Source organism: Priestia sp. D51 (genome assembly GCF_053345675.1).
On the sequence record NZ_JBLTIR010000003.1, the window covers coordinates 921,183 to 965,746 of the forward strand.

Below are 44,564 nucleotides of genomic sequence, written 5' to 3' on the forward strand. Positions count from 1 at the left end.
ACAGAAAATATTTGAGCGGCTTAAATGTATTTGCGGATAAAAGAGTATTAAATACGATGGAGCTAGCTCAGCTTTATCACGGGGTCGAAACAAACATTGTGGGGATGAAGTTAATGAAGGCTTTTTCTCAAACGGCTAAAGATACCGAAGTCAAAAAGCATTTTTTGAAAGGAAAAGAGCTCAGTAAAAAGATTATTACGCGTCTAGAAGAAATAATTATACAAGACGATATTTCACCTTCTGTTGCCTCAACAGGAAGCATCACGACTTCTGAAACGCCTGCTTTTTCTGATCGTTTGATGCTGACATGCGATATTTTACTAAGTAATTTTAGTATTGGAAGTCAGGCATTTGGAGCAGCATTTAGTTTTCGAAGAGATATTGTGGCTAAAATGATGCTGATAGGAGAAGATGCGTTTCAATATGCAAGCGAAGCGACGGAAATTATGATTAAAAAAGGCTGGCTTGAAGTTCCACCAAGTATTGATTAGCTAATATGAAAATACGTATTTACATGATGATCTTTTAAAAGCAATGAATTTAAAATAAGTGAGATAAAAACACGGTGCTGATTCAATACACTTAGTATGTAAATCAACACCGTGTTTTTTGCTTTGTTTGAGCAAGTTATGATGGAAATTCTTCAAAGGTATGCTACGATAAGAATTATCTTGAATTGAAGAGGTGTCACGATGAAAATAGAAGTTTGGTCAGATTTTGTCTGTCCTTTTTGTTATATTGGAAAGCGTCGATTTGAGCAAGCGCTTCAGCAGTTTGCACACAAAGATGACGTGCAGGTTGAATTTAAAAGCTTTGAGCTAGATCCAAATGCTTCAGTTAATACTGGTAAAACGATTAATGAAGCTCTTGCTGCTAAATATGGAATGACCATTGAACAAGCAAAGCAGGCAAATGAAGGGATCGGACAGCAGGCAGCTGGTGTGGGATTATCCTTTAATTTTGACGATATGAAGCCAACTAATACGTTTGACGCTCATCGTTTAGCTAAATTTGCAAAAGCTCAAGGAAAAGAAGCAGCTATTACAGAAAAACTCTTATATGCATATTTTACTGAATCAAAACATCTAGGTGAAGAAGAGACGCTGATTGCTGTTGCAGAAGATGCAGGTCTTGACCGAGAAGAAGCACGTCAAATTCTCGCAGATAAAAACGCATATGCAAATGAAGTCCGCAGTGATGAAGCAACGGCTCAGCAATATGGTATTAGCGGTGTTCCATATTTTGTTGTTAATCAAAAATATGCGATTTCAGGTGCACAGCCAGTCGAAACATTTGTAGGGGCTCTCCAACAAGTATGGGAAGAAGAAAATCCGACTCCCGCTTTGAAGAGTCTTTCTCCAGAAGGCGCAGATGATGCCTTTTGTGCAGATGGGCAATGTGCCGTTCCTGATTCCTCTAAAAACCAACAATAAACAAAAAGCAGAGGCGGAAATTTCGCTTCTGCTTTTTGTTTATTTTTTTAAAAAATCACAAAAATACAAACATGTGTTCTGTTTTTGTGTTATAATAAGTTTAGAAGCAACAAACCTCGATGAGTAAGCTCCAAAAATAAGCGATTAAAAGTGATCCCACCATGAACTAGCTTCCATTTAATCCTGCAGGGGGAATCTGAATGAAGAGCAAAGTGCGCATTATCCCATTTCAAGTAGTTGAACAATTAAGTCAATTTAATGAAGTCCCACAAGGAGTGGCTCTAATTGGAGCAGAGGAAGTATGGAAGCAAACAAAAGGACAGGGAATAACCGTAGCGGTTTTGGATACTGGCTGTGAGGTTACACACCCAGATTTGCAGGAGCGAATTATTGGAGGAAGAAATTTTACGCACGATGATCAGCAAAATCCTGATGTTTATCAAGACTATAGTGGTCACGGTACTCACGTAGCAGGCACAATTGCAGCAGCGCATAATGGAGCGGGCGTTGTAGGAGTGGCTCCTGAGGTGAATTTACTTATTCTGAAAGTACTTGATGGGAATGGTTCAGGTCAATATGAATGGATTATTCAAGGTATTACCTACGCCATCCAGCAAAAAGTAGATATCATTTCAATGTCACTTGGAGGTCCGGCCGATGTACCTGAACTGCATGAAGCGATTCAGGATGCTGTTGATCAGAATATTTTAGTTGTCTGCGCAGCGGGAAATGAAGGAGATGGAGAAAGCTCCACAGATGAGTTTGCATACCCAGGCTCATATAATGAAGTGATTAGCGTAGGAGCGGTTGATCTAAAGAAACGTTCTTCGATATTTTCCAACTCAAACAATGAAGTGGACGTAGTGGCTCCGGGAGAGAAGATCATATCAACCTACTTGAATGGAAAGTATGCCGCACTGAGCGGAACTTCTATGGCCACGCCTCACGTGGCGGGAGCTTTGGCATTGATAAAAGTTCTTTCAAATGAAACGTTTGGAAGAGAACTTACAGAACCAGAGCTTTACGCACAGTTAATCAGAAGAACACTTCCATTAAATGAATCACCAAGAGAAGTAGGAAACGGGTTTGTGCACTTGACCATTGTTGAAAAGCTATTGCGTGAAATTCAACGTCAAATGACTTCAGAGGTGATGGGATGAAAAGCAGTTTAGATATATTAATGGTGGAAAAACAGCAGGCAAAAGCCCTTTATCACGAATACGTAAACAAACGAAGCTATTATGATGAAAAGACGGATGAAGAGAGTAAAAATCTTTATTATCGAGGTACTCTCTTTGAAAGAGAAGCCATGCAAGCTTTGTTAACGGAAACGCATCAGCATTTGCTGAGTTATTCGCCGCATAAATATGTATATCCATGGGTGGATCTACAGGAGAATGGAGAGCTGAAGAGTCTGTATTCAGGGAAAGGTATGGATCCGTTAGAAGCGATACAGCAAGATATTGATGCACTTCAGTCGCTTAGTCACTCATCTGTTTCAAGCAATGATATACTGCTAAACTGTGAGCACGTTGTCCCACAATCTTGGTTTGGAAAACAAGAGCCTATGAGAGGCGATTTGCATCATTTGTTTGCGTGTGAACCTTCTTGTAACAGCCGAAGAGGTAATTCCTCTTATATTGACTTCCCGGATTATACACCGGAAGTTAAGCAATCAGATGTGAAAGAAGGGTGCGGCAAATCAGAAAAAGGTAAGTTTGAACCCGAATATGGAAAAGGAATTGTCGCTCGAGCTACGCTTTATTTTTTAATTCGCTATCATAATAAAATTGACTTTTCACGAGTAGATCTTCCTCTTTTACTAAAATGGCATGAAGAATTTACCGTTTCACTTTATGAAAAACATCGCAATGCAGCAATTTTTGAATTGCAAGGCAACCGAAATCCTTTTATCGATTTTCCTGACAAAGCAGCTACATTAATGAATTCGGCTTTCTAAAATAAAAAAGGAGCTCCGTTTCTATTCGAAACGGAGCTCCTTTAGGTATCCTAATAAGAAAATCCATATTTATCGCTCAAAAGGGCATCCATTTTATTTAACAAGCGAAAATATTCTTCTTGTTCTTCTACAGTTAGAGCTGCTAGCATATCTTTTAAAAATACATTTCGCTTCTCTGTAATCATTGAAACAAGCTGTTTGGATTCATCGGTCAATGAAACCCACACGACTCTCCGGTCTTTTTCGTCTCGCACGCGCTGAATGAGAGATTCTTCTTCCAATTGATTTAATAAGCTAGTTGTAGCGCCCGAAGTTAAGTGAAGTTTATTTGAAATATCTGCCACCATATACTTTGTACCGCTGGCAATGTAGTTTAAGATATAAAATTTAGTGGGTGTTAAGTGATAAGGCTGCGTTTTTAATGTTTCTTCGACCAAATGTCGCATATATTGAAAAAAAGATGTGTTAATTTGATAAAGGTGTTCAATTTTTGATTCTACATTGTTATCCATGCTAGCTTCCATCTCCTTGTACACTACGGACATATATAAACTAACTCTAAAATAAAATGAAACAATTGTAAAGGATGGAAACGATTATCTTTAACCCCCATTATTATTTTTAAATTAATATCTTTACGAAAAAATATCTTTATGATAAAGTTATTTAGGTAGTTAACCAAATGGATGATTATAAAGAAACATATCTCCTAATAGATGGAGATAATATCTTTATGAAAAAGCTATATAAAAAAGTAGTTTTATTAGTGAAGTATTAAGGAGGAGTAATGAATGTCTAGAAGTCGCTTAATGGTAACAAATTTTATTGGAATCATCGTTATTTTAGCTTTATTAATTGGAGGAGGATATTATTACGTTCAAAAATCCAACTATATTACAACGGATAACGCTAAAGTATCTGGAGATGTATACAACGTAGTTGCACCTGCAGCAGGTAAGGTAGCAAGCTGGACAGTGGAAGAAGGAAATGATGTATCAAAAGATGCTGAAATTGCTAAGATTCAAGCTGAAAAAGGCTCTGTAGCTGCTACAGTACCAGCAGATGGAAAAATTATTCAAACAAATGTAAAAGAAAATCAAATGGTTCAAGCTGGACAGCAAATTGCAACCGAAGTAGATATGAAAGATCTATTTATCGTAGCGAATATCAAAGAGGATCAGATTAAGGATATTAAAGAGGGCGACGATGTAGATGTAACAGTAGATGGAGACAGTAGTACAAAAATTGACGGTAAAGTTGAAGAAGTGGGATATGCAACTAATTCACTTTCATCTTTAACATCGAACTCAAGCTCAGATGGAAACTACACAAAAGTATCTCAAACGGTTCCTGTAAAAATCTCTATTTCTAATTATTCAGAGCATGTGCTACCAGGAATGAACGCTGAAGTAAAAATTTCAAAAGACTAATTCTTACTACAACAGTTCAAGAAGGGAGGAAATATGATGACAGCCAGTATAGAAAACACAAGTGATGGATCCATCAAAAAGCATATTCCGCTATTGATTGTTTTAATGCTTGGTTTGTTTCTTGCAATATTAAATCAAACGTTGCTAAACGTAGCCATCCCGCATTTAATTACTGAGTTTGGCGTAACCGCAAATACAGCTCAGTGGTTGTTAACTGGATATATGCTTGTGAACGGGGCGTTAATTCCGCTTTCAGCTTTTTTAATTGAACGATTTGGTGTGCGTCGCTTGTTCTTATTTGCAATGGTTTGTTTTACAGTAGGGTCATTGATTTGCGGAATTGCACCTACATTTTCGATTATGCTTACCGGCCGTTTAATTCAAGCTATTGGCGGAGGTGTCTTATCGCCTCTTGTTATGACCATTATTGTGTTTATTTTCCCTCCTCACATGCGAGGAAAAGGGATGGGTATTTTTGGATTAGCCATGATGTTCGCACCGGCTATTGGTCCAACATTATCTGGATGGGTTATTCAAAACTATGATTGGCACATCCTTTTTAACGGCATGGTGCCATTAGGTGCGATTGTATTAATTATTGCTTTCTTTCAATTAAAAGACATTCAGCCTCCAAAGGATGTAAAAGTTCACATGCCTTCGGTTGTGACATCACTTGCAGGTATGGGATTATTGCTTTACGGATTTAGTGAAGCTGGAAATGACGGCTGGACGGATTCAGTTGTTCTTTCTACAATCATTGGCGGGGCAGTTCTTTTAATTATATTTGTTCTTCAACAAATTAAATCTGAAAAGCCGCTATTGGATATGCGCGTGTTTAAATATAATATTTTTTCACTATCAAATATTATTAGTATTGCGATTACAATCAGTATGTACGCAGGTATGTTCTTGCTTCCAATTTACTTGCAAAATATCCGCGGATATTCTGCTTTTGATTCAGGACTGCTGTTGCTTCCTGGCGCACTTGTTATGCTGGTCATGTCGCCGATTTCAGGTACATTGTTTGATAAAGTGGGACCTCGTCCGCTAGCAATCGTTGGTATGTTTATTACATCTATTTCAACGTTTGAATTTACGAAGCTGACGATGGATACACCGTTTAATCATATTTTAGCGATTTATATTATCCGATCGTTTGGTATGTCACTTTTAATGATGCCAATTATGACAGCCGGTTTGAATCAGCTTCCGCAGAGACTAAGCAGTCACGGAACGTCAATGTCTAATACGCTTCGTCAAGTAAGTGGTTCAATTGGTATTAGTTTAATGACGACCATTTTTACAAACCGTACAACATATCATGTAAATGAAATCAGCAGTTCCATGAATACGTCTGATCCATTCTTTATGAATAGCTTTCATTTATTTGTACAAAAAGTAGCTGCTACTTTGCATTTATCACAAGATCAAGCTCAGCAGCAAGCGCTGACGATTTTATCTGGAAAAATGACGCAGCAAGGTACGATTCAAGGTATTAACGATGCTTTTTATTGGGCAACAGCGATTTCTGTTATCGGTTTAATTTTAAGTTTCTTCCTTCGTGACGTACGTAAAGATAAAGTAGTCGAAGAAAAGAAATCAAAAGCTCAAGAGGAAGATATTCGTATGCTTCCAGCTCCAAAAAGTATAAATTCATAAAGTGCTATAGAATCAAAAGTTCATCATAAAACATGTTGGAGAGAAAGGGGCGGTGAGGTGGATGGATCCATTGATATTTGGTGAAGAAATTCAAAGAATTTCAATATCTTTAAACAAAAAAGTAATGACAAATGTAAAAAGCCTTTTACAGTATTACAGAATTACCCCTTTTCAATATCATATTTTACTGATTGTTGAATGTGCACGTACAATGCCTGTGACCAAAGTGGCAGACGAAATGAAGGCGAGCCCAAGCGTTATCACAGCATCAATTACACGTTTGTATGAACTGAATCTTGTGGAGCGCTACCATTCAAAAGAAGATCGGCGTAAAGTTATGGTTGAGCTTACAAACAAGGGAAAACAAGTGATTCAAGCGGCTGAGAAAGACATGCAGCAAAGGATTGAAAAACTGTTTGCATGCTATAAAGAAGAAGAGCAGCAGCAATTTCTTACGCTCTGTCGGCAGCTAGATGAACATGTGACTTGAAGAGGAATAAAAAAAGTATATTGAGTTATGCGGAGTGAGTGTAAATGGATAAAGAGATGGTAAAAAACATTCGAAAAAACTACAATATGAATCAGCGAAACTTCGCTCAAGCAGTGAACTGCAGTTTTTCTTTAATCGCCCTGGTTGAAGTTGGGAAGAGAAGAGTAACAAAAAACTTAGAAGACAAAATTAAGCAAGCATTTCAATTGAACGATCATGATTTAAAATCACTGCAGGGCTAACAAAAAAAGTAGGTGTGAAACGAGCGCACCTACTTTTTTTCGTGTTGTTTTTTTGTAAGCGGATCTACGGTATGTTTATAATCATAAGCTTTTGAGGTGGTAACTACGCACAGCAGTAAAATAACAAATACAATGATAATAGAGAGCATAATAATGATGATCATATAAAACGTCCTTTCTTTTTCTTATTACGTATGCTTTCGGTCTTATTGGTAAAATTCCTTCTTTCTCCACATAGTGCAGAAACGACAAACGCATACTAATAACAGTCTAGAATAAAGGAGTGTTCATTATGAATGAAAAAGAGTTGAAGAAACAATTAAAAAAGGTAGCAGATTATCCTGCATCTAAAGCAGATGGAGTGGACGAAGAGTTTTCGCGTGAATTAGCAGACCAAGACGATTTAGAAGCACAGGTTAGAGCGAACGCTGCAGATGAAAGACAAAAAAAATAATAACTAGACGCGCTTTCTGAAAAAAGCGCGTCTGCATATTATTTTTTCAAAAGCAAATAAACAAAATAAGGAGCACCTATTACGGCGGCAATAATTCCTGCCGGTATACCGTTAGGATTTGCAATGTTATGTCCTATCGTATCAGCAATCAGCAAAAGCCAGCCGCCAAGTAGAATAGCAACGGGAATAAAAAGCTGACTTCTCGGTCCTACTAAGCCTTTAGCAATATGAGGAGCAAGAAGTCCAATAAAAGCCACGCCGCCCGTCACTGAAACCGCGGCTGCCGCTAATGCCACCGCGGCTAAAAGCAATGTTACACGTTCTTTCTCCAGAGAAATTCCGACTCCAATAGCTGCAGCTTCATTTAAATTAAAAATGTTTAATGAGTTTGCTTTGTACAATATAAAAGGAATCAAGACAAGAAGCCAAGGTAGAAGAGCCCATATAAAAGGCCAGTCTGTCCCCCAGATGCTGCCTGCAATCCATTTAGCAATAAAATCAACTTTAACCCGATCAGCTGATGACATAATCACCACCATCATTCCAGAAAGAGCCATTGAAAAACCTACGCCTGTTAAAATCAACTTTACAGGCTGCAGTCCTTGGCTTTTACTATATGCACAAAGATAGATAAGACCAGCTGTCAACAAGGCGCCGATAAAGCCTACCAGCGGAAGGGCATAAACGAAAGAGCCCGCTTCAATTGGGGAAAATAAAAAGAACACAGCAATTGCGGCTCCTGCTCCTGAATTAATTCCTATAATCCCAGGTTCCGCTAAATCATTGCGCGTAACACCTTGTAAGATAGCTCCTGATAAAGCTAGAGCCATTCCTGCTAGAAGCGTAATGATAATCCGCGGAAGTCGAATTGAAAAAAGGACGAACTCATCTGTAAAATTCCCTTTGCCAAAAAGAGTAGGAAACACTTTATTGTAAGGAAGGGGTGCATCACCGAGTCCCATTCCTATCACAACCGTTCCAAGAATCAAAACAGTGAGCAGCATCATAATTATTCGTTGTTTTCTAATAAGCGCTGGGTGAATCATGAGAATGCTTTTCCTCCTTTACGAACAATCACTAAAAAGAAAGGTAAACCAATCATCGATACAACTGCTGCTATCGGTGTTTCATAAGGAGCACTGACCGTTCGAGCCAATGTATCAGCGAGCAGCATAAACGCTGCGCCAGTGATAGCGGACATAGGGATAATAAAACGATAGTCAGTTCCTACAATTCCTCGTACAATATGAGGAATCATCAAGCCGATAAACACCATGTTTCCCACTAGTGCAACAGAAGCGCCGGCAAGAAGAATCATGACGACAAATAAAATGGTTTTGACTTTTGTCGTTTGCTGGCCCAATCCTACAGCCACTTCTTCATTTAAGCTCAGAATAGTAAGCTGCCGAGAAAGCAAAAGGGCAATGAATATACCTCCGAGAATAAAAGGAACAATGATTTGAAGCTGTTCCCAAGAAGTGCCTACAATTCCGCCAGCAGTCCACATGGATACATCTTTTGAAATCTTAAAATAAATACCGAAGCCTTCTCCAATGGCATATAGAAATGCTGAAACGGCAGCCCCCGCTAGTACAATTCGAAGCGGAGAAAATCCTCCTCTTTTTATAGCAGCAATTCCAAACACCAGGATTGCGCCAACCCCGGCTCCTATAAAGCAAGCAATCGTAATACCCAAATAATTTATAGAAGGGATCAAGGCAATTGTTACAGCTAAAGCCGCATTTGCGCCAGACGTTAACCCTAAAAGTCCTGGATCTGCAAGTGGGTTTCTTGTCATACCTTGCATAATAGCCCCTGATACTGATAAAGCAGCGCCAACAAAAACAGCGGCGATTTCACGAGGTAAACGAATATCTCTGATGATCGAAATCTGTTCGTTTACACTGCTTGATGAAAGTGCTAGCCATACATCTTTTATCGATATGTCAGCAGCCCCAAAAACCATTGAAGAAACAAACATTGTGATGAATACGAACAGCATACCTATTAATTTATATAAAAAGGGAATGAAACGCTGATTGTCTTTTTTCATAAAACACCCATCTTTTCATGTAAGAATAAATTTAGTAACACAAAGCAAGAGGAATCCTAAAAAGAATTCCTCTTGAATGAATTACTTGCCAAGAAATTTTTGAGTAAAGAAATCTAGTTGATAATCTAGTGTGATTGGATCATTAAAATAAAATTCTTTTGCATTTGCTTCAAATACGTGATTGTTCTTTACAGCAGGAATATTTTTGTACGTATCTGTTTTCTCAAATGATGTATCTCCATCTTGGTTTTTGCTAAAGATTAAATAATCTCCGGCATATTCAGGAAGAACTTCCGGTGAAATTGCATAGTACCCATCTTTCAAAGCCATTTTTTTTACCTTCTGCGGCATTTTTAATTTCATTTCTTGATAAAGAATCTCCGTTCCGCGTCCCCAGTTATTCCCAAACACATAAAGCTGTTTGTCAAAGTTCTCAATAACTGAAACCGTGGCATCTTCGCCAATTTTAGCTTTGATGTCAGAACCAGCTTTTGCCGCACGCTTTTTAAAGTCGTCTACCCATGATTGTGCTTCTTCTTCTTTATTTAATAGCTTTCCAATTTCTACATGCTGAGTAAGGTAATCTACTTTATCGTATGTATACGTGACAGTAGGGGCAATTTTTTTCAATTTATCAATGTTTTTTGTAGTAGATAAGCCAATAATTAAGTCAGGCTTTAATTCAATGATCTTTTCTAAATTTTCCTCTGATACTTCTTCGACGCCTTTTAATTTCTTTTCAAAGCGGGGATTCATTTTAGACCATGAGTCCACTCCGACAATGTTAACACCTAAAGAAAGTACGTTACCTGCATAGGAACCTAACACAACAACACGTTTCGGATTAGCCGGAACTTTTACAGGGCCGTCTTCAGATTGATATGTGATCGTCTTGGATTCGCTGTTTTTTCTAGAATCATTTTTACTTTCAGTTGAACCGTTGCTGCAGGCACTAATAAGTAGTACGAATATAAGCATGAATGGAAGCAGTAATTTTTTCATTTAGTTATCTCCTCTTAATAAGTTATACGTGATACACATTGGTTTATTTGTTCTCGGATCCCGCCCAATTTCAGCGTCGATATGAAACACTTTTTTTAGAACGTCCTGCGTAATGACTTCTTCACATTTTCCGGCTTTGACAATTTCTCCATCTTTTAAAGCGATAATATAATCCGCAAAGCGAGCGGCTTGATTTAGATCATGAAGCACCATTACAACTGTACGTTCCTGCTCTTTGTTTAGTTTTTGCAGGAGTTCAAGTACTTCTAACTGATGAGCCATATCCAAGTAGGTAGTAGGCTCATCGAGGAATATAATATCGGTTTCTTGAGCTAAAGCCATCGCAATCCACACTCGCTGGCGCTGACCCCCTGAAAGAGAGTCAACGGGACGAAACTTGTAATCTTTTGTTCCGGTTACTTCAAGCGCCCAGTCAATCGTTTGATAATCTTCTTTCGATAGACGCCCAAAACCTTTTTGATAGGGAAATCGCCCATAAGATACAAGTTCTCCAACAGTTAGGCCGCTGGCACTTTCTGGTGTCTGAGGGAGAATCGCCATTTTTTTAGCGAGTGATTTTGTATGTTCTGTTGAAATGTTTTCGCCATCTAAAATGACGGAGCCAGATTGATGGGAAATAATGCGGGTGATGGCTTTTAAAAGCGTTGATTTGCCGCATCCGTTTGAACCAATAATCGTGGTAATCTTTTTGTCTGGAATGTTAACGCTTAAATTCTTAACTATTAGACGTTCACCATAACTAATATGTAATTTCTCTGTATATAGGCGAACCATATTTGCCCCTCCGTTTACGTTTAATACAACGATACTTGATAATGATTATCAATGTCGTTTACTTTACATACTATAATTCGAACGTTTCCGGATGTCAATAGTTATTTTTATTGTCAAAACGTTGAAGAAGATGTATATTTAAATGAGAATGATAATCAATAACGATTGATTACGAGGAGTGAACGTGCATGATACACAATGAACTTTTTGATGTGACAATTATAGGCGGGGGACCGGCTGGCCTTTATTCTGCCTTTTATAGCGGCCTAAGGGAAATGAAAACAAAGCTGATTGAATATCAGCCAAAACTAGGCGGAAAACTTCACGTTTATCCTGAAAAAATGATTTGGGATGTCGGAGGCCAAACGCCTATTACTGGTGCGAAGCTTATTGAACAGCTTGTGGAACAAGGACTGACGTTTGATCCGACTGTTGTTTTAAATGAGAAAGTTGACTCCATTTCCCGCTTAGAAGATGGTATTTTCCAGCTGAAGAGTTCTTCAGGGAAACATCATTACTCTAAAACGATTATCCTTGCTGTGGGAGGAGGTATTTTAAGTCCGCAAAAGCTCAAAATCGAAGGGGCAGAACGATTTGAAGTAACAAACTTAAACTATACGGTTAAATCTCTGCAGCATTTTAAAAATAAAACGGTGATTGTTTCCGGAGGAGGTAATTCAGCCATTGATTGGGCAAATGAGCTAGAGCCCGTTGCTGAAAAGGTATATATTACATATCGAAACAGTGAACTAACTGGTCATGAAGCGCAGGTGAGACAATTAATAAACAGTTCAGCTCACTGTCTGCTTAACACATCTATTACAAAATTAGTGGCTGATGCGACGCATGAATTTATTGAAACAGTTGAGCTGACTAATCATCAAACCGGTGAGATTTCTTATTTGCCGGTTGAAGAAGTTATCATTAATCACGGTTATGAAAGAGATACAGAGCTGTTAAAAAACAGTAAACTACATATCAAAACCATTGATGACTATTACATCGCAGGTAATGCAGCAAGCGAAACGTCTGTAGAAGGCGTATATGCAGCGGGAGATATTCTCATGCACGAAGGGAAAGTCCATTTAATTACGGGTGCTTTTCAAGATGCTGCTAATGCCGTAAACAAAGCAAAACAATTCGTTCAGCCTTCTGCGGCTAAGACAGCTATGGTTTCTTCTCACAATGAAGTATTCAAAAAGCGTAATTCAACACTAATTAAACAAATGATGAAGTAAAGCGAGATGCAGGGTGCATGTCGCTTCTTTCTCTACGGTAGAATTATCTAAGTGAGGAGGAAGGGAACGAAAAAAGAAAAGAGAAATATAATAAAAGAAAACGCTTACATTTTTAAAGATGACACAGCGCTTGTTTGCATAAGGGGGAAGCCGTATGAACGAAAAAGAGAAATATCAGTTTGAAACAAAAGCCATTCACGCAGGGTATGAATCAAAACATCATTTTGATAGTTTAGCTCCGCCTATTTATCAAACGTCTACATTTACATTTTCATCTCTAGAACAAGGTGCAAACCGGTTTAGCGGAGCAGAAGATGGTTATGTATATTCCCGGTTATCTAATCCAACGATCACCATTTTAGAAGAGCGTATGGCACAGCTTGAAGAAGGAGAAGCCGCTTTGGCATTTGGATCGGGAATGGCTGCAGTATCGGCTGTATTGATTGGACTTACAAAAGCAGGCGATCATATTTTGTGTTCAAAAGGAGTGTATGGATGCACGTTTGGTTTACTGGAAATGCTTGAGGAAAAATATCAAATCCGTCATTCTTTTTCCAACTTGGAAACTGAGGAAGAAATTCTTGCTGCTATCAAAGAAGATACAGCATGTATTTATATTGAAACACCGATTAACCCCACTATGACTTTAGTAGATTTAGAGTTAGTTACTTGTATCGCCAAACAAAAAGGAATTCCAGTGGTAGTAGACAATACCTTTTCAACTCCTTATTTGCAGCAGCCGCTGAAGCTTGGATGCGACTTAGTCATTCATAGCGCAACAAAATTTATTGGTGGACACGGAGATGTTGTCGCGGGAATTGTAGTAGGGAACGAAGAGGTTATTTCCGTACTGCGCAAAACGACGCAAAAAGATATCGGAGGCATTCTTTCACCGTTTGATGCTTGGCTGTTACTCCGAGGCTTAAAAACGCTGGCCGTTCGAATGGATCGTCACTGTGAAAATGCTGAACATATCGCAAAACAATTAAGTCTCCATCCCAAGGTGAAAGCCGTTTATTATCCAGGTGATAAAAAGAGCACTGCTTATTCCCTCATGCAAAAGCAAATGAAAAAAGGAGGGGGGCTTCTCTCCTTTGAAGTGAAAGGAGGTTATGAAGAAACCGTAAAAGTGGTGAATCAGCTTAAGCTCATTTCCATCGCGGTGAGTCTTGGCGATGCTGAAACACTTATTCAGCATCCTGCCTCGATGACGCATGCAGTTGTGCCGGAAGAAGCTCGAAAAGAAATGGGCATCTCAAATGAACTTCTTCGTTTATCAGTTGGGCTGGAAGCTTGGGAAGATATTATGAGAGATTTACAGCAGGCATTAGATAGTATATAAAAAACAGCGCTTGGAGGAATTTCAAGCGCTGTTTTTTATGTTAACCGTATGTAGTTGTAGTTACTCATACCTTCTTCTTTTCCAGTGGAACTTTATCTGCATCTCTAGACAAATGTCCTAGACAGAAGAGATGCCTTTCAATAGACTAAAGGTTATCTGTGAAAATACAATATTTAGGTAAGGAAGGTGCTCTGCTATTATGCTTCATAATCCAACTGGAAAAAAACGTCTAGGATTGGCGTTTCTTCTCAGCACGCTTGCGATATTAGGTCCGCTTAATATCGATATGTATTTGCCAAGTTTTCCTGCTATTGCTGATCATTTAGATGCGCGAGCTTCACTTGTACAGCTTAGCTTAACATCGTGTTTACTAGGACTTGCCGTTGGTCAAATCGTGATTGGTCCAATCAGTGATGCAAAGGGACGAAAAGGACCTTTACTCATCTCCATCTCTTTATTTATGTTATCGTCATTGCTCTGTGCACTGGCTCCTACTATCACGGCTTTAGTTATTGCACGCTTTTTGCAGGGGTTTACGGCTTCGGCAGGAGTTGTTCTTTCTCGCGCCATTGTCAGAGACGTTTTTAGCGGAAGAGAACTTACGAAGTTTTTTGCTCTGTTAATGGTTATCAATGCCTTTGCACCAATGATAGCACCAATGGCCGGAGGTGCTATTTTACTTCTTCCTTTTGCAAGCTGGCATACTATTTTCTTGTTTTTAAGTTTAATAGGTCTTTTAATTGTTTTAACAATCTCAATGCGTTTAAAAGAAACTTTGCCCATTGAAAATAGAACACCAAGTTCAATTGGTCATTCTGTTCGCACAATGGGCAGTTTATTACAAGACCGTTCTTTTATTGGGTATGCCCTAATTATCGGACTGGTCCATGGAGGAAGCTTTGCTTATGTATCAGGCACTCCATTTGTCTATCAAGGGATATACCATGTTTCTCCGCAAGTTTTTAGCATTTTGTTTGGTATTAACGGCTTGGCTATTGTGACTGGAAGCTTTATTATTGGGCGCTTTAGCGGAATTATCCATGAAAGAAGCCTGCTTCGCATTGCCGTGATTACGGCTGTAAGTGCTACTAGCGTACTTCTTATCATGACTATGCTTAAAGGACCGCTTGCTACGCTTGTAATTCCGATTTTTATTTACATGATCTCTATAGGAATGACGATTACAGGATCGGTGACATTAGCCATGAAAAATCAAGGACATAGAGCGGGAAGTGCGAGTGCCGTATTAGGGATGCTTCCACTAACTTTAGGATCAATTGTTTCTCCTTTAGTGGGGATTAACGAAACAACAGCGATTCCGATGGCTGCTATCTTATTTAGTACGGCGCTTTTAGGTTTTGTAGCTTTCTTTACGTTAACTAAAAACAAGAAAGAAGCAGAAAAGTGCGAAGTTAACGAGTTTAAAACGGAGGTTTCTCCGTAATCGCTTTTTGGATTGTTTTAAAAGCATCACTCCTTTGTGAAAAGGAGTGATGCAAATTTATTCAAGTATTGGATAATATATGCTAACCTTAGGGCATGATCGAAAGGAGTGGATAATAATGAGTAAAGTAATTCCTGAAATAACCCTTAATGACGGGGTAACCTTGCCTGCTATAGGTTTTGGTACATACAAGCTTAACGGAAATGAAGGAGTCAACGCTATAACGAGTGCGATTGATGTAGGGTATCGTTTAATTGATACGGCTTATAATTACGAAAATGAAGGCACTGTGGGGCAAGCTCTCCGAAAAACACCGGTTTCTAGACAAGAACTATTTGTTACCTCTAAACTCCCAGGGCGATACCATACGTATGACAAAGCAATTCCTACCATTCAAGAATCTTTATATCGGGCGAATTTAGACTATTACGATTTGTATCTTATTCATTGGCCTAATCCTAAACAAGATCATTATGTAGAAGCTTGGCAAGCACTGATTGATGCGAAGCGCTGGGGCTTGATTCGTTCAATTGGTGTTTGTAATTTTCTTCCCGAGCATATTGAGCGCTTGGAAAAAGAGACCGGCATTTTACCAAGCATCAATCAAATAGAACTGCATCCTTTTTTTAATCAACATCAATATCGGAATTGGTATCAAGAGAAAAACATTCAAATTGAATCTTGGAGTCCACTAGGACGAGCGAGTGCTGTTTTAGAAAATGAAACAATTAAACAAATTGCCGACCGTCATAATAAAACAGTTTCACAAGTGATTTTGCGATGGCATTATCAGCTAGGCGCCATTTCAATCCCAAAATCGTCATCTCGCAAGCGGCAGCTTGAAAACATATCGATTTTTTCATTTTCTTTAGATGAAACGGAGATGAATATGCTTTCAGAATTGAACCGCGAAGATGGAAGACTTAATAATCAAGACCCCGCTGCCTATGAAGAATTTTAACGATAAGGCCTCACTTATTTTTTAAGTGAGGCTTTTATTCTATGATTTTTCATTATTTAAGAGTGAAAATAGTCCGTTTAGTTCTAACGATTGTAAGAGAAAATGTGTTAAAATATTCCGAAAAAAGGAGTGGTGAACCATGGAAAAAGTAGTAAAAGCGATTCAAGACGAATATCCGGATGATTTTGCATGGTGTTACGGCTGCGGCCGATTAAATCAAGACGGCTATCATTTTCGGACAGGATGGCTAGGAGAAAAAACAATTACCCTTTATACACCTAAGCCTGAACATACAGCTATACCAGGATTTGTATATGGCGGACTTCTTGCATCACTGATTGATTGTCATGGAACAGGCTCTGCTTCTCTTGCTCTATACCGTAAAAATGGCTGCGAAATAGGAGATTCAGCAGAGCCGCCGCGATTTGTTACCGGTTCTCTCCACGTGGATTTTAAAAAACCAACGCCCCAGGGTGAAGTACTAAAAGCAATAGGAACGGTTGAAGAAATTCACCCGAAGAAATGGAGAGTTAAAACAGAAGTATACGCGAGTGACATCATTGTTGCGACCGGAGAAGTTGTAGCAGTTGTTATGCCAAGTACGTTTAAACGAAAAGAAGACTAAAAATGTAAAAAAGTTACATGAAAAAGGAGGAAAAGGTATGGGTAAATGTAATTTAGACCACTCGGTAGAAGATGTACAGCAGAAGTTTAACTCGCAGTCACAATGGCTGCCAGAAGATATTCGCTCGTTATTTCATGAGTTTCTCGTACGAAATCCTTCGCAAACAACATTAAACGAGATGTTTCATTTGCTGAAGAAATATGATTTAGTTGATGAACAAGAAAGAAAAGAGCGAGATCGAAAAATCAAATGGCTGATATTAAATAAAGAAAATACGAACAACTAGAAGCAACTACATGCAGTAAACTTACGTTTACGACCACAATGAAAAAGTCCGAACGAGTTGGATTCTCCATCAAGAATCTCGCTTCATCGTTCGGATCTTTCTTCAAATAAAATGCTTTTACCCCAGCCTCTTTTTAACGAGATTAAAAGTAATCACCACCACTTAAACCCGTCGTCTTCTAACAAATGATTTGAAGCCGCTGGTCCCATCGTACCCGCAGGATAAAAATGAAGAGGAAAGCGTTCATCATTAAAAACTTCTAAAATAGGTTGCACCCATTTCCAAGATAATTCAACTTCTTCCCAATGAGCAAAAAATGTGGAGTCTCCCTGTAAAGCATCAACTAACAGCAGTTCATAAGCTTCGGGTACTTCTCTTTGATTTGTTGAGAAATTGATAAAAATAGGTTCGATTTTATTATCATTCAAAGGGTTTTTGCTGTTTAATTGCAGTGATATACCTTCATTTGGGCTGATTTCGACAACCAAAAGGTTGGGAATAATTTCTTCGTCTGTATAAACATCCTTTAAAGGATGTTTAAATTCAATGACGATACGCGTGCATTTTTTACTCATTCTTTTTCCTGTGCGAAGATAGAAAGGTACTCCTTTCCAAAGCTCATGATCAATCCATACCCGGACTGCTATAAATGTGTCATTGACGGAAGCAGCATTGATGCCGGGCTCTTCTTTATATCCTATAACGGAACGATTTTGGATTTTTCCCGCTTCGTATTGACCTCTTATGACGTTCGAATGGATAAACTCTTTTTGTAGAGGACGAAGGCTTTTCATAATTTTTATCTTTTGTTGGCGAGTCTTTGGGATGTTAAGTGTCTTTGGCAGCTGCATGGCAGTCATCATAAGCATTTGAAGCATATGGTTTTGGAACATATCCCTAATTGCACCGGCCTGATCATAGTAAAACGCTCTTTCTTCTACACCAACTGTTTCACTAGCTGTAATTTGGACATTTGCAACGTAGTGATGATTCCATAGTGCTTGTAAAATAGGGTTTGCAGATGCTAAAGCCTCCAAATTTTGGATCATTGGTTTTCCTAGATAGTGGTCGATACGATAAATCTCTTCTTCATTGAACGTTTCAGTAAGCTTTTGATTTAACACTTGAGCAGATTGTAAATCGTGTCCGAAAGGCTTTTCGATAATAAGACGTTTCCAGCCTTTTGTAGATCCTAATCCGCCGCTGTTTATATTTGAAGCAATGACGTCTACAAATTCAGGAGCCAATGATAAATAGAAAAGACGATTTTCAGGAATATTTAATTCTGCTTCGCCTTCTTGAATAGCATACAGCAACTGGTCATATCCACCACTATTGGTAACATCCATTTTATGATAGCGAACTGTCTTAAGAAATTCTTTTATCTTGGATTCACCTTGTCTAAAGCGCCTTGAAAAAGTCTTTACTGATTCTTCTACATATATTTGAAAGGCATCATCAGACCAGTTGCTTCTATCCGTACCAACAATAGAAAAGGAAGAAGGAAGCTTTTTATCTAAAAATAAATTATATAACGCAGGAAAAATTTTTCTTTTAGCTAAATCTCCTGTTGCTCCAAATAAGATAAAGGTCATGGAATCCACTTCTAACGCTTGTGGTGAATGAGACTTGAGACAATTATCACGTGAACGAGCTACACTGCCCAATTGATCTCCTCCTTTATTTTAACGGCCTATTACAGTGAATATAGTCTTTTACCACCTTTACAGATTACAGTATAGCAGGTACAATTTTCCTTTATAAGTAGACACTTTATTTTCATATAGTGTCTAAAACTATACTATTACGCATAAAAAGGGAGGAAAAAGGATTGAGCAGACTTTTTAGCAAAACGTTTAACTGTGAAAAGGAATTAACGTTAACGATTATTGGAGGCAAGTGGAAAATGCTGATTATGTGGCACCTAGGAAAAGAAGGGACGAAACGATTTGGGGAGTTAAAGTCCATGATGCCGGGAATTACTCAGCGAATGTTAGTAAGTCAGCTGCGAGAATTGGAAGAAGATCAAATCGTTCACCGAAAAGTCTATCCGGTTGTCCCTCCAAAAGTTGAATATTCCTTGACTGAACACGGGAGAAGCTTGATGCCCATCCTTGAGAGCATGGATGAGTGGGGAAAAAATTATATGGAAACCTTTATAGAACCTGAAATGAATAACTCCACACATATGGGATAAAATCTTTTCTTGAGAAGGTTACAAAAACGTCTTTATTATTCAGAATTTTCTAAAATAAACACAATTGATAAGATACACCGAAGCATCCATAGTATATTTTTAGTGACTATATGTTTTAAAAGTGCCTACTTTTTTTTTGAAAGTAACGGTTTTACAATGAATTCATGCTAGACAACCCCATTTAATGAAGGAGTGAAGTAAGTATGGAACTTCAATTAGCATTGGATCTTGTAAATATTTCAGAGGCAAAAGAAGTAGTGCAGGAGGTTCAAGAGTATATCGATATTGTAGAAATTGGAACTCCAGTTGTAATTAACGAAGGGCTAAAAGCAGTCAAAGAAATCAAGGAAGCCTTTCCGTCTTTAAAGATATTAGCTGATTTAAAAATTATGGATGCAGGTGCTTACGAAGTCATGAAAGCTTCTGAAGCGGGTGCTAGTATTATTACGATTCTTGGCGCTACTGATGATTCGACTATAAAAGGCGCTGTAGAAGAGGCCAAAAAACAAGGAACACAAATTCTTGTTGATATGATTAATGTAAAAAACCTTGAGCAACGTGCAAAAGAAGTCGATGCACTCGGTGTTGACTATATTTGTGTACACACAGGGTATGATCTTCAAGCTGAAGGAGAAACCCCGTTCGAGCAGCTTCAAACGATTAAACGAGTTGTGAAAAATGCAAAAACAGCGGTGGCAGGAGGTATTAAACTGAATACACTTCCTGAAGTCGTGCAGTCACAGCCGGATCTTGTGATTGTAGGCGGGGGGATTACAAGTGAAAAAGACAAAAGAAACGTTGCAGAAGAAATGAAAAAAGTAGTCAAACAAGCAACTTTGGTCTAAAAATAAGCAGAAGTATTTAAGCCTTCAAAATTAATTAATCAGTAAATGGTTTAAAAAGAAGATAGCTAAGTTATTTTAGCTATCTTCTTTCCGTCATTTTTGATATAACCATTCATTGATAAGTGTCATTTTGACAGATAGATAGTTTCTTTAAAATTCGTTATTAGAAAGAAAAAGACGGCAGTTTTTCTGATATTTTAAAGTTAAGAAAGCGTTATCCGAACATTAGCGGAAGAAAGTCTAAAAAAATCTATGTCACACTTTTTAACAAAATACTTTGAAAATTGTGAATCTTAAAAATATAATTAACTATCGACAATATTTAACATCTTCAAACCAAAAAAGGAGGGAGATATAAAGTGATGGAACATAAGAGGATAGTAGTGATAGGAGCTGGAATTGTCGGGTGCAGCATTGCCTACTATTTAAGTAAAATGGGGCAAAGAAACATAACAGTGATTGAGCAAGGCCCTTTGTTTGAAACGGGAGGATCTACTTCTCACGCTCCGGGGCTTGTATTTCAGCTTAGCTTTTCAAAAGTCCTGACAACACTAGCTTCTCAAACAGTCGAGATCTTTAAAGAGTTGAGTACAGATGAACAGCGCTCGTTTTATCCTGTCGGCAGTTTAGAAGTTGCCCGTACACCAGAGCGATTAGAAGACCTAAAGAGAAAGGCTGGTGTTGCCAGCTCATGGGGAATCGAAGCTCTTCTTCTTTCACCGCAGGAATGCGCGGAAAAAAATTCGCTGATTTGTCCTGATCGTATTTGCGGAGGTCTCTATGTTCCTTCAGACGGTATTGCCAAACCTTTGCATGCCGTTGATAAAATGACTAGTTTTTCTAAAGAGTGCGGAGTAGAATTTTACGGTCATACAGAAGTGACGAATATCGAAGTGACAAATGGTCAAGTAAAAGCAGTGTACACGAGCGCTGGAAAATTTGAAGCAGATGTAATCGTGTGCTGTGCCGGATTTTGGGGACCTCGCATCGGAGAAATGGTCGGTGTAACAATTCCTCTTCAGCCGATGGCTCATCAATATGTGTTTACAAATGATTTACTTGAATTAAACGGAGAAACGGAAGAAGCCGCGACTCCTCTTATTCGAGATCAAGATAATGCAATTTATTTTCGTCAGGTAGAGAAAGGGCTTGGGATTGGATCATATCAGCATGAGCCGTTTCCAATCGAACTCAGTGACATTACAAAATACGGAGAAACAAAAGAAATGCCTTCTGTTAAACCTTTTACACCAAAAGATTTTGAAAAACCGTGGGAAGATGCATTGGAACTAATTCCGGCATTAAAACAGCCAGGAATAAAAAAAGGAATGAACGGCATTTTTTCCTTCACACCTGATGGGATGCCGCTGCTTGGCGAATCACAAGCAGTAGGGGGATTTTGGGTAGCCGAAGCCATATGGGTAACGCACTCTGCAGGTGTTGCTAGGCAAATGGCTGAATGGCTGATGAATGGTGCACCGACTGTGGATTTGGAGCTATGCGATATTAATCGTTTCGATACGTATGCATGCAGCCCTGTTTATTACAAACAGCGGTCTATTGAAGAATATGAAGAGGTTTATAGCATTCATCATCCATTTATGCAGCGAAAAGTATCGCGAAACATGCGCGTAAGTCCATTTTATATGCGTCAGCAAGAACTAAAAGCGTATTTTAACGAAAAAGCAGGGTGGGAGCAGCCGCAGTGGTATGAAGCTAACTATCCGCTTATATCCACATATGAAAAGAAGATGGTTATAAGAAAGGGGTGGTCGGCTGAATATTGGTCACCGATTATCGAGGCTGAACAGTTGCATACTCGTCAGTACGCGGCGATTTACGATACAACGGCAGCAAAGAAAAGGTTGGAAATTAAAGGGGAAGGAGCTCTCCAGTTTTTACAGAAGCTAACGACAGGAAATATAGACATTGCAGTAGGGCAAAGCATACGTACGTGTATGTTGCATGAGCGAGGCGGCATAAAAGATCAAATAACGGTTATTCGCAAAAATATATCCACTTTCTTGATTGTTTGTACGGGAGCCGTAGAAGCAAGCTGGATTCAAAAACACGTGCCTCAAAACGGTCAAGTTGTTTTTCAAGATGTAACGTCAGGGACATGCAGTATAGCATTAATTGGTCCTAAAGCTACAGGAGTAATGAAGTCCGTGGTTCAACGCTCAGAACTTAGCAGCACTTGGATTGAAGGGCAAGCGAAAACCTTGTTTATTGAAAAGAGTTCAGTTCTTGCTCTGCGTGATTCCTACGGGGGAATGGAGAGCTGGGAGTTGATTACGACTTCTGATCAAGGTCTGAATTTATGGGATGTATTAATTGAGCAAGGACAGCCTTATCAGCTGATTGCCGCGGGAGACCGAGCTCTTGAAAATCTTCGAATTGAATCTTTTTCGTTAAAAAGCGGGAAAGACTTTTGGAGCGAGCATCATCCATATGAAGTTAACCTTCATGAAATGGTTGATTTAACAAAACCAGTTTTTATTGGAAAAGAGGCATTGCTTGATCGTCAGCGAAAAAATTCTGAAACAGTATTAGCGACGCTCATATTAGATGATCCTTCAGCGATAGTAATGGGATATGAACCGGTCTTTTATGGAGAAACAGCCCTCGGATTTGTGACAAGTGCCGGCTATTCATACAGCTTAGGAAAAGGAATTGTACACACTTTATTATCTCAAGCCGTACATGAAGAAATGGTTTTAGAAGTTGAATACTTTGGTCAGCGTTATCAAGCAACAATGATGACACACTCCCCAGCGGTAGTTTAATTGATCAATCGAAAGACAGGAGGAATGCAGATGTCAACACATTATGATGTCATTATTATCGGATTAGGAGCTATGGGGAGTACGGCTGCTTATCAGCTCGCCAAAAAAGGTCAGCGGGTATTGGGGTTAGAACAATACGGTCCCGCTCATGACCTAGGATCGAGTCACGGCGGTTCTAGAATCATTCGACAGTCGTATTTTGAAGACCCTGCTTACGTTCCATTATTGCTTCGCGCCTACGAATTATGGAATGAAATTGAAAGAGAAAGCGGTCAAGAAATTCTTACGGTTACCGGTGGACTTATGATGGGACCTCCTGATAGCTTGACGGTTTCTGGAAGCATCGAAAGCTCTAAACAGTGGAATCTTGCGTATGAGATTCTAGAAGCAAAGGATATTTACAAACGGTTTCCGGCGTTTACACCTTCACCTGCTACGGTTGCTCTATATGAAGAAAGAGCTGGATTCGTTAGGCCGGAAGCGAGCGTATATACTCACCTTCTTCAAGCAGAAAAGTACGGAGCTGAGCTTCATTTTTTTGAGGAAGTGGTGTCGTGGGAAGCTCATCCTTCTGGTGAAGGCGTGCGCGTTATAACAGCTAATGGAGTATATGAAGCTGGGAAAATCATTATTTCTGCAGGCGCTTGGGCACCTGATTTATTACGGGATTTGGGTGTTAGCTTACAAGTAGAGCGTCATGTGCAAATGTTTTTTGAACCAACACAAGGAATAGATGTTTTTTCAGTGGGAAAACAGCCGATTTATATTTGGGAAGCAGATGATTATGTACAGTTGTATGGTTTCCCTTCGTTTGGATTAAAGGCTGAAGGAGCAAAAGTGGCGTTTTTTCGAAAAGGAACAGCGTGCACTCCGGAAACGATTGATCGAAATATATATGAAGACGAAGTGAACATGATGCGGCACTATCTAGCTCAAGGTATTCCACAGCTTAACGGTCGATTTTTACAAGGGAAAACGTGCATGTATACCAATACACCAGATGAACATTTTGTCATTTCACTGCATCCTGAATATCCTCAAGTAGCGATTGCAGCTGGATTTTCTGGACATGGTTTTAAGTTTGCAAGCGTAGTAGGAGAGATTTTAGCAGATTTAGTGATAGAGGGAAAAACTAATCACCCAATTGATTTGTTTACTCCGCAGCGATTTGCGGCGAATAAAATAGTATAAATCGTCGTCAGCTCTTGCGAATGGTTCTATTTAAATGTTTCTAAAGAAGCGAAGGAGGAATAGTAGATGGTTATGGAACATGGTTTAGTGAATGATAATGGGAGACTTGAGCCCACGTTGAGAGGAGAGCTGTATACATCTTCGGACATTTTTAAGTTAGAAAAAGATCATATATTTTCTAAATCATGGAGTTTAGTTGCATTTGAATACGAAATAGCGGAACCAGGACAATATATTACGACGAGAGTTGAAGGCGAAAATATTTTAATTACTAGAGGAAAAGATCACGTGCTGCGTGGATTCTTGAACGTATGTCGGCATCGAGGAGCTAAGCTGTGCAGCCAAGCATCCGGTAAAGCAGGTGTTATTCGCTGTCCATATCATTCGTGGAGCTATAGCTTAGATGGTGATTTAGTGGGTGTTCCTAACACAAGCCGCTGTCGAGAAGAACTCGTGCATAATGAAAATTACGGACTAACATCCGTTCACATTAAAGTGTGGCACGGCATGGTTTGGGTTAATTTATCTGACAATCCTATATCTGTTGAATATCAGCTAGACGCACAAATTTTTGATCGTTTTGGAGAACTTTATACGTTTGCTAGATATGAAATTCAAAATTTAAAATCCGCTCATCGTGAAGAATATGAAGTCGAGGCAAACTGGAAGCTTATTGTAGAAAACTTTCAAGAGTGCTATCACTGTTCCTCTATTCATCCTGAACTTACGGCAACGCTGCCTGAATTTCGTTCGGGAGTCGGCACTCAAAGTTCCGTGGGAGGCGGAGCTAAGTTTGGGAATGAATTAGAAGCTTTTTCAATCAGCGGGAAAGGAAGCCGTCCTATGCTAAAAGGATTGCTTCCGGAAGATGACCGCACGTATTTTGGCATTACCGTTCTGCCGCTTGTATTTATCAACTTAACACCGGATCACGTTATTATTCATCGTATTATTCCAATTAGTGCGGAAAAGTCTAAAGTGATTTGTGAATGGTTATTCGACCCGGAAGAAATGGCTAAGCCTGATTTTGACCCAAAAGATGCCGTGGAATTATTTCATCGCGTTAATTTACAAGACTTTGAAGCGTGTGAGTGGTGTCAAGAAAATATGAGCTCAAAATCTTATAAAGAAGGAGGTATTTTAGTACCTATCGAACAGCACGTTTCTCAATTTTACAATTATGTATTGGAAGCAATCGGTATGAAGGTCGAATAGTAAGTAGAAGTGGTCTGACACGTTACCTTGAGGTGTCAGACCACCTCTAACAATCTACTTTAAAAAAAGGGGGAAATAAATTGAGTACAAGCTCTAACCTAACAGAACCCATTATCCGCGTTACCGATGTTTCAAAAGTATTTGGCCGTCAAAAAGAACAGGCTCTTAAGCTGAGAGAAGCTGGAGAAAGTAAATATGAAGTCGAACAAGCTACTAAGACAACCGTTGCTATTTACAATGCTCATTTCGAGGTGAAAAAGGGAGAAACCTTTGTGTTAATTGGATTATCAGGAAGCGGGAAATCTACTTTACTTCGATGCTTGAACGGGCTTGTAGAACCGACAGAAGGGACGGTATATCTAGAAAACACAGATATTTCTCATATGCCAAAAAGACAGCTTCAGGAAGTCCGGAGAAATAAAATTGGGATGGTCTTTCAAAATGTGGGCCTCCTTCCAAACCGCACCGTGATTGACAACATTACATTCGGTCTAGAGATACAAGGTGTATCAGCAAGCGAAAGGGAAAAGCGAGGGAAAGAGGCGCTTGAAATGGTGGGGTTAAATGGACAAGCTTATAAAAGAATTTATGAATTATCAGGAGGTATGCAGCAGCGGGTTGGATTAGCGAGAGCCCTTGCTTCTGAACAAGAGATTTTGCTGATGGATGAGCCTTTTTCGGCGTTAGATCCTCTTATTCGAAGAGATATGCAAAAGCTATTTCTTGATATTCAAGGAGAAGTACAAAAAACAGTTATCTTTGTAACGCATGATCTAGATGAAGCATTAACTTTAGGGCACCGGGCTGCCGTGATGAAAGACGGAGAGATTGTACAGCTTGGAACGGCTGAAGATATTTTAAGTCAACCCGCAACCGATTATGTAAAACTGCTTGTTCAAGACGTTAATTACGGAAAAATCCGCCTTGCTAAAGACGCTGTTATTCCGGTAGAAACGGCTGCCTATGAGTATGAATCACCACAAGTTATATTAAGAAGAATGAGAACCAATCATTTATCTGCGATTTTTGTTCTTGATAGTTCTGACCGCTTATTAGGTATGATGAGCATCTATACAGTGATGGAGCTTATTGAAGCTCATAAACATGATTTAAAAGGAAAAGCATTGACACAGCCGCATTGCGTCAATCCTGATATGTCTTTACAAGAAATGATTCCTCTATTTACAGACAGTCATTCGCCTGTAGTCATTGTTGATAATCATCATCGCCTACAAGGTATGATTTCCCCGAGCACTCTTATTGCAAATCTCACTGAACGTATTGCAGTGACCGAGCAGCAAGAAGTTAAATCATATCAAGTGGAGGTTCGATAAATATGATGGTGAATGCTGCGATGATTCCTCGTATTCCTTTAGATAAATGGGCAAATTCATTTGTTGATTACATGATTGATAGTTTTTCAGGTGTATTTACTGGAATCAACCAGATAATGACCAGTTTAATCAGCAGCCTTGAATGGGCATTGACAGCCTCTCCTCCGCTAGTAACTGTCCTTGTTTTTGTTCTATTAGCGCTATGGTTGACAGATTGGAAGATAGCTGCATTTACGTGTTTTGGGTTACTTCTTATTATTAGCTTGGATTTATGGGAAGCATCAATGCTGACCTTATCTCTCGTTTTAGCTTCTACGATTATCTCACTTTTATTTGGCGTTCCTTTAGGCATATTATCACACCGCTTTAACAAAGTGGGGGCAGTCATAAAGCCTATTCTTGATATTATGCAAACGATGCCTGCTTTTGTTTACTTAATTCCTTCCGTACTTTTATTTGGATTAGGGAATGTTACAGCTCTTATTGCTACGTTTATTTTCGCAATGCCGCCTGCCGTTCGTCTGACGCTGCTTGGGCTTCAGCAAGTTCCGCACACTACTTTAGAAGCAGCGGAAGCTTTTGGAGCGACAGAATGGCAAAAATTAATTAAAGTCCAGCTGCCGCTCGCTTTGCCTATGATTATGTCGGGTGTCAACCAAGTTATTATGCTGTCTCTTTCGATGGTTGTTATTTCTTCCATGGTCGGTGCGGGAGGCCTAGGTGCAGAGGTATTACGAAGCATCAGTATGCTGGATGTAGGCTTAGGGTTTATCGGTGGGATTGCGGTTGTTATTATTGCCGTTATCTTAGATCGTTTAACGCATCTTTCTACTCGAAAAAGCCAAGATATTCAATCAAGCAAATAAAATGGATAAAGGTGGGATTAGATGAAACATTCAAAAAAAATTTCTTTTATTATGCTAACAATCGTCGTCATGCTGCTTGTCTCTGCATGCGGAAATAGCAATACGGCAAGCGGCACGACGACTAAAAAAGAAATTACAATTGGGTACATACCATGGGACGAAGCCGTAGCCGTTACGTTTTTATGGAAGGAATTATTAGAGGAAAAAGGCTATAAAGTTAAAGCAGTTCAAAGTGACGTAGCCCCGCTTTTCTCAGGAGTTGCTCAAGGAAATATTGATTTATTTTTGGATGTATGGATGCCTACTACCCATAGTTCTTACATGAAAAGATTCGGAAAACAAGTAGACGTTCTCGGCACTTGGTACGATCAAGCAGACAGCGGATTAGCCGTTCCCGACTATGTAGACGCGCAGTCGATAGGTGATTTAAAAAATAAGAAAGGGGAGTTTAACGGAAAGATTATTAGCATTGAACCGGGATCTGGAATCAATGGTCTTACGAAAGACCATGCCATGCCCAGCTATGGGTTAACAGACTGGAATTTAGTAGAGAGCAGTACAGCTGCGATGCTATCGGAATTGGATAAAGCCATTGCTAATAAAGAACCCATTGTTGTTACGTTATGGCGCCCCCACTGGGCTTTTGAAAAGTATAATCTCAGATACTTAAAAGATCCCAAAAATACGATGAATCCAACTGGACCTGAAAAAATACAGTCGATTAGCAAAAAGGGATTTAAAGAAGATTATCCAGAAGCAGCAAAGTGGCTGAAAGATTTTTCTATTAGTGACGATCAACTAGCATCTTTAGAATCAGAAATTAACAGTGCAAAAGACGAAACAAAAGGTGTGAAAAACTGGATTTCTAAAAATAAAAAAGTGACGGAAAGCTGGGTAAAATAATAGATGGAAAAGAAAAGGCTGTCTCATAAGTGAAGCTATTGACTTAGAAACTGTTTTTTTGGGGGAGAACTTTTTATCTGCAGTTTTTCTAACGGATTAAGTTCGGTAAAATCTCAATAAATGAAAGTTTTTTAACCTGATATGTAAATTAAAAAAATATATTTAAATTAAAAAAAGTGGCATTGCTTTCTATTATCCAAGTACAATTTAAATAATGAATGCTTTACGTTTCGCATGTAAGTATTTATTTATACCTATGTTGTCATAATTTATGTGATTCCCCAAAGCATAAATTACTTTTCATTACCTTATTGTGTACAAAAATATTGTAAGATAGGCTCATGCTTTTAACAGCATGGGCCTATTTTTATAGACAGCTTGAAAATAGGTATTTGCAAACTGGAAAATTAATCTTTCCCTCTTGCACAATAAATATTCTTCTGTACAAAAATAGAGTGTATAATAGGAATGTTGACTTGATAAGAAAAAGAGAGAAGCCTTATCAAGCAAAGGAAGATGGAGTGGAGAGTGTGTACTGAAAGTGAAATTGTCCAGCGGCAAAAATAAACATGTTTTTCGAATGCTTCTAGAAGAATATCTAGAATGAAAGTAGGAACATTATGGAAAAGAAAATGAGGTTTGGCATCAAATCTAAAATTATTATTGGATATTTAATTGTTATTGTCTGTTTATTTATTGCATTTATTGTTTTAAACAGTCAAATTTCATCTTTGCAAAAAGAGCGGAATTTTATCATTGATCATGATATTGAAGTCCATGATCTGACCAATCGAATTGAAAAGCACCTGCTTGATATGGAAACCGGACAAAGAGGCTATATTATTACAGGAGAAGCGAGTTACTTAGAACCTTATAACAGTGCAGCAACAAGTTGGGAAAAAGATTATAATGCGCTGTATCAGCTTCTAAATAATAATCCAAATCAGCAGGAGAAACTGGAGAAGATTAAAGGAAGTATTCAAGACTGGATTGAAGCTGCTGGTGAACCGACCATTGCATTAAAAAAAGAAAATAATACAAAAGAGCTTCAGCAATTTTTTGAGAAAGATCCTGGGCGCCAGTATATGGACGATATACGCAGCCAGTTTACTTCTTTTAGAAATGTAGAGAAAAAATCGACTGAAACAAGAGCAACAGAGTTAGACGAGAAAAATCAAAAAATTAAAATTGGACTTTACGGTTTGCTGTTATTCGTTACGCTTATTTCACTTGCTATCGCTATTGTGTTGTCTAATTCTATTGTGAATACGATTAAAGAAGTTACGCAAACGATCAAACGAATTACGGCTTCAAAAGGCGAGTTAAAAGGAAGAATTAAAGTTCGATCTAATGATGAAATTAAAGATTTAGGGCTAGCCACGAACGCGTTGTTAGAAAATATTGAAGAGCGAAACTGGCTTCAAACGAACATTGCTCATGCTGTAACGATGTACCAAGGCATAGCATCTGTAGACAAGCTTGCGGAAAAATTTCTCTTTACGGTTTCAGAAATGACACAAGCTTCTTTCGGAGCATTTTATGTTCGAGAGGAAAATGATAAAGGAAACTTATTCGTCAAACAAGCTGCTTTTGCAGATAGAAAAGGCGACGCGGGAAGAGAGAGCTTTTTGATAGGCGAAGGGCTCATTGGACAAGCTGCTTTAGAGAAAAGAACCTTTGTCATAAACGATGTACCTGACACGTACCAGCTCATTACTTCAGGATTAGGAGACGTAAAACCTAAGAGTATTTTTATTGTACCCGTCTTGTTTGAAGATGAAGTAATTGCTGTTATCGAGCTTGCATCGCTGCACGAGTTTACAGTTTTAGAGCAAGAACTTATTAGTCAAGTGATTGAAACGTTTGGTCTCACTATCAATGGCGTAATTAGACGTATGGAAATTGCTCGTCTATTAAAAGAATCTCAGGCGATGACAGAAGAGCTCCAAGCTCAGTCTGAAGAACTTCAAACACAATCAGAAGAACTGCAAATGCAGTCTGAAGAGCTGCGTATGATTAATGAACAGCTAGAAGAAAGAACAAAAGACGCAGAAGAAAAATCGTTTGAATTAGAGGCTGCAAAAGAAGATTTAGAAGAAAAAGCGCATCAGCTGGAATTGAATTCTCAATATAAATCTGAATTTCTTGCTAATATGTCGCATGAGCTTCGAACACCACTTAACAGCATTCTTATTCTGTCTGAAATGCTTGAGGAAAACGCAGCTAAAACGCTATCTGAAGATGAAGAAGAATACGCTCGTATAATTCATTCTTCAGGAAAAGACTTGCTCGCGTTAATTAACGATATCTTGGATTTATCAAAAGTAGAGTCTGGAAAACTAGATATTTTACTAGCTGAGATGAATATGAGTGAGCTTCCGGATCAAATCGAACGTAATTTCAGCCACGTTGCTGAGCAGAAAAACGTACAATTGAAAATTAATAAAGCACAAGATGTACCGGACATCATTCACACAGATGAAAAGAGATTCCAGCAAATTGTGAAAAATCTTTTATCAAATGCATTTAAATTTACGGAATCGGGATCTGTCACAGTATCCATTCAACGAGTAGCTGACCATCGTCTTACAACAGCTATGCGTACAGTTGATACGGATTGCTGGCTAGAAATAGCTGTAGCTGATACAGGGATTGGTATACCAAAAGAAAAGCATCAGCTTATCTTTGAAGCGTTTCAGCAGGCAGATGGAGCTACGGTCCGCAAGTACGGAGGAACGGGACTTGGCTTATCTATTTGCAGTGAGTTTGCAAAATTATTGGGCGGCTGGATTTCTCTAAGCAGTGAAGTAGGAAAAGGAAGTACGTTTACGCTATACCTTCCTAGCCTCTCTAATGGTCTTATTGACTATGAAAAAGTGAATTTTGCATATGAAGAAGTAGCGGTATCTGTAGAAGAAGCTGAACCTGAAGCAGAAATAACTGAAATTGATCATTCTGTACAACCAGTTGAATCTTCACTGCAAGATGGTGAAAATGTGTTTCAAGATAAGCGAGTGCTCATCGTAGATGATGACCAGCGCAACATCTTTGCCTTAAAAACTGCGCTAGCTAAACAAGGTATGACCATTATGACAGCTCATAACGGAATAGAGTGTCTTGAAATGATGGAGAATAGTGAACCATTTGATCTCATTTTAATGGATATTATGATGCCGCAAATGGATGGATATGAAGCCATGCAGAAAATCAGAGGAGAGCTAAAGCTTGTTGATTTGCCTATTATTGCATTAACCGCTAAAGCGATGAAAAACGATCGTGAAAAATGCTTGGAAGCTGGAGCATCAGATTATATCAGCAAACCTTTAGATTTAAATCAGCTGTTCTCCGTTATGCGTGTATGGCTAGTAAATTAAGCGGGGTATGAAACATAAATGGATATGAAGCACCTAGATTTAAGTGAAGACTTAGTTATGAATAAAAAAACGGATTTAGAGATTGATTTACTGCTGACGGCTATTTATCGATTAACGGGATTCGATTTCAGACAGTACGCTAAATCTTCTATTTGTCGCCGAGTCTATAATCGAATGAAAATTGAACGTATTCCAACCGTGTCTCGATTGTTAGAAAAAGCGATTCACGAAGAAGAATTTATGAATCAGCTTTTAAATGATTTTTCAATAAATGTAACAGAGATGTTTCGCGATCCAAGCTTTTTTAAAGCATTTCGCACAAAAGTGATTCCGGTATTAAAGGATTATCCGGAAATTCGCATTTGGCACGCTGGCTGTGCAACGGGCGAAGAGGTATTTTCTATGGCGATTCTTTTAGAAGAAGAAGGGTTAATGGATAAAACGGTCATTTACGCAACCGATATGAACGAAGATGTATTAGAAAAAGCAAAACAAGGCGCCTTTTCTTTACGTAAAATGAAGTCATATACAAAAAATTATATTCAAGCCGGAGGAAAGAATGCCTTCTCGGAATATTATCAAACGGATCATCACTATGCATATTTTCATCCGTCGCTGTTAAAAAGTATTATCTTTGCTCAGCATAATTTAGTCACGGATCAGTCATTTAATGAATTTCACGTCATCATTTGCCGAAACGTCCTTATTTATTTTACAGCTCAGCTGCAAAATCAAGTGTATAATTTATTTTCAGAAAGCCTGTGTGTAAAAGGGTTTCTTGGACTTGGCGATAAAGAAACGCTTCGCTTTGCTGAGGGAGCAACTTCTTATATTGAGTTTGCAGGGAACGAGCGCATCTATCAAAAGCAATAAAAAAAGACCTCATTTGTGAGGTCTTTTTTATTATGCTTGTGCTTGAATCATAAGCACGCACATGTCATCAGGCTGATTTAACTTTTGTTCTTCTGAGAAAATTTCATTCATAAATGCCTGCGGATTTGTCCATTTTTGTTCAGTAAGTTGTTGAAGACGAAGAGCAGATTCATTTTCGCAAGGGCCCATCGATTCAAGAGCTCCGTCTGTAAATAGCAAAATTTGCACATCGTTCTCAAAGCTGACAACAGATTTCTGAACGTCCATTTCTTCAAAAAACCCTACTGGGCAGCTTCCTCGTTGAAGAGGAACGAGCGTATGTTCATCCACTAACATATAACCTTCTGGGTGCCCGGCATTCACATATTCTACTGTCTTAGCTTCCGTATCAATCACTAAATAAATAGCAGTGAAATAGTAAGGAATTTCATCTTTTTCGCTGTGCAATAATTCCATGTAGCGATTCAACTCTGTAATAACCTGCTCAGGGTCTATGAGGGACTTGATAGCTTCTCTGAGCACAGACGAAATAAACATACAAACAAGCGAGGCAGAGATGCCGTGCCCCATCATATCAAAAAGAATAATACCGTACCGGTGCTCGTCGATTTTGTGCCAATAGTACATATCACCCGCTAATTTAAAAGAAGGATAATATGAAACTTCCATTTGAATATCTTTCTCTCGTAAAGGGGGGCTGAGTAAGTTTTGCTGTACGTGCGTAGCTAAATCTAACTCAGTTTGAATTTTCTTTTCATGTTCCGTGTGCCAGTCAATTTCTGCTTTAAGGCGTAAGGCTACCCGCATACGAGCCAGCAGTTCCACTTTATTAATTGGTTTTGTGACGTAATCTGTTCCGCCAGCGTCTAGAGCTTCTACTAATTTGCTGCTGTCTTCTAGGGCTGTGACAAAGATAATTGGAATATGTTTTAAGCGTTCTACCTGTTGAATTCGCCTGCAAGCTTCGATTCCATCAATTTCGGGCATCATAATATCAAGTAAAATCAAATCGACCGAATTCGTTTTTGAGTTCTCATCGTCCAGGTTAAGATAGTCAAAAAGCGCATGGGCAGACGTAAGAGACACACAGTTATCGTAGCCAGCGCCTTTTAGAATTTTTTCAATCACAAATAGATTGACTTGATTGTCATCTACGAGAAGAATGGTCATGCTTTATTTCCCCTTATTATGTTTGAAGACTATTGATTGAGTATGTAGTTTTCAAGCATTTTTTATACTTTTTCTGTTTTTCTATTTATCTATTATACAGAAAACACAGCGTTTAGGGTATTTTTTAAGATTATTCTTTTCTATTAAAAAAGTCACTTGTCCCCAGAAAAGGAGACAAGTGACTTTTTATAGCAACTTGTATAACGCAAATATCCCGAAAGTCAGTACCACCGCTCCCGAAATACGATTTACCCAGATCAAGCTGTTATTCGTAAACTTCGACCGGGCAAGACTAATAGCAAAACTGAGCGAGAGCCACCAGCAGGCCGATCCTAAAAATACGCCTGCAACCATTGTCAGCGCAGAAGCAACATCAAATGCTGATTTACTAATGCCTACACCAGAAAACACGCCAATAAAAAATAAGATCGTCATTGGATTCGTAACCGTTAAAAAGAGAACGGATGTATACGAACGAAGCAACCCTTCTCCTTTAGCAGCAGCAGCGTGCTCTGCAGGTTGAGAACGAAAAGTTTGTACACCTAAATAGCATAAAAATAATCCCCCAATCAGCTGAAGCCAAATCTTTTGGGTTAATAAAAAGTTTGTAATGAACGTTAGGCCAAACGCAGCGATGCATCCATAAAGAGCATCTGCTGTAGCTGCTCCCAGCCCGGATACAAATCCGTGTAATCGCCCTTTAGATAACGTGCGGTTGATGCATAAAATACCAATGGGACCGACGGGAGCAGCAACGGAAAAACCGATCACTAACCCCTTTAGAAAATAAAATAAGTTCATCTTTTACGTTGCTCCTATGAAGTTTTTCTTTAGTATAGTACAAAAGCAATTATGAATGAAGCTAATTTTGAGAAAGGTGTTAACGCATGTTTTTAGTCTGTTCGGGTACATCATAATGGTGTGATAGAAAACATTATTAGTGATTTTGTTTTAATCATTAAAAAGTTAAAATGCTAAATTATTTTACACAGAAAATTAAATGTAGTAAAATAATTCACTGTTACATATATAGAAAGATCTACCACTATAAAGTAGTCATTCGTAATGAGATGAAGAGAGGTTAGTCATCATGAGTAATCTGTTTGCAAAAAAAGATGTTAATAAGCTGTTAGAGGAAAATGCAGCAAAAGAATCAACTAAGACACTAGGGTTATTTGATGTTATTTTGATGGGAGTAGGAGCAACCATTGGGACAGGAGTGCTGGTTATAGCAGGACTAGTTGCCGCCAGGGATGCAGGGCCCTCGGTCTCCGTTTCATTTATTATTTCTGCAATAGCCTGTATTCTTGTTGCGTTGTGCTATGCAGAATTTGGTTCAGCTGTTCCAAGTTCAGGAGGCGCATATACATACATATATGTTTCATTAGGGAAATTTGTAGCGTATTTAATAGGGTGGTCCATTGTAGGATGCTATACGGTGTCTTTAGCGTCTGTAGCAGGCGGATGGTCTTCTTACGTAAATAATGTGCTTACTGAGTTTGGTATTAGACTTCCTGAATCGTTAACCGCCATACCGAGCGACGGAGGTATCATTAACCTTCCGGCAGTATTTATTGTGCTGTGCATGTCGTTTTTATTAACAAGAGGGGTAAAAGAAAGTAAAAAAATAAATAACTTAATGGTTTTAATCAAGATAGGTATTGTTCTTTTATTTGTAGCCGTCGGCGTCTTTTTTATTCATACAAATAACTGGCACCCATTTACTCCTTTTGGTGTGAAAGGGATCTTTGCAGGCGCAGCTTCCGTCTTTTTCGCTTATAACGGATTTGATGCCATTTCTACTTCGGCAGAAGAAGTGAAAAATCCGCAAAGAAACTTGCCGCTAGGTATTTTGATTGCACTAAGTGTTTGTGCAGTCATTTACGTAGTAATTGCATTAGTATTAACAGGAATGGTTTCTTATAAAGAGCTAAACGTAGGCGATGCGTTGTCATATGCGCTCAATAGTGTAGGACAAGAATGGGCAGCGCTCATTGTATCTATCGGAGCGGTTATTGGTATTATGGCCGTCGTATTTGCTTATTTGTTTGTCGTGCCCCGCATACTGATGTCAATGAGCGATGATGGATTATTGCCGTCTCTTTTTGCGAAAGTGAACCAAAAAAATAGCGAGCCTGTCATATCTACATGGCTTGTGGGGGCGTTAGGCGCGATCGTAGCTGGTTTTGTTGATTTAAAACAGCTGGCAGATTTAGCGAATATGCTAGCGATTGTTACGTTTGCTGCCGTTTCATTTTCAATTTTAGCTCTTCGAAAAAGTCAGCCTAACTTAAAGCGCGGTTTCAAAGTACCTTTTGTACCGTTCATTCCAATTCTTGCTATTCTTTGCTGTATCTTTCTTATGTTTAACTTATCAATGGTAACGTGGATGTACTCAATCGGCTGGATGCTGATTGGCGTCTTTATTTACGTTGGATACGCCAGAAAGAACAAGAGCGTTTAACAAAAAGACTCTAAGCCAACGAGCTAGAGTCTTTTTTGTGTATATATTTCTTTTGAAAGGGATCTATGAACATAACGTAAAAATTAAAATTTTATTCGGGACATATGTCCTTTTTATTTTGGGAAGTGTTATTGTTTAATAAAAAGAAACCGTTATGATGGAGAGGAAAACATGAGGGAAATTACGAGTGAGAAACAGCTGCTGGAGTATATAAATACTTATAAATTAGAGTCAGTTTTCAAGAAAGACTTACTACCGCATTTGTCACTGTATGATGTGGAGGCAGGAGAACGTCTTTGTTCTCAAGGAGACGTGTCTCACTGCTTGTACATACTGGTGAAAGGCAAGGTTAAAGTTTATACCATATCGCCCGAAGGCAAGACGCTTGTTCTTTCCTTTAAACAGCCCCTTGAAGTGATAGGCGATATTGAGTATGTACAGGATGTTGATATTATGAATACGGTTGAAGCCGTTTCACCTTTAGTTGTAATTGGTATACCATACAAACGATTAAAACAGCATGCGAGCGATGATCCACAGCTGCTGACGTTTTTACTGGAAATGCTCACAAAAAAGTTTTGCGCAAAATCGAACTCGCTAAGCTTTAATTTAATGTACCCAGTTGAAGTGCGGCTGGCTAGCTACTTGCTCTCTATTTTTTGTGAAGAATCACATTTGGTTATGGATCAAAAAACAGAAAGCCTAAAAGATATAGCCAATTTAATCGGAACGACTTACCGGCATTTAAATCGTGTTCTTCAGAAATTTGTAGCGCAAGGAGTTATTGAAAAAAAGAAAGGCTCCATTATTCTCAAAGATAAAGAAAAACTGAGCTGTCTAGCAAACGACAATATATACGAGTAGAAAAAGCAATAGATTAGTTGAAGGGGAAAGAGAAGAATGAAAACATACAGAACGCTTCTATTTGACATTGATAATACGCTTTTAGATTTTAACGCAGCCGAAGAGCAGGCTTTACAGCTTCTTTTTGCTAACCACAATATTCCGTTGACTGATGAAAGCAAAAAACGTTATAGCTTGATAAACCAGGGGTTATGGACAGCTTTTGAAGAAAATAAAATAAGCCGTGAGCAAGTTGTAAATACTCGCTTTTCTACTCTATGTAAAGAATATGGAATAGAGAAAGACGGAAAGCTGCTTGAAGCAGAGTACCGAACGTATTTGAATAATGGTCATCAGCTAATTGACGGAGCTATTGAGGTAATTAAAAACCTGAGCGGTTACTATGAGTTATATGTGGTTACAAATGGCGTATCGGCTACACAATATAAGCGCCTTCAGGACTCAGGTCTATATCCTTATTTTAAAGAAGTATTTGTTTCAGAAGATACAGGTTTTCAAAAACCTATGAAGGAATATTTTGATTATGTTTTTTCACGTATAAAAGAGCTGTCCGTACATGAAACATTGATTGTTGGAGATTCTTTGAGTGCAGACATTCAAGGCGGGCAGCTGGCCGGTATTGATACGTGCTGGTTTAATCCTCAGAAAAAAAAGAATGATACAAATTGGAAGCCTACCTATGAAATAGGAAGGCTTCAAGAGCTTTATAACCTGCTGAACGTAAATAATGAAGCAGCTTCGGTACAAGTGTAAAAGTGTATAAACGGTAGAAAAACTAAAAAAGCGCCAGCTCTTTTGTTAAATAAAAAGGACTGGCGCTTTTTCTGTTTTATAGATTTCACAGGGCTTAAAATACGCTAGGGATATCGGTCTAGGTAAAGTAATCAATACAAATTTAAACAGTTTTATCCCAAATGCAATAGGGTATTTTAACAATATCCCAGATAAAGTAAGTAACTAGGAGGTCGTAAAAGATGATTAATGGAAAAAGCTTATCTCGTTCAGGAAAGAGTTCATATAGAAGAGAAACAGCGGTTGGAAAAACAGGAATGGTAGCCAGTGCTCATCCAATTGCAACAGACGCCGGAGAACAAGTGCTAAGAGCTGGAGGCAACGCAATTGATGCAGCAATTGCCGTTCAGTTTGGGCTCAACGTCGGAGAACCGATGATGACCGGTATTGGAGGCAGCGGCTTTTTTATGGTGTATCACAATGAAAGCAAAACAACTAAAATTTTTGACGGGCATTCTCAGGCTCCTAAAGCAGCTTATCCTGAAATGTTTCTTGATGAAAATAAAGAAGTTATTCCGTTTAGAAAGCGTTCTACTCATGCAACGGCAATTGGAATTCCAGGAATTTTAAAGGCGATGGAAGCAGCTCGTAAAGAGTATGGAACAAAACCCCTTGCTGAATTGATTGAACCGGCTGCCAAAGCAGCAGAAGCAGGTGTGGAAACAAACTGGGTTCTTGGAGATATTTTAAAAACATACGCTTACCGACTAGGAGAACATGCTAAGCAGCTATATTCTCCAAACGGCAAGCCTATGCAAGAAGGAGATATGATTAATAAAAAAGATCTTGCTAAAACATTTCGTATTCTTCAAGAAAAAGGTATTGAGGCTTTTTATGAAGGTGAAATTGCAGAAGCCATTATTTCAACGATCAAAGAGCACGGCGGTTTTATGGAACTGTCGGATTTGAAAGAATACCAGATTAAGATCGATGAGCCCGTGTGGGGAGATTATAAAGGATACCGAATTGCTTCTTCCAACATGCCTAGTGCAGGAGGAACCACCGTGCTGCAAATCTTAAAGCTATTAGAGGACTTTGATGTGTCTCAATACGACGTGAAATCTTGGGAAAAGTATTATTTGTTTGCAGAAGCTATGCGCATTGCATTTTCAGATAAAATTGCATTCTCTGGAGATCCAGCCTGCAGTGACATTCCACTAAAAGGGCTTTTAAATGACGAATATATAAAGGAACGTCAAAAATTAATTAATTGGAAACATAAAAATGAGAAAGTTGATTTTGGCAACCCGTGGAATTATGAGAAAGGCCAAAAAGTAAACGTTGTGCGTCAGCCTTATGAACCTGAACGTGAGCTTAGTGAAACAACTCACTTCACCGTAGTTGACCGCTGGGGTAATATTGTCGCTTGTACATCAACTGTGGAACATCCTTTTGGTACAGGAATTATGGTTAAAGACCATGGGTTTTTACTCAACAACGAGCTTACTGATTTTGATGCTATTCCTGGAGGATTAAATCAAGCAGATGCAGGAAAGCGTCCGGTTAGCTGTAAAAGTCCAACCATCGTTTTTAAAGATAGCGAACCTGTACTCACTCTAGGATCTCCAGGCGGACCAACGATTGTAGGGTCTGTGTTTCAAACACTTATGAATGTCTTAGACTATGGAATGGATATAAAAGAAGCGATTGAAGAACCAAGAATTTTTAATAGTACAGGATCACTTATCGGTTGGGAAGCCGGAGTGGATATGAATGCCAAAGGAGAGCTAGAAGCCATGGGATTTAATTTTGGAGATGAGCCATTCCCAATCGGAAATGTTCAAGGGATTCAAATTGATAAAGAAAACGGCCGTTTATTTGGAGCAGCTGATTCCAGCCGTGAAGGAAAAGCAACTGGCTTAGACTCTTAATAGTTAAAAAATGCATTGTACGCCCTCTCTTTTGTAAAAAGAGAGGGCGTACAATGCATTAAAAAAGATAAAAATGAGTAGGTAAAAAGAAGGAATATTTTTTTCTGAAAACATACTTTAGACCTTTATTATTATCAGCCTAATCTTCAGAAAGGAAAAAGAATAGAACGTTTTCATGTCCGGCTAATAAAAAAAAGGTACTGATTTTTTAAGAGATTAATGAAAACAGAATGGTCGGAAAGTATAAAAAACGGAATAGCGTTTTCAATGCTGGAAAGATAAAGTGTTTAATCATGTAGAAGTATAAAACGAAACGTCTGGAAATCGTGTTTTGAAATGTAAAAAAAGCCGTACACTTTTGTTGGAAAAACGGTTACATAAAAAGGGCTCTTACACGTAAACTTTGGTCCTAGTTACAGCTCAATGAAAAAGATAAAAATGAGAAATAGCTACATTTGGCATGTTTGACTTTCGTCATTTATCCAAGTAATCTTTTGGTTGAACGGAACCGGTTCTGTTTTCGGATTTTTGATAGCTAATTGAATTAATAAATTTATATTCTTTACTAACACAAAAGGAGAAAACATATGAAAATGAAACGAGTTGCTAAGCATACAACTGCTGCTACATTGGCTGCAGCCCTACTAGTAGGTGGAGGATATCAAACATTTGCTAAAGGAAATGACAGTAAAGACTTTAATAATAGCTACGGCATTTCGCATATTACTCGCGATAATATGGTGAAAATTCCACAGCAGCAAAACAGTGATCAGTTTAAGGTTCCTGCTTTTGATGAATCCACTATTAAAAACATTGCTTCTGCTAAAGGAAAAGATGCATCAGGAAATACAATTGACTTAGATGTATGGGACAGCTGGCCATTACAAAATGCTGATGGAACAGTGGCGACTTATCATGGATATCAAATTGTGTTTGCCCTAGCAGGTGACCCAAAAGATTCGAATGACACGTCTGTTTATCTTTTCTATAAAAAAGCTGGAGACAAATCGATTGACAGCTGGAAAAACGCTGGAAGAGTGTTTAAAGACAGCGATAAATTCGTTCCGAATGACCCGCATCTTAAAAATCAAACACAAGAATGGTCTGGTTCTGCCACGTTAACAAAAGATGGTAAAGTTCGTTTATTCTATACGGATTATTCAGGTAAACAATACGGAAAACAAACGTTAACGACAGCTCAAGTGAACATGTCTCAGCCAGACGATACTACGTTAAAAGTTGACGGAGTAGAAGATTACAAGTCAATCTTTGATGGTGACGGAAAGATTTATCAAACGGTTCAGCAGTTTATTGATGAAGGCGGGTATGACACAGGAGATAACCATACGCTAAGAGATCCTCACTACATAGAAGACAACGGACATAAGTACCTTGTTTTCGAAGCGAACACTGGAACAGAAGATGGCTACCAAGGCGAAGACTCTTTATATAACAGAGCATACTATGGAGGAAACAATCCTTTCTTCCAATCTGAAAAGAAAAAGCTTCTTGAAGGATCTAATAAAGAAAAAGCTTCTTTAGCAAACGGGGCTTTAGGCATTATTGAGTTAAATGACGACTATACGCTTAAAAAAGTAATGAAGCCGCTTATTACATCAAACACAGTTACAGACGAAATTGAACGTGCAAACATCTTCAAAAAAGATGGAAAATGGTATTTGTTCACCGATTCTCGCGGATCTAAAATGACGATTGATGGAATCGGACAAGATGATGTGTATATGCTAGGCTATGTTTCAAATACGTTAACAGGAAAATATAAGCCTTTAAATGATACAGGATTAGTTCTTCATATGGATTTAGATCCTAATGATAAAACATTTACGTATTCTCACTTTGCTGTACCGCAAACAAAAGGAGATAATGTCGTTATTACAAGCTACATGACAAATAGAGGCTTTTATGAAGACAACCACTCTACATTTGCACCAAGCTTCTTAGTGAACATTGACGGTTCAAAAACATCTGTTGTAAAAGATAGTGTTCTTGAGCAAGGTCAGTTAACAGTAGATGAAGACTGAGCGCTTTGCAATAGCAACAAAAGAAAATGGTGATTGTAATCACCATTTTCTTTTGTTTTATTCGATGTAGACAAAAAAGAGAAAGGCGGGGTTTGTTTGAAGAAAAAAGGTGCTTATAAATGGATAACGCTTGCCGTTCTTTTAGTTGTAATAGCCGGACTCATTATAGCAGGCGTATCCAAAAAAGAGGATACAAAAGATCGAGGAAAAGAAAAAGGAAATAAAAGTGAATCCACTTATCGCCCGGTGTATCATTTTAGCACGCCTGATAAATGGAAAAATGATCCTCAAAAGCCCATTTATTTTGACGGAGAGTATCATTACTATTACTTATACAATCATGATTACCCTAAAGGGAACGGGACGGAATGGCGACATGCAACGTCTAAAGATTTGGTTCATTGGAAAGATAAAGGAGTAGCTATTCCAAAGTATACAAATAAAAATGGCGATATATGGTCCGGATCCGTTGTAGAAGATAAAGAGAACACAGCAGGTTTTGGTAAAGGCGCAATTGTAGCGATTATGACCCAGCCTTCTGCTGATGGACAAAAGCAAGAACAGTATTTATGGTATAGCACCGATAGAGGAAAAACCTTTAAATCATATAGCAAAAATCCTATCGTGCCTAATCCAGGCACCAAAGATTTTAGAGATCCCAAAGTCATATGGGATAATGAACATGACAAGTGGGTTCTCGTCATGTCAGAAGGTGAAAAAATCGGATTTTATGAATCTTCTAATCTAAAGGATTGGACATATACGGGAGGATTTGTAACTAAAGATATTGGCATTACCGAATGTCCAGACCTTTTTCAAATGAAGGCAGATGACGGGACAATCAAGTGGGTTCTCGGGACAAGTGCAAATGGAAAAGAAAACGGAAAGCCAAACACCTATGCTTATTGGACAGGAAATTACGATGGAACAACATTCACTCCCGATATGGATGAGCCACAATGGCTAGATCATGGTTTTGATTGGTACGGAGCAGTCACGTTTAAAGACGGTAAAAATGAGGATTCTTTAGAAAAACGCTACGCTTTTGCATGGATGAACAACTGGGATTATCCAGATAAGACACCAACGATGAAAGATGGGTTTAACGGATTCGATTCAGTAACCCGTGAAATTACGCTTTCAAAACAAGACAACGATCAGTACAGCCTGTTATCAAAGCCTGTCGAAGAATTAAATCAGCTAACTGATTCAACAAATTCTCTCAAGCAAGTAGAAGTAAACGGAGAGAAAAAGTTAAAGATAAAAGGTGAAGCTTATCAGCTTGATACAGATATTTCATGGTCAGATGCAGAAAATGTAGGCTTACGACTTCGAGAGTCCGCAGATCAAAAGCGGCACATTGATGTCGGGGTTTTTGCAAAAGATAACGTCTCATATGTGAATAGAAGCTATAGTAATCAGCCTGATCAAAGCAAAAAATATGTGGAAAGCCGCGATTACTTTGATGCAAACAAGAAAAATGTTCATTTGAAGATATTGGTAGATAAAACAAGTATTGAAGTCTTTATTGATGATGGAAAAACCGTACATTCTAGCGAGGTGTTTCCTCGTCACAACGACCAAGGAATTACGCTTTTTTCCCAAGGAGGAACGTCTTTCTTTAAGAACATAGAAATCAAACATTTTCGTTCCAGTTAGTAAATTCCCTATTTTTAAAAAAGGGAGCAGAATATCACCTTATTATGGTTTAGGACTCGTTAAAAAGGGTATATGCCTACTAACAGTAAATGAAAGGGTGTTTATTCAAATGGAAGAGAAAATGAGACAACTAATAGAGGGACTTAATACCGATTTAGCGGGTGAATATTCGGCGGTTATTCAGTACACTTACTATGCGTCTACAGTAACCGGCCTAGAATATCAAATTTTAAAACCTTTCTTTGAAGGAGAAATTCCTGACGAGCAAGGGCATGCCCTTTATTTATCAGAAAAAATCAAAAACCTTGGCGGTGAGCCAACAACAAAGCCAGCTGAGGTGAAGCACGTCTCAAACGTGACGGAAATGCTTAAAGAAGCGAGCAAGGCTGAAAAAGAAACGATCCAGCGCTACGAAGAGCGTAAAAAACAAGCAGAAGAGTTAGGATTAACAGAGCTTGTTGTCAAACTTGAGGATATGATTGCAGATGAAACAAATCATATGGAAGAAATGGAACGTTTATTAAAAGATCCCCGACTAAGTTAATCATACAAAATACGTAAAAAGCATCCCGTAACATGATATGCTCCCAATTAAGTAGACAGAGTAAATAAAAAATCTGTTTACTTAATTGGGGGCTTTTTTATGAGAAGAAAAACTTATTCTTCACAGGAAAAATACGAGATAATCTTAGCATATGAAAAGC

The 44,564-nt window shown here is 38.6% G+C and carries 41 protein-coding genes (1 of these 41 only partly in view); 32 read left to right on the forward strand and 9 right to left on the reverse strand.

Translation table 11 applies throughout. From position 1 onward, the window contains the following. From ACNHOZ_RS16530 to ACNHOZ_RS16545, 4 genes are all read left to right on the forward strand, one after another. On the forward strand, positions 1-491 hold the 3' portion of the coding sequence (locus ACNHOZ_RS16530; RefSeq protein ID WP_033578473.1) for a DUF3231 family protein. The gene continues 490 nt to the left of window position 1, outside the view; the window shows 491 of its 981 coding nt (coding positions 491-981); the start codon falls outside the window, past its left edge; its stop codon occupies positions 489-491. A gap of 201 nt (positions 492-692) precedes the next feature. Further along, entirely contained in the window at positions 693-1,433 is a 741-nt protein-coding gene (locus tag ACNHOZ_RS16535) for a DsbA family oxidoreductase (RefSeq protein ID WP_447697241.1), read from the forward strand. Positions 1,434-1,633: 200 nt separating this feature from the next. Then, positions 1,634-2,593 carry a S8 family peptidase gene (locus ACNHOZ_RS16540; protein WP_221831780.1) on the forward strand — a complete coding sequence of 320 codons (960 nt, stop codon included), beginning with the start codon at positions 1,634-1,636 and terminating at the stop codon, positions 2,591-2,593. Beyond that, a complete protein-coding gene (locus tag ACNHOZ_RS16545) occupies positions 2,590-3,393 on the forward strand; it encodes an endonuclease I family protein (protein ID WP_221831778.1) in 804 nt (267 codons plus the stop codon). Before ACNHOZ_RS16540 ends, ACNHOZ_RS16545 begins: the two co-directional genes overlap by 4 nt. Before the next feature lie 50 nt (positions 3,394-3,443). Here the strand turns inward: ACNHOZ_RS16545 and ACNHOZ_RS16550 are convergent, their stop codons facing one another. Next, a complete protein-coding gene (locus ACNHOZ_RS16550) occupies positions 3,444-3,905 on the reverse strand; it encodes a MarR family winged helix-turn-helix transcriptional regulator (RefSeq protein WP_033578476.1) in 462 nt (153 codons plus the stop codon). A 279-nt stretch (positions 3,906-4,184) separates the two neighbouring features. On the opposite strand from ACNHOZ_RS16550, the gene ACNHOZ_RS16555 reads away from it, so the two are divergent. The 4 genes from ACNHOZ_RS16555 (at position 4,185) to ACNHOZ_RS16570 (ending at position 7,214) form a co-directional block, all read left to right on the forward strand. Next, the gene (locus ACNHOZ_RS16555) at positions 4,185-4,823 is read left to right on the forward strand and encodes an HlyD family efflux transporter periplasmic adaptor subunit (RefSeq protein WP_221831776.1); all 639 of its coding nucleotides are present in this window, start codon (positions 4,185-4,187) and stop codon (positions 4,821-4,823) included. A 33-nt stretch (positions 4,824-4,856) separates the two neighbouring features. Continuing rightward, a complete protein-coding gene (locus ACNHOZ_RS16560) occupies positions 4,857-6,482 on the forward strand; it encodes a DHA2 family efflux MFS transporter permease subunit (protein WP_033578477.1) in 1,626 nt (541 codons plus the stop codon). Positions 6,483-6,543: 61 nt separating this feature from the next. Then, positions 6,544-6,972, forward strand: a complete 429-nt coding sequence (locus ACNHOZ_RS16565) for a MarR family winged helix-turn-helix transcriptional regulator (RefSeq protein WP_221831773.1) — start codon at positions 6,544-6,546, stop codon at positions 6,970-6,972. A 44-nt stretch (positions 6,973-7,016) separates the two neighbouring features. After that, positions 7,017-7,214: a helix-turn-helix domain-containing protein gene (locus ACNHOZ_RS16570; RefSeq protein ID WP_028413982.1), complete on the forward strand. Its 198-nt coding sequence runs from the start codon at positions 7,017-7,019 to the stop codon at positions 7,212-7,214. Positions 7,215-7,243: 29 nt separating this feature from the next. Here ACNHOZ_RS16570 and ytzI read toward each other — a convergent pair whose 3' ends face one another. Beyond that, positions 7,244-7,378 carry a YtzI protein gene (gene ytzI, locus ACNHOZ_RS16575; RefSeq protein ID WP_221831771.1) on the reverse strand — a complete coding sequence of 45 codons (135 nt, stop codon included), beginning with the start codon at positions 7,376-7,378 and terminating at the stop codon, positions 7,244-7,246. Positions 7,379-7,506: 128 nt separating this feature from the next. Between ytzI and ACNHOZ_RS16580 the strand changes: the two genes are divergently transcribed. Continuing rightward, a complete protein-coding gene (locus tag ACNHOZ_RS16580; RefSeq protein ID WP_221813801.1) occupies positions 7,507-7,668 on the forward strand; it encodes a YfhD family protein in 162 nt (53 codons plus the stop codon). Positions 7,669-7,706: 38 nt separating this feature from the next. Here the strand turns inward: ACNHOZ_RS16580 and ACNHOZ_RS16585 are convergent, their stop codons facing one another. From ACNHOZ_RS16585 to ACNHOZ_RS16600, 4 genes are all read right to left on the reverse strand, one after another. Beyond that, positions 7,707-8,714, reverse strand: a complete 1,008-nt coding sequence (locus ACNHOZ_RS16585) for a FecCD family ABC transporter permease (RefSeq protein WP_028413981.1) — start codon at positions 8,712-8,714, stop codon at positions 7,707-7,709. Further along, on the reverse strand, positions 8,711-9,721 hold the full coding sequence (locus ACNHOZ_RS16590) for a FecCD family ABC transporter permease (RefSeq protein WP_221831769.1): 1,011 nt from the start codon (positions 9,719-9,721) through the stop codon (positions 8,711-8,713). Before ACNHOZ_RS16590 ends, ACNHOZ_RS16585 begins: the two co-directional genes overlap by 4 nt. A gap of 81 nt (positions 9,722-9,802) precedes the next feature. Beyond that, the gene (locus tag ACNHOZ_RS16595; protein ID WP_221831767.1) at positions 9,803-10,723 is read right to left on the reverse strand and encodes an iron-hydroxamate ABC transporter substrate-binding protein; all 921 of its coding nucleotides are present in this window, start codon (positions 10,721-10,723) and stop codon (positions 9,803-9,805) included. Beyond that, on the reverse strand, positions 10,724-11,518 hold the full coding sequence (locus ACNHOZ_RS16600) for an ABC transporter ATP-binding protein (protein ID WP_048018528.1): 795 nt from the start codon (positions 11,516-11,518) through the stop codon (positions 10,724-10,726). A gap of 188 nt (positions 11,519-11,706) precedes the next feature. Here ACNHOZ_RS16600 and ACNHOZ_RS16605 point away from each other — a divergent pair, with 188 nt between their 5' ends. From ACNHOZ_RS16605 to ACNHOZ_RS16630, 6 genes are all read left to right on the forward strand, one after another. Further along, positions 11,707-12,756, forward strand: a complete 1,050-nt coding sequence (locus tag ACNHOZ_RS16605; protein WP_048018529.1) for an NAD(P)/FAD-dependent oxidoreductase — start codon at positions 11,707-11,709, stop codon at positions 12,754-12,756. A 154-nt stretch (positions 12,757-12,910) separates the two neighbouring features. After that, positions 12,911-14,098, forward strand: coding sequence for a methionine gamma-lyase (gene megL / locus ACNHOZ_RS16610; protein WP_255900166.1), 1,188 nt, complete (start codon positions 12,911-12,913; stop codon positions 14,096-14,098). A 199-nt stretch (positions 14,099-14,297) separates the two neighbouring features. Then, positions 14,298-15,542, forward strand: coding sequence for a Bcr/CflA family efflux MFS transporter (locus tag ACNHOZ_RS16615; RefSeq protein WP_255900169.1), 1,245 nt, complete (start codon positions 14,298-14,300; stop codon positions 15,540-15,542). Positions 15,543-15,660: 118 nt separating this feature from the next. Beyond that, on the forward strand, positions 15,661-16,503 hold the full coding sequence (locus tag ACNHOZ_RS16620) for an aldo/keto reductase (RefSeq protein ID WP_048018532.1): 843 nt from the start codon (positions 15,661-15,663) through the stop codon (positions 16,501-16,503). Between the two features lie 139 nt (positions 16,504-16,642). After that, a complete protein-coding gene (locus tag ACNHOZ_RS16625) occupies positions 16,643-17,128 on the forward strand; it encodes a PaaI family thioesterase (protein ID WP_048018533.1) in 486 nt (161 codons plus the stop codon). Between the two features lie 37 nt (positions 17,129-17,165). Then, entirely contained in the window at positions 17,166-17,414 is a 249-nt protein-coding gene (locus ACNHOZ_RS16630; protein WP_013082444.1) for a hypothetical protein, read from the forward strand. 152 nt (positions 17,415-17,566) lie between these two features. Here ACNHOZ_RS16630 and zwf read toward each other — a convergent pair whose 3' ends face one another. Next, on the reverse strand, positions 17,567-19,081 hold the full coding sequence (gene zwf / locus ACNHOZ_RS16635; protein WP_080968563.1) for a glucose-6-phosphate dehydrogenase: 1,515 nt from the start codon (positions 19,079-19,081) through the stop codon (positions 17,567-17,569). 164 nt (positions 19,082-19,245) lie between these two features. On the opposite strand from zwf, the gene ACNHOZ_RS16640 reads away from it, so the two are divergent. From ACNHOZ_RS16640 to ACNHOZ_RS16685, 10 genes are all read left to right on the forward strand, one after another. Beyond that, positions 19,246-19,611, forward strand: a complete 366-nt coding sequence (locus ACNHOZ_RS16640; RefSeq protein ID WP_014460848.1) for a winged helix-turn-helix transcriptional regulator — start codon at positions 19,246-19,248, stop codon at positions 19,609-19,611. A 203-nt stretch (positions 19,612-19,814) separates the two neighbouring features. Further along, positions 19,815-20,456: a 3-hexulose-6-phosphate synthase gene (hxlA, locus tag ACNHOZ_RS16645; protein ID WP_048018534.1), complete on the forward strand. Its 642-nt coding sequence runs from the start codon at positions 19,815-19,817 to the stop codon at positions 20,454-20,456. 362 nt (positions 20,457-20,818) lie between these two features. Continuing rightward, the gene (locus ACNHOZ_RS16650; RefSeq protein ID WP_230683544.1) at positions 20,819-23,242 is read left to right on the forward strand and encodes a GcvT family protein; all 2,424 of its coding nucleotides are present in this window, start codon (positions 20,819-20,821) and stop codon (positions 23,240-23,242) included. 30 nt (positions 23,243-23,272) lie between these two features. Then, positions 23,273-24,433 (forward strand): N-methyl-L-tryptophan oxidase, encoded by a 1,161-nt coding sequence (gene solA / locus ACNHOZ_RS16655; RefSeq protein WP_048018536.1) that lies wholly within the window; start codon positions 23,273-23,275, stop codon positions 24,431-24,433. Between the two features lie 66 nt (positions 24,434-24,499). Further along, positions 24,500-25,648 carry an aromatic ring-hydroxylating oxygenase subunit alpha gene (locus ACNHOZ_RS16660; protein WP_047930880.1) on the forward strand — a complete coding sequence of 383 codons (1,149 nt, stop codon included), beginning with the start codon at positions 24,500-24,502 and terminating at the stop codon, positions 25,646-25,648. An 80-nt stretch (positions 25,649-25,728) separates the two neighbouring features. After that, positions 25,729-26,982, forward strand: coding sequence for a quaternary amine ABC transporter ATP-binding protein (locus ACNHOZ_RS16665; protein ID WP_048018537.1), 1,254 nt, complete (start codon positions 25,729-25,731; stop codon positions 26,980-26,982). Between the two features lie 2 nt (positions 26,983-26,984). Further along, on the forward strand, positions 26,985-27,848 hold the full coding sequence (locus ACNHOZ_RS16670) for an ABC transporter permease (RefSeq protein ID WP_028413966.1): 864 nt from the start codon (positions 26,985-26,987) through the stop codon (positions 27,846-27,848). A 21-nt stretch (positions 27,849-27,869) separates the two neighbouring features. Then, positions 27,870-28,751 (forward strand): glycine betaine ABC transporter substrate-binding protein, encoded by an 882-nt coding sequence (locus ACNHOZ_RS16675; RefSeq protein ID WP_255900178.1) that lies wholly within the window; start codon positions 27,870-27,872, stop codon positions 28,749-28,751. A 620-nt stretch (positions 28,752-29,371) separates the two neighbouring features. Next, the gene (locus tag ACNHOZ_RS16680; RefSeq protein WP_221831750.1) at positions 29,372-32,125 is read left to right on the forward strand and encodes a CHASE3 domain-containing protein; all 2,754 of its coding nucleotides are present in this window, start codon (positions 29,372-29,374) and stop codon (positions 32,123-32,125) included. 18 nt (positions 32,126-32,143) lie between these two features. Beyond that, positions 32,144-32,998, forward strand: coding sequence for a CheR family methyltransferase (locus tag ACNHOZ_RS16685; protein ID WP_048018540.1), 855 nt, complete (start codon positions 32,144-32,146; stop codon positions 32,996-32,998). 30 nt (positions 32,999-33,028) lie between these two features. On the opposite strand, the gene ACNHOZ_RS16690 is transcribed toward ACNHOZ_RS16685, so the two are convergent. Beyond that, a complete protein-coding gene (locus ACNHOZ_RS16690) occupies positions 33,029-34,168 on the reverse strand; it encodes a SpoIIE family protein phosphatase (protein ID WP_028413961.1) in 1,140 nt (379 codons plus the stop codon). A 186-nt stretch (positions 34,169-34,354) separates the two neighbouring features. Then, on the reverse strand, positions 34,355-34,969 hold the full coding sequence (locus ACNHOZ_RS16695; protein WP_048018541.1) for a LysE family translocator: 615 nt from the start codon (positions 34,967-34,969) through the stop codon (positions 34,355-34,357). Between the two features lie 289 nt (positions 34,970-35,258). Here ACNHOZ_RS16695 and ACNHOZ_RS16700 point away from each other — a divergent pair, with 289 nt between their 5' ends. The 7 genes from ACNHOZ_RS16700 to ACNHOZ_RS16730 all read left to right on the forward strand — a co-directional run bounded on the left by ACNHOZ_RS16700 (position 35,259) and on the right by ACNHOZ_RS16730 (position 44,404). Further along, a complete protein-coding gene (locus tag ACNHOZ_RS16700) occupies positions 35,259-36,632 on the forward strand; it encodes an amino acid permease (RefSeq protein ID WP_048018542.1) in 1,374 nt (457 codons plus the stop codon). Between the two features lie 171 nt (positions 36,633-36,803). After that, the gene (locus ACNHOZ_RS16705; protein WP_048018543.1) at positions 36,804-37,496 is read left to right on the forward strand and encodes a Crp/Fnr family transcriptional regulator; all 693 of its coding nucleotides are present in this window, start codon (positions 36,804-36,806) and stop codon (positions 37,494-37,496) included. A 36-nt stretch (positions 37,497-37,532) separates the two neighbouring features. Beyond that, on the forward strand, positions 37,533-38,249 hold the full coding sequence (locus tag ACNHOZ_RS16710) for a YjjG family noncanonical pyrimidine nucleotidase (protein WP_048018544.1): 717 nt from the start codon (positions 37,533-37,535) through the stop codon (positions 38,247-38,249). Positions 38,250-38,470: 221 nt separating this feature from the next. After that, on the forward strand, positions 38,471-40,159 hold the full coding sequence (ggt, locus tag ACNHOZ_RS16715; RefSeq protein ID WP_048018545.1) for a gamma-glutamyltransferase: 1,689 nt from the start codon (positions 38,471-38,473) through the stop codon (positions 40,157-40,159). A 587-nt stretch (positions 40,160-40,746) separates the two neighbouring features. Beyond that, on the forward strand, positions 40,747-42,201 hold the full coding sequence (locus tag ACNHOZ_RS16720) for a glycoside hydrolase family 68 protein (RefSeq protein ID WP_447697242.1): 1,455 nt from the start codon (positions 40,747-40,749) through the stop codon (positions 42,199-42,201). 96 nt (positions 42,202-42,297) lie between these two features. Continuing rightward, the gene (locus tag ACNHOZ_RS16725) at positions 42,298-43,860 is read left to right on the forward strand and encodes a glycoside hydrolase family 32 protein (RefSeq protein ID WP_048018547.1); all 1,563 of its coding nucleotides are present in this window, start codon (positions 42,298-42,300) and stop codon (positions 43,858-43,860) included. A 109-nt stretch (positions 43,861-43,969) separates the two neighbouring features. After that, a complete protein-coding gene (locus ACNHOZ_RS16730) occupies positions 43,970-44,404 on the forward strand; it encodes a ferritin-like domain-containing protein (protein WP_013056263.1) in 435 nt (144 codons plus the stop codon). The last annotated feature ends 160 nt before the right edge of the window (positions 44,405-44,564 follow it).

Coding starts and splice junctions, on each gene's coding strand:
- ACNHOZ_RS16535 (WP_447697241.1), top strand. CDS start 693: ATGAAAATAGAAGTTTGGTCAGATTTTGTCTGTCCTTTTTGTTATATT.
- ACNHOZ_RS16540 (WP_221831780.1), top strand. CDS start 1,634: ATGAAGAGCAAAGTGCGCATTATCCCATTTCAAGTAGTTGAACAATTA.
- ACNHOZ_RS16545 (WP_221831778.1), top strand. CDS start 2,590: ATGAAAAGCAGTTTAGATATATTAATGGTGGAAAAACAGCAGGCAAAA.
- ACNHOZ_RS16550 (WP_033578476.1), bottom strand. CDS start 3,905: ATGGATAACAATGTAGAATCAAAAATTGAACACCTTTATCAAATTAAC.
- ACNHOZ_RS16555 (WP_221831776.1), top strand. CDS start 4,185: ATGTCTAGAAGTCGCTTAATGGTAACAAATTTTATTGGAATCATCGTT.
- ACNHOZ_RS16560 (WP_033578477.1), top strand. CDS start 4,857: ATGATGACAGCCAGTATAGAAAACACAAGTGATGGATCCATCAAAAAG.
- ACNHOZ_RS16565 (WP_221831773.1), top strand. CDS start 6,544: ATGGATCCATTGATATTTGGTGAAGAAATTCAAAGAATTTCAATATCT.
- ACNHOZ_RS16570 (WP_028413982.1), top strand. CDS start 7,017: ATGGATAAAGAGATGGTAAAAAACATTCGAAAAAACTACAATATGAAT.
- ytzI (WP_221831771.1), bottom strand. CDS start 7,378: ATGATCATCATTATTATGCTCTCTATTATCATTGTATTTGTTATTTTA.
- ACNHOZ_RS16580 (WP_221813801.1), top strand. CDS start 7,507: ATGAATGAAAAAGAGTTGAAGAAACAATTAAAAAAGGTAGCAGATTAT.
- ACNHOZ_RS16585 (WP_028413981.1), bottom strand. CDS start 8,714: ATGATTCACCCAGCGCTTATTAGAAAACAACGAATAATTATGATGCTG.
- ACNHOZ_RS16590 (WP_221831769.1), bottom strand. CDS start 9,721: ATGAAAAAAGACAATCAGCGTTTCATTCCCTTTTTATATAAATTAATA.
- ACNHOZ_RS16595 (WP_221831767.1), bottom strand. CDS start 10,723: ATGAAAAAATTACTGCTTCCATTCATGCTTATATTCGTACTACTTATT.
- ACNHOZ_RS16600 (WP_048018528.1), bottom strand. CDS start 11,518: ATGGTTCGCCTATATACAGAGAAATTACATATTAGTTATGGTGAACGT.
- ACNHOZ_RS16605 (WP_048018529.1), top strand. CDS start 11,707: ATGATACACAATGAACTTTTTGATGTGACAATTATAGGCGGGGGACCG.
- megL (WP_255900166.1), top strand. CDS start 12,911: ATGAACGAAAAAGAGAAATATCAGTTTGAAACAAAAGCCATTCACGCA.
- ACNHOZ_RS16615 (WP_255900169.1), top strand. CDS start 14,298: ATGCTTCATAATCCAACTGGAAAAAAACGTCTAGGATTGGCGTTTCTT.
- ACNHOZ_RS16620 (WP_048018532.1), top strand. CDS start 15,661: ATGAGTAAAGTAATTCCTGAAATAACCCTTAATGACGGGGTAACCTTG.
- ACNHOZ_RS16625 (WP_048018533.1), top strand. CDS start 16,643: ATGGAAAAAGTAGTAAAAGCGATTCAAGACGAATATCCGGATGATTTT.
- ACNHOZ_RS16630 (WP_013082444.1), top strand. CDS start 17,166: ATGGGTAAATGTAATTTAGACCACTCGGTAGAAGATGTACAGCAGAAG.
- hxlA (WP_048018534.1), top strand. CDS start 19,815: ATGGAACTTCAATTAGCATTGGATCTTGTAAATATTTCAGAGGCAAAA.
- ACNHOZ_RS16650 (WP_230683544.1), top strand. CDS start 20,819: ATGGAACATAAGAGGATAGTAGTGATAGGAGCTGGAATTGTCGGGTGC.
- solA (WP_048018536.1), top strand. CDS start 23,273: ATGTCAACACATTATGATGTCATTATTATCGGATTAGGAGCTATGGGG.
- ACNHOZ_RS16660 (WP_047930880.1), top strand. CDS start 24,500: ATGGTTATGGAACATGGTTTAGTGAATGATAATGGGAGACTTGAGCCC.
- ACNHOZ_RS16670 (WP_028413966.1), top strand. CDS start 26,985: ATGATGGTGAATGCTGCGATGATTCCTCGTATTCCTTTAGATAAATGG.
- ACNHOZ_RS16675 (WP_255900178.1), top strand. CDS start 27,870: ATGAAACATTCAAAAAAAATTTCTTTTATTATGCTAACAATCGTCGTC.
- ACNHOZ_RS16680 (WP_221831750.1), top strand. CDS start 29,372: ATGGAAAAGAAAATGAGGTTTGGCATCAAATCTAAAATTATTATTGGA.
- ACNHOZ_RS16685 (WP_048018540.1), top strand. CDS start 32,144: ATGGATATGAAGCACCTAGATTTAAGTGAAGACTTAGTTATGAATAAA.
- ACNHOZ_RS16690 (WP_028413961.1), bottom strand. CDS start 34,168: ATGACCATTCTTCTCGTAGATGACAATCAAGTCAATCTATTTGTGATT.
- ACNHOZ_RS16695 (WP_048018541.1), bottom strand. CDS start 34,969: ATGAACTTATTTTATTTTCTAAAGGGGTTAGTGATCGGTTTTTCCGTT.
- ACNHOZ_RS16700 (WP_048018542.1), top strand. CDS start 35,259: ATGAGTAATCTGTTTGCAAAAAAAGATGTTAATAAGCTGTTAGAGGAA.
- ACNHOZ_RS16705 (WP_048018543.1), top strand. CDS start 36,804: ATGAGGGAAATTACGAGTGAGAAACAGCTGCTGGAGTATATAAATACT.
- ACNHOZ_RS16710 (WP_048018544.1), top strand. CDS start 37,533: ATGAAAACATACAGAACGCTTCTATTTGACATTGATAATACGCTTTTA.
- ggt (WP_048018545.1), top strand. CDS start 38,471: ATGATTAATGGAAAAAGCTTATCTCGTTCAGGAAAGAGTTCATATAGA.
- ACNHOZ_RS16720 (WP_447697242.1), top strand. CDS start 40,747: ATGAAAATGAAACGAGTTGCTAAGCATACAACTGCTGCTACATTGGCT.
- ACNHOZ_RS16730 (WP_013056263.1), top strand. CDS start 43,970: ATGGAAGAGAAAATGAGACAACTAATAGAGGGACTTAATACCGATTTA.